29 protein-coding genes (1 of these 29 only partly in view) are annotated in these 45693 nt (G+C 71.6%); 13 read left to right on the forward strand and 16 right to left on the reverse strand.

Annotated elements, in window-relative coordinates; genetic code table 11:
- A protein-coding gene (locus AB0K14_RS10255) for a hypothetical protein (RefSeq protein ID WP_360461256.1) crosses the window boundary here: on the reverse strand, window positions 1-513 show its 5' portion. 369 nt of this gene lie to the left of the window's left edge; the window shows 513 of its 882 coding nt (coding positions 1-513); it begins with the start codon at window positions 511-513; the stop codon falls past the left edge of the window.
- Window positions 514-735: 222 nt separating this feature from the next.
- Here AB0K14_RS10255 and AB0K14_RS10260 point away from each other — a divergent pair, with 222 nt between their 5' ends.
- A complete protein-coding gene (locus AB0K14_RS10260; RefSeq protein WP_360461254.1) occupies window positions 736-981 on the forward strand; it encodes a hypothetical protein in 246 nt (81 codons plus the stop codon).
- A gap of 65 nt (window positions 982-1046) precedes the next feature.
- On the opposite strand, the gene AB0K14_RS10265 is transcribed toward AB0K14_RS10260, so the two are convergent.
- Window positions 1047-3191 carry an MMPL family transporter gene (locus AB0K14_RS10265; protein WP_360461251.1) on the reverse strand — a complete coding sequence of 715 codons (2145 nt, stop codon included), beginning with the start codon at window positions 3189-3191 and terminating at the stop codon, window positions 1047-1049.
- Window positions 3192-3323: 132 nt separating this feature from the next.
- Here AB0K14_RS10265 and AB0K14_RS10270 point away from each other — a divergent pair, with 132 nt between their 5' ends.
- Complete coding sequence (locus AB0K14_RS10270) at window positions 3324-4337, forward strand: hypothetical protein (RefSeq protein WP_360461248.1); 1014 nt, start codon at window positions 3324-3326, stop codon at window positions 4335-4337.
- Window positions 4338-4340: 3 nt separating this feature from the next.
- On the opposite strand, the gene AB0K14_RS10275 is transcribed toward AB0K14_RS10270, so the two are convergent.
- The 3 genes from AB0K14_RS10275 to AB0K14_RS10285 are packed head-to-tail and all read right to left on the reverse strand — an operon-like array spanning window position 4341 to window position 12506.
- Entirely contained in the window at window positions 4341-7754 is a 3414-nt protein-coding gene (locus tag AB0K14_RS10275) for a hypothetical protein (protein WP_360461245.1), read from the reverse strand.
- A gap of 1 nt (window position 7755) precedes the next feature.
- Window positions 7756-9810: a PQQ-binding-like beta-propeller repeat protein gene (locus tag AB0K14_RS10280; RefSeq protein WP_360461242.1), complete on the reverse strand. Its 2055-nt coding sequence runs from the start codon at window positions 9808-9810 to the stop codon at window positions 7756-7758.
- Complete coding sequence (locus tag AB0K14_RS10285; RefSeq protein ID WP_360461239.1) at window positions 9807-12506, reverse strand: hypothetical protein; 2700 nt, start codon at window positions 12504-12506, stop codon at window positions 9807-9809. Before AB0K14_RS10285 ends, AB0K14_RS10280 begins: the two co-directional genes overlap by 4 nt.
- A gap of 279 nt (window positions 12507-12785) precedes the next feature.
- Here AB0K14_RS10285 and AB0K14_RS10290 point away from each other — a divergent pair, with 279 nt between their 5' ends.
- Window positions 12786-13991: a hypothetical protein gene (locus tag AB0K14_RS10290; RefSeq protein WP_360461235.1), complete on the forward strand. Its 1206-nt coding sequence runs from the start codon at window positions 12786-12788 to the stop codon at window positions 13989-13991.
- Between the two features lie 242 nt (window positions 13992-14233).
- Here AB0K14_RS10290 and AB0K14_RS10295 read toward each other — a convergent pair whose 3' ends face one another.
- Together AB0K14_RS10295 and AB0K14_RS10300 are read right to left on the reverse strand one after the other, a co-directional pair.
- A complete protein-coding gene (locus AB0K14_RS10295) occupies window positions 14234-15013 on the reverse strand; it encodes a serine hydrolase (RefSeq protein WP_360461232.1) in 780 nt (259 codons plus the stop codon).
- A 117-nt stretch (window positions 15014-15130) separates the two neighbouring features.
- Entirely contained in the window at window positions 15131-16501 is a 1371-nt protein-coding gene (locus tag AB0K14_RS10300) for an ornithine decarboxylase (RefSeq protein WP_360461229.1), read from the reverse strand.
- 718 nt (window positions 16502-17219) lie between these two features.
- Between AB0K14_RS10300 and AB0K14_RS10305 the strand changes: the two genes are divergently transcribed.
- Together AB0K14_RS10305 and AB0K14_RS10310 are read left to right on the forward strand one after the other, a co-directional pair.
- A complete protein-coding gene (locus tag AB0K14_RS10305) occupies window positions 17220-19985 on the forward strand; it encodes a SpoIIE family protein phosphatase (protein WP_360461226.1) in 2766 nt (921 codons plus the stop codon).
- A 151-nt stretch (window positions 19986-20136) separates the two neighbouring features.
- Window positions 20137-20508, forward strand: coding sequence for an STAS domain-containing protein (locus AB0K14_RS10310; protein ID WP_360461223.1), 372 nt, complete (start codon window positions 20137-20139; stop codon window positions 20506-20508).
- A 104-nt stretch (window positions 20509-20612) separates the two neighbouring features.
- On the opposite strand, the gene AB0K14_RS10315 is transcribed toward AB0K14_RS10310, so the two are convergent.
- The gene (locus AB0K14_RS10315; RefSeq protein ID WP_360465484.1) at window positions 20613-22226 is read right to left on the reverse strand and encodes a hypothetical protein; all 1614 of its coding nucleotides are present in this window, start codon (window positions 22224-22226) and stop codon (window positions 20613-20615) included.
- Between the two features lie 663 nt (window positions 22227-22889).
- On the opposite strand from AB0K14_RS10315, the gene AB0K14_RS10320 reads away from it, so the two are divergent.
- Genes AB0K14_RS10320 through AB0K14_RS10335 form a run of 4 tightly spaced genes read left to right on the forward strand, consistent with a single transcriptional unit; the run spans window position 22890 to window position 26299 of the window.
- Window positions 22890-23819 (forward strand): ABC transporter ATP-binding protein, encoded by a 930-nt coding sequence (locus tag AB0K14_RS10320; RefSeq protein WP_360465487.1) that lies wholly within the window; start codon window positions 22890-22892, stop codon window positions 23817-23819.
- Window positions 23812-24672 (forward strand): hypothetical protein, encoded by an 861-nt coding sequence (locus AB0K14_RS10325; RefSeq protein ID WP_360465489.1) that lies wholly within the window; start codon window positions 23812-23814, stop codon window positions 24670-24672. Before AB0K14_RS10320 ends, AB0K14_RS10325 begins: the two co-directional genes overlap by 8 nt.
- A complete protein-coding gene (locus tag AB0K14_RS10330; protein WP_360465492.1) occupies window positions 24669-25580 on the forward strand; it encodes an ABC transporter ATP-binding protein in 912 nt (303 codons plus the stop codon). Before AB0K14_RS10325 ends, AB0K14_RS10330 begins: the two co-directional genes overlap by 4 nt.
- On the forward strand, window positions 25577-26299 hold the full coding sequence (locus AB0K14_RS10335) for an ABC transporter permease subunit (protein WP_360465495.1): 723 nt from the start codon (window positions 25577-25579) through the stop codon (window positions 26297-26299). The genes AB0K14_RS10330 and AB0K14_RS10335 overlap by 4 nt, the downstream gene beginning before the upstream one ends.
- 19 nt (window positions 26300-26318) lie before the next feature.
- On the opposite strand, the gene AB0K14_RS10340 is transcribed toward AB0K14_RS10335, so the two are convergent.
- From AB0K14_RS10340 to AB0K14_RS10360, 5 genes are all read right to left on the reverse strand, one after another.
- Window positions 26319-26978: a hypothetical protein gene (locus tag AB0K14_RS10340; RefSeq protein ID WP_360465498.1), complete on the reverse strand. Its 660-nt coding sequence runs from the start codon at window positions 26976-26978 to the stop codon at window positions 26319-26321.
- 193 nt (window positions 26979-27171) lie between these two features.
- Window positions 27172-27783 carry a hypothetical protein gene (locus AB0K14_RS10345; protein WP_360465501.1) on the reverse strand — a complete coding sequence of 204 codons (612 nt, stop codon included), beginning with the start codon at window positions 27781-27783 and terminating at the stop codon, window positions 27172-27174.
- 92 nt (window positions 27784-27875) lie between these two features.
- Window positions 27876-28829, reverse strand: coding sequence for a cation diffusion facilitator family transporter (locus tag AB0K14_RS10350; RefSeq protein WP_360465504.1), 954 nt, complete (start codon window positions 28827-28829; stop codon window positions 27876-27878).
- A gap of 1 nt (window position 28830) precedes the next feature.
- Complete coding sequence (locus AB0K14_RS10355; protein WP_360465507.1) at window positions 28831-29562, reverse strand: transporter substrate-binding domain-containing protein; 732 nt, start codon at window positions 29560-29562, stop codon at window positions 28831-28833.
- 98 nt (window positions 29563-29660) lie between these two features.
- Window positions 29661-30110: an Lrp/AsnC family transcriptional regulator gene (locus AB0K14_RS10360; RefSeq protein WP_360465510.1), complete on the reverse strand. Its 450-nt coding sequence runs from the start codon at window positions 30108-30110 to the stop codon at window positions 29661-29663.
- A gap of 73 nt (window positions 30111-30183) precedes the next feature.
- Here AB0K14_RS10360 and AB0K14_RS10365 point away from each other — a divergent pair, with 73 nt between their 5' ends.
- The 3 genes from AB0K14_RS10365 (at window position 30184) to AB0K14_RS10375 (ending at window position 33201) form a co-directional block, all read left to right on the forward strand.
- Window positions 30184-31077, forward strand: a complete 894-nt coding sequence (locus tag AB0K14_RS10365) for an SMP-30/gluconolactonase/LRE family protein (protein ID WP_360465513.1) — start codon at window positions 30184-30186, stop codon at window positions 31075-31077.
- 214 nt (window positions 31078-31291) lie between these two features.
- On the forward strand, window positions 31292-31564 hold the full coding sequence (locus AB0K14_RS10370; protein ID WP_106620231.1) for a GlsB/YeaQ/YmgE family stress response membrane protein: 273 nt from the start codon (window positions 31292-31294) through the stop codon (window positions 31562-31564).
- 218 nt (window positions 31565-31782) lie between these two features.
- Window positions 31783-33201, forward strand: a complete 1419-nt coding sequence (locus tag AB0K14_RS10375; protein WP_360465517.1) for a serine/threonine-protein kinase — start codon at window positions 31783-31785, stop codon at window positions 33199-33201.
- A gap of 114 nt (window positions 33202-33315) precedes the next feature.
- On the opposite strand, the gene AB0K14_RS10380 is transcribed toward AB0K14_RS10375, so the two are convergent.
- The 3 genes from AB0K14_RS10380 to AB0K14_RS10390 all read right to left on the reverse strand — a co-directional run bounded on the left by AB0K14_RS10380 (window position 33316) and on the right by AB0K14_RS10390 (window position 43981).
- On the reverse strand, window positions 33316-34074 hold the full coding sequence (locus AB0K14_RS10380) for an alpha/beta hydrolase (protein WP_360465520.1): 759 nt from the start codon (window positions 34072-34074) through the stop codon (window positions 33316-33318).
- 96 nt (window positions 34075-34170) lie between these two features.
- Window positions 34171-34740, reverse strand: a complete 570-nt coding sequence (locus AB0K14_RS10385) for a hypothetical protein (protein ID WP_360465523.1) — start codon at window positions 34738-34740, stop codon at window positions 34171-34173.
- Between the two features lie 4 nt (window positions 34741-34744).
- Entirely contained in the window at window positions 34745-43981 is a 9237-nt protein-coding gene (locus AB0K14_RS10390) for a LamG-like jellyroll fold domain-containing protein (protein WP_360465526.1), read from the reverse strand.
- A gap of 487 nt (window positions 43982-44468) precedes the next feature.
- Here AB0K14_RS10390 and AB0K14_RS10395 point away from each other — a divergent pair.
- The coding region (locus AB0K14_RS10395; RefSeq protein WP_364337845.1) for a tachylectin-related carbohydrate-binding protein at window positions 44469-45693 on the forward strand (1225 nt) is incomplete at its 3' end.

Consider the following 45693-nt stretch of genomic DNA (forward strand, 5'->3'; position numbering starts at 1 on the left):
GCCCGCGGGTGTCCAGCCACGACCCTCCACGGCCAAGCGGCGGAAGAGCGTCAGCGCCTCGGCGATGGTCTCGTAGGCAAGTTCCCGGCGGTCGTCGTCGGAGGTGGCTAATCGTGCTCGGTGCCAGGTCTCGTGCTCCAACCGCCGCCCTTTCGCCGCGCACTCGGCGAAGATCCGGCCGCGCCGCAGCCAGGGCAGCAGGACCCGCAGCGCGTAGGCCACCAGGTCCGCTACGAGGGTGTCGTACTCGGGGCCGGTGAACCCGGCGGCCCTGACCCGCGCGAACAACTCGGCGTCGGCTTCGCGTCTGAGCAGCCGTTCCAACTCCGCGTCTTCGACGACTCCGACGTCCGGTTCGTCGGTGTCCCGCAGCCCGGTGTCATCGCGGAAGGCGTGTGCCACTTCGGCGAGCTGGTCGGCATCGGCGAGAGCCGCGGGTGGGGAGCCGTCGACGCCGTGTTGTAGTTGTGCGGGGTCGAGCGCCGCGTGTGTCCGACTGCGCTCGCTGCCCATGCTCCCTGCTTTCCACCGTCACGCGCCGTCGACGCCGAGCCGAGTCCTCGGAGGAGAGGACACGCCCTCTCGTATGTCGGTGCGGGGCGTGGACCCTACGGATCCGCCGCGGAAGTTTTTCGGATCTTCCTCACGTAGGCGCGGCCGGGATCGGCGACCTACATCCCTGGTGTCAGCCGGAGGTACGGCCTCCGGATCACCGAGCACCGACAGGACGAACCCATGCCCGCTCCGACCTCGGGCCCCACCCCGGGCAACGACCCTTGCCACGACGACCGCCGCGACCGCGGGACGGATCCGCTGCTGTCGCTGCGGACGGCGGTGGTCCTCCTGCCGGCCGTGCTCTGCGGAGTCGGCACGGTCCTGCTGCTGACGTGGGCCGGGCAGCACCCGGGCCTGACGATCCCCAGCGGGGTGATCGGTGCCGCCGGCGCCACGGCCTTCTTCGACCGGGTGATCGGCAGATGACCGACCGGATCACCCGACGACCACCGCCCACTCCCCTGCCGCCCACCACACTGCCGCCGCCCACTTCAGACGCCGGCGTTCTCGGCGACCTTCGGACGCTTGCGGCCCGGGGTCCACCAGTTCAGGTCGCCGAGCAGCGCCATCGTGGCCGGGACGAGCAGGCAGCGGACGATGGTCGCGTCCACGGCGATCGCGACCGCCAGGCCCACGCCGAACATCTTGATCGTCGGGTCGTCGTTGGGCACGAAGGCGAGGAAGACCCCGACCATGATCGCCGCCGCCGCCGTGATCACCCGGCCGGTGCCGATCAGACCCTCGCGGACCGAGCGCAGGTTGTCCCCGGTCAGCTTCCAGCGACGTTGCACGTCGCTCAGCAGGAACACCTCGTAGTCCATCGACAGGCCGAACAGCAGGGCGAACAGCATGAGCGGCACGAAGCTCGGTATGGGCACCGGGCCGGAGAGCCCGATCCACGTCACACCCCACCCCCAGGTGAACACCGCTGTCAGGACGCCGTAGGCCGCCCCGATGGAGATGAGGTCCATGGCGGCCGCTTTGAGGGCGAGCAGCGGCGCCCGGAAGGCCGGCAGCAGCACCGCGACCGACAGCAGCAGCACGACTCCGATGACGAGCGGCAGCCTGTCGGTGACCCGGTCGGCGAGGTCCACCCGGGCGGCGGCGCCGCCGCCGACGTGCACGGTCATGCCCGGCACGGTCTGGCCCCGCAGGCGGTGGACGAGGTCCGCCGTCGCCGGGTCACCGCCCGAGGTCGTGGGGATCACCTGGACCGTGACGACCCGCCCGTCCTCGGACAGCCTCGCCGGCCCGACGGCGGCCACCCCCGGCTGGGACCGCACCACCGCCTCCAGCGGGGGCACGCGGGGATCCCGGGCGTCGGTGGCCGGCGTCGACAACCGGGCCAGCACGGTGAGCGGCGTGCCCGCGCCGAGCCCGAACGCCGCCGAGATGGCGTCGTCGGCCTGGCGGACGGCGGTGGTCTCCGGCCAGGACCCGGCGTCGAGCTGGCCCAGTCGCAGGTCGGTCGCCGGTGCGGCGAGCAGGGCCAGCAGCACCAGCGCGGCCCCGCCCGCCAGCCAGGGCCGGCGCGTCGCCCGGTCCGCCTGGCGCGCCCAGAACCCACCGGGACCGGTGCGGCCGGACAGCCGGTTGAACAGCCTCCCGCCGCGGGCGACCCGGCGCCCGGCGAGCGAGGTCAGCGCGGGGAGCAGGGTGAGCGCGGCGAGCACGGCGAACAGGACCGCGATCCCGCACGTCCAGGCGAGCGTCTGCAGCAGCGGCACCCCGGTCAGGGCCAGTCCCGCGAGCGCGACCGCGACCGTCACACCGGCCACGACCACCGCCGTGCCGGAGTCGGCGACCGCGCGTTCGATGGCCTGCGGCACCGGCAGACCCGCCCGCGCCACCGCGCGGAACCGGCTGAGCAGGAACAGCGAGTAGTCGATGCCGACGCCGAGACCGACCATGAGGGCCAGGGTCGACGCCTGGGCCGGCATCGAGGTCAGGTTCCCGGCGAGCCCCACGATCTCCAGCGTCGCGAGCACCGAGAGCGCCGCGGACAGCAGCGCCAGCGCCGCACCGACCAGGCCGCCCAGCGCGAGGAAGAGCACGAGGGCGGCCAGGACCAGGCCGAAGTACTCGTTGCCGGTGCTGCCCGAGCCGTCGAGGACCTGGGCGAACGCACCACCGGGAAGGACACGCAGACCGGCGTCGGCGGCGGGCCGGGCGGCGTCGGTGACCGCGTGGGCCATCGGCTTGGTGAACTCGGCCCGGCGGACGTCCAGGCCCACCGTGAACCAGCCGGTGCGCCCGTCCGCGGACAGCGACCCGTCCCGCAGCGACGGCGGTTTCACCGTGGTGACGTGCTCGACCCCTTGCAGGGCGGTCGCCGTCGCCGCCAGCACGGCGGAGCGCGGCCCGTCGTCCAGCCGCCCGTCCGGTGCCACCAGGATCACCGTCCCGGAGGTGAGCGGGCTCCCCGGTGACGCCGTCAGGTCCCGCACGAGCTGGGCGTCCGTACCCGGCAGGCTCACGTCGTTGTCCGTCGGCGTGCCGATCACCCGCGCGGCCAGCACCAGCGCCAGCGCCGACAGCACCCATGCACCGATGACGACGAACCGGTGCCGGGCGCAGACCCGGCCCACCGCCGCGATGGCCCTGGCGGCCGGGCCGTCGTGCAACGCAGCACTCATCAGTCCCCCAGCCCTCAACGGCCACCAGGATTCCGTCACCCCATCAAGTGACAACCAGCGGGGGGTGGTGACTTCGGAGAGCGTTCGGTCGACGCTGGGACGGACAGGTCCGGACGAGGTCGGGAGGCCGCGGTGGAGATCCCTGAGGAAGTGCTCGACGCGGTGATGGAGGTCGAGGTCGGGCTGCTGATGATCCCCGGCGTCACGGGTGTCGGTGTGGGCCTGCGGGAGGTGGACGGGGAGGTGCTCGACGACGACCTCGCCGTGCGCATCCTCGTCGAGGACCTCGACGACCTCCCCGCGGGCCTGCCGGACGCCCTCGCGGGTGTGGACGTCTGCCTGGTGCAGCGGAGCTACGAGCCGTTGGCCGGGGCGGACCTCAAGCGGTACCCCGACCTGCACGGCGGCATCCACATCACCAACCCGAACCACAGCGACCACGGCACCATGGGCGCGATCGTGCAGGACGCGTCGGCGATAGCGAGCGGCCAACTGCTGGGGCTGACCTGCTTCCACGTCGTGGGCGACCGCGGCGCCGACTTCCCCTTCACGGTGTGGCAGCCCAACAGCCCGCCGCCGTTCCCCCCGCCGGTGCCGCGCGACGACAACGTCGGTCGCGTCGCGAAGGTGGCTTTCCCGGACTTCGCCCTGACCTCGGGCACCGACCCGATCCGCATCGGGGGCTTCGACGCGGCGGTGTTCGACCTGGACGAGGCGTTCGCGCACAACCGCACCGCGTCCCGGCACATCATGGGCCAGGACGCGCAGCAGCCGAACCTCGCCGACGCGATCACCGCCACCGACCGCGCGATCCGCACGGACATCGAGGTCAGCAAGCGCGGGGCCATGACGCGGGTGACCCACGGCAAGGTCGTCTCGCCACGCCTGTCCATGCCGTGGAGGACACCGTTCGGCCCCAACCGGTTCATGATCGCGTCGATCGAGCTGCGGGTCGACCGGGCGCGCAACGGGGGCGACCTCGTCTTCGCCCGGCCCGGCGACTCGGGTTCGGTCGTGGTGCTGGGCAACGACCCCACCACCGCCGTGGGCCTGCTGTGGGGCGCTGACGACACCGGGTCGTGGGGGGCCATGTGCGACATCCAGCTGCTGGAGCAAGAGCTGGAGATCTCGATGGTGTGGGCGTAGCGGTCAGACCCAGTCGTCCGGTATCCGGACCACGTCGACGAACACCGACCGTTCGAGCAGCTCCAGCGGGACGCCGGGCGGTGAGTCGGTCGCGGCGAACTCGACCTCGCGGACCCGCAGCCGCAGCGGACCGCGGTCGTCGGGTGGTTCGGGCAGGTCCACGGTCTCGTTCACGACGCCGGTCGCCATGAAGTCGTCCACCGGGAACCACGCCGGCACGTCGTCGGGCGCGTCGGGCAGGCCGGTCAGCTCGACCGTGCCCGGGTCGGTGCCCGGCGGGGCGACCAGGTGCTCCAGCACCACCTCGAACAGGTTCGGCGGATCCGGGGCGGTGCCGGTCAGCTCGACCAGCATGCCGGTGTCGGTCCGGCTCACCACGAGCCGCCGGTCCGGTGGCAGCCGCACCGGGTCCGCCACCACCGCCGTGGACAACGCCAGGCCGCGCAGGCTCTCGCGCTGGTAGCGAGCCAGCACCAGCTGCACGAACGGGTAGTACGACGACACGGGCGGCGCGATGCGGACGTCGGCCAGCCACCGGTCCCCGGCGAGTGAAACCCCGTGCGGCACCACGTGCACGTGCTGTTGCGCCTCCGGGTGCAGCACCCGGTCGGCCTCCTTGCCGGGGAACCACGCCGGGTCCGGGAACGCGGGCGGCGCGGGCGAGGCGAACGCCGGGTCACGCCCGATCCGCGTCACGAACGGGCTCTCCGCCCCCGCCGCCACCAGCACGCCGAGCGCCTCGCCCTCACCGGTGACGAACCACGGCCGGGCCAGCTCGACGCGCAGCCACCCGCCCTCCCGCACCCGTTCGACCCGGAACTGCGAGACCTGCGGTGCGGACCAGCGGAACGCGGGCCCGACCGAGAGCACGACCGGCGCGGGCGGACGGGCGCTCGACGGGATGACGACCGGTGGTTGCGCCTTGGCGACCCGGAACGCGCTGTCCGGCTCCGAGTCGTGGAAGCAGTCGCGGAACCGGCTCACCGCGGTGAGGGTGTACACGACCCGCCGGTGCTTGGTGTCGCCGAACGAGTGGCGCAGCGGCTCGAACCGGGGCGCGCCGCGCTCGACCGGCTCGGTGTGCAGGTGCTCCACCTGCACGACCTCCTCGCCGGTGTCCGACTTCTCCGTCCACCGCGCGGCGACCGCGACTTCGAGCGTGCTGTCGGTGTTGAGGTCACCTTCGCCGAACTTCGGGTGCAGCACCGCTGTCGTGTCGCCCTCCTCCCGGACGACCGCGTCGCGCGCCAGCCGCCAGCGGGGCTCGACCAGCGGCCGGCGGACCGCGTGGACCAGCCGCAGCACCCGCGGCGGCGACAGCAGCGGGTGGCCGCCCTTCTGCGCCTCCACCAACGACTGCGGCGGCACGCCCGGCTGGGTCAGCCAGTCCTGCATCTCGAAGTGGGCCACGTACTGGTCGCGCAACGTCGAGGACAGCGCCACCGTCACGTGCTCGCCCTTGGCCAGCCCGACGACGAGCCGGTCGCCGTCCCAGTGCAGGGTGATCGGCCGGTCGGGGCCGCGTTCGACCAGCTCGACCGACTTCGCCACCGGGTCCGGCCACGCCGGGTGCCACGCCGAGCGCTCCACGATCGGCTCGGCCACACCGCCGGGTTCGGCGCGCAGCCGTGCCGCGACACCGGCCACCGCCGGGTCGGGCAGGCCGCCGCCGCTCTCGAACGCCGCCAGCGCCCGCCGTGCCCACTGCCAGGACTGCTCCGCGGTCACCGGCGGGTCGAACTCGCCGTGCTGCTCCACCAGCGTGAACCCGGCCTCCGCCGGCACCAGGCCGCGGCGGTCGGTCGTCGGGTAGGTCGGGTCGTCGGCCGAGACCTGCGCGACCGTGCGGTCGTGGTCGCCGCGGATCACCAGCCGGTCGACGGTCGCGCCGACCGCGAGCGGACCGGTCACGTGCACGACCGGCGGCGGCAGCGGCTCGTGCCTGCGGTAGACCACGGTGTCCGTGGCGGTCGAGCTGGGGCTGTGCTGGTCCACCGACAGGCCACCGCCCGCGAGGTCCGCGATCCGCACCCGGAGGTTGTAGCTGCGGGAGAACCGCAGCGGCGGCAGGCTGCCCGGCGCCAACCGGTGCTCCCAGGTGAAGTCGAACGGCAGCGCGACGCCGGGCTTGCGCGCCGCGCCCCCGGTGGCCGACAGCAGGTCCGGCCGGGGCACGACCAGGCTCCACCCGTCCCAGCGGGTGACGATCTCGTCGGCCCGCAGCGAGCCGTCGGCCACCCGGACGGCGGCGTTCGCCTTCACGTGCCCTTCCTCCACCTGGTCCCGTTCGGCGATGACCAGGCCGTTCACCCGGTAGCCCGCCTGCCGCGCGCACAGCGGGTGCCAGCGCTCGTCGTCACCGGCGCGCACGTCCACGCGGTAGCCCAGCACCAGGTCCTCGGCGTGGAACTCCGCGTCGCTCAACGACTCCAGGGCCGAGTTGCGCGACGCGGTCTCCGTGAGGCGGGTGAAGTCCTGCGCACGGCCCGGCCGCACGACCGCGATCCCCGCGGAACGGATGGGCGGCAGCGCCGCCGCCCCGTCGGACACCGCCGTCTTCGCCGCGTCCCTCAGCCTCCCCACCGCGCCGTCCACGTCGACCGTCGTGACCGCCCAGCGCGGCCGGGGCCGGTCCGCGTCGTCGGTGACCCGGCTCGCCTGGTCGAGGTCGAGCAGGCCGGCGCGGATGTCGGTGGCCGCGTCACCGGACGGCGCGGGCACGAACCGGTCGTCGGTGAGCAGGTAGTGCGTCCACGGCGCGGTGACCAGGAAGCTCAACGGCGGGTCGGGGCAGCGGATGGACAACAACCGCCCCGCCGGGTCGCCGACGGCCAGCGCCGACCGGTCGAGCACCACCTCGAACACCAGGCCCAGCTTGCGCAGCACGGCGGGGTGCTCGCGCAGCAGCGACACCGTGCCGTGGAAGTCCCGCGCGACGTGCACGGGCACCGGTGGCGGCTCCGGCTCGGCCGGGACGGGGGTCTCGTCGAACCACGTGGCCAGGTGCGGTCGCACCACGGCGTCGGTGTCGTCCGTGCCCGCGACGGCCACGTCCTTGGCCGACGCGCGGTAGGTCGCCGCGACGTGTCCCGCCTGCCCGAACGTGTCGTCCACCCGCGGCGGCGGGTGGCTCCTGGGCGTGAACTCGTGCACGAACCCCGCGTCACCGTCGAAGAACGCGTGCCACACCGCCGAGTCGGCCACCTCGCGGTAGGTGATCGGCACCTCCACCGCCCGGATGCCCTCGGAGGTCTTGGTGCGCATCTCGAACGAGGCGGAGGCGAGCGTGGCGGGCCAGTCCCGCAGGCCGAAGTCGGCCACCGTCCCCGACGCCAGCCGGGGCACCACCAGCACCTGCACCACGGCCTGGTCACCGGCCAGCCCGCCGGGGATCGGCACCCACAGCAGCTCGCTCATGTCAGCCCCCGGCCCAGAACCGGGTCACGCCGTCCTCCGACACCGTGACCAGCAGCGACCCGTCCCCGCTGAACGCCACGTCGCGCACCGGCGCCGGGTGCGGCACCCAGTACCGGTCCTCCCCCGTCACCACGTCGACCACCCGGACCGTGGCGCCCTCGGTGCACACCGCCACCGCCGCACCCGCCGGGTGGAAGGCGAGCGCCCGGATCGGCGCGTCGAAGGCGACGGTGTGCCGCACCACCGGCCCCGCGTCGGTCAGCTCGGCGATCCGGACCACCCGGTCGATCCCGCCGGTGACCAACTGCCTCAACCGCGGGCTGAACGCGACCGCGCTCACCGGCCGGGCGTGCACGACTTCGCCGCTCGCGGTGCCGGACGTCGGGTCGACCAACCGCACCACGCCGTCCTCGTTGCCCGAGGCCAGGAGCTTGCCGTCCGGGCTGAAGGCCAGCGCCCGCACCTTGCCGTCGCCGTCGAAGCGGTGCCGCGACGCCCCGGTCGTCGCGTCGACGACGGTGGTGGAGCGGTTCGCGCCGGTCGCGATCGCCGTGCCGTCGGGCGAGAACACGACGGACGTGACGGGCGCGGGGTGGCTGTGCCTGCACCGCTCGACACCGGTGGCGATCTCCAGGACCCGTGCCGTCCGGTCGGCGCACGCGGTCGCGACGGCCGTGGCGCTCACCGCGACGGCGTTCACCGACTGGCCGTGGTCCACGGCCCAGCCCGACTGGGCGCCGGCGACGAGGGTGCGGAACAACCTGGCCTTGCCGTCCACGCACCCGGTGACCACGAACTGGTTGTCCGCGCTGAGCGCCAGCGAGGTGACCGGGCCGGGGTGCGGGCGCTCCAGCAACGGCTCGGAGGCCGTGGCGTGCAGGACGACCACCGTCTGGTCGGCGTCGGCGACCGCCGCGACCGGCGCGCCGATCGGCGACATCGCCAGGCGGGTCGCCGCCGCGGCGCGCACGAACCGGACGCGCTCGACACCGGTGTCGTAGACGTGGACGAACCCGCCGCCCTGGCCGGTCTCGCCACCGGTGGCGACCCGGCGGCCGTCCGGGCTGAACGCGATGTCCTCGGCGAAATCGGGACCGTCGTCCGACCACAGCACCGCGCCGGACGCCGCGTCCAGCACCGTCAGCCCGGAGGCCGGGGGCTCGCGATGCCCGTTGGTGGCGGCCAGGAAGCGCAGGTCCGGGCTGAAGACGACCCAGCCGCACTCCTCGATGACCGGCTCGTCGGGGAACCTCGACGCGCCGGTCGTCGCGTCGAACACCCGCGGTCCGAGGTCCAGCGAGCCGGCCCACCAGCGGCCGTCCGGGCTGAACGAGACGTCGAGCAGGTCGAGCGAGTCGTGCACGGGCACGTCCACCCGCACCGGTACGTCCTCATCGGACTCCCCGAGGTGGAACACCGCCGCCTTGCCACCGGCTCGTCCGACGCACACCACCCGCGAGTCCGGGCTGACGGCGAAGCACCTGCTGCCGCGGGTGAGCCGGTGCAGTTCGTTGCCGGTCTCGGCGTCCAGGAGCACGGTCTCGTCGACCAGCATCGCCACCACCGTGCGGGAGTCCGGGCTGAACGCGATCCGGTTGCCCTGGGAGTCGTTGGTGAGGTCGGCGGTCACGCGCCACCGCTCGGCGCCCGTCGTCGCGTCGAACACCCAGACCTCCTGGCTGCCCACGATCCCGCTGGACCACCCCGCGGCGGCGACGGCCCGCCCGTCGGGGCTGATGGACACCGAGTCGGCGAGGGTGATGAAGCTGTCGGTGCCGCTGCGCACTTCACCGGTCGCGGTGTTCAGCACCTCCTTGGTCCGCTGCTCCACGACCGCGCACCACTTGCCGTCCGCGCTCACGTCGAGCGCGGCCACGCCCGAGCGCTCGGGGCGCGTCCAGAGCACGGCGCCGCTCTCCGCGTCGATCACCGAGACCGCGCCCGGCCCACCCTCGGGGGTCGTGGTCGCGCCGACGGCCAAGTGCCTGCTGTCGGCCGTCCACGCGATGGCGGTGACGGCTGCGGGGAACCCGAACGTCTTGTGCGGTCTGCTCACGGCTGCCTCCCGGCGTGGTCGAACGCGTCCCGGTACCGGCGCCAGCGGTCCACCTCGTCGGTGGCGGACGCGGTGAGCAGGCCCTCCGGCGCGGCGCGCAGGATTTCCGGCGCGGACCCGCCCGCGAGCACCCACTCGCCGCTGTCCAGCTCCACGCTGTCCGACCACAGGGTCAGGTCGATCTCGACCACGATCGTGGCCCGCCCGACCAGCGACTTGCGCTCGGACCGGTAGGTCAGCCCGATCCGCACCTCGATCGACACCGACACCAGCCCCAGCACCTCGACCGACCCGCCGATGCGCAGGTAGCCCTCCAGCGACACCGAGCCGTCGCGTTCGAGGGTGAAGCGGACCCCGCCCAGCGCGTGCACCTCGCCGCGCGCCACGACGAAGTCGACGGCGACCTGGGCACCGAACTCCAGTGCCGCCTCCAGCCGCCGCAACCCGTCCCGGTCCAGTTCGATCTCCAGGTAGCCGCCGCCGCCGAACATCAGCACGCTCAGCGCGAACGGCGCCGCCTTGGAGCCGAACGACAGCGACACGCGCACCGGCCGCCCGTCGAACGGCACCTCCACGGCGGTGTGCACGGCGACGTTGCGCAGGGAGAACGCGCCCGTGGCCACCGCCGGGACCGGCAGCGCGTACCGGGCGGTGATCCCGCTCGACGTCACGTCGAGGACCTTGCGGGCCGTGCCGAGGTCCACCGCGTCCTGCAACTCCTCCAGCAGTTGCAGCACGCCGCGGAACTGCGTCTTCAGGCCTTCGATCCGCAGGTCCGGCTCGCGCCCGGCGACCTGGGTGAACTCGATCAGCCCGAACCGCACCTCCAGCAGCGGCTTCGGTCCCGGTGGCAGCACCAGGGCGACGTCGTTGACCCGGCACGTCGTCCTGGCCGTGGGCGAGGTGGTGGCGGTGAGGGTCAGCCGCGATCCCGGCGCGGGCCGGAACGGGCCGTGCGCGACGAGCTTGACGTCCTCCCAGCTCAGCGTGACGTCCGGTGGGCGGCCGGTGTGCACCAACGAGGTGATCTTCGGCGGTGACGTCACCTGCGTGACCAGGTCGCGCAGCGGCAGCCCGAGCAGCGTCGCCTCGGCCGGGAACAGCCGCTTGGGGTCGAGGTGCCCGGTGACCGCGTTCGGCAGCGCGTCGAGGTTCACCGGGCCGAGCGAGCGGGACAGCGCGGTCGCGGTGAAGGCGGGCGAGACCAGGCCGCCGGACCGGTCGGCACGCGCGGTGAAGTCGACCTTGATCGGCTGCGCCAGGTCGAACAGCACGTCCGCCCGGTCGCCCTCGCGCAGGTAGCGCTCGGCGAACGTGACCACCGAGGGCCGGTCGTGGCCCAACAGCGACCGCAGCGCCGGCAGCCGCACCTCCAGTTCGGTGAGGCGGGGCCGGTAGCCGTCGGAGGCCAGCACGCCGGTCGTGACCATCGCGTGCACCTCGTGCACGTCGCCGTCCACGCGGTTGGCCGACCGCACGACGTCGATGTTGGTGCCCGGGGTGGCGACGCGCTCGCGGTAGGACTGCGCGAGCAGCAGGCCCAAGCCGGGGTCGGTGAGCGAGGCGAAGACCGGGGAGTGGTCGGCGACGAAGATCAGAGGCAGGGTGCAGTGCAGGTCGCCGCCCGGCTTGGCGAACCGGATCGGGAACCGCAGCGGCGTCCCGTCCCCCTTCAGCGGGTGGAAGAAGGTCGGCAGCGGCACGCCGGCGGGGGTGGGGAACAGCTGCCAGTTCGTCGGCGTGACCAGGTCGGTGAACGTCCGGGTGGTGATCTCCACCTCGTCGAACGGGAACGCCCGGCGCACCGCCGCGTCGGCGGGCGTGCGCCGCACCGGCTCGGTCACCGTGAGCACGCTCCAGTGCCGCAGCACGGCCGCGCCACCGGCGGCCGGGTCCATGATCCGTTCGGTGACCGTCGCGTGCTGGGCGCGGTGGCCGAACGGGAACAGCACGCCGGTGGTGGAGGTGCGCACGGTCAGGTCCCGGCCCAGCACCGCGCGGTGCCGCCAGTGGAGGTTGTCCCACGCCGCGTCCACCCACAGCGTGCCGCCCGCGGCGCTGAGGTCGAGACGGCTCGCCGCGGCGGGCCGCACGGCCGCGTTCGCCACGATCACCGCCCGTTCCGCAGCGGGCAGCGGGATCACGAAACCGGGGTCGTCCGAAGGGCCCCCGGCGACCGGTCGCAACGCCAGACCGGCGTCCAGCGCGGTGGCGGCGGGTCCGTGCACCCTCGTCCGCCACAGGCCCGTCACGCCGTCCGCCACCACCGGGTCGGCCGGGTGGGCGCACCGCACCGGTCCGGCCGCCACCGGCTCGGTCAGCAGCCGCCACGGCAGCTCGATCGCGGTCTCACCCGATCCGGTGACCAGGCGTGCGTCGGCCAGGGCGCTGAGGAGTCCGGCGGCGGTCAGGGGCACCACGGTGCCGGCGTCGACCGCGACCACCACCCGGCTCGGGCCGCACAGCTGCGACCGCCACACCGGCACGGGCGGGTCGCCGGACAGCAGCGGTGCCGGGGAGAAGGGGGCCGAGGCCTCCTCGGCGACGTGCTGCGGCGGGAACACCACCACGAGCCGCGCGTCGCCGTTCGCGGTGAGCACGGGCGTGCCGTCGGCCGCCGAGGACCGGCTGAAGCCACTCCACGTCACCCCGAGCAGGACGTGGTCCACACCCCGCAGTACCAGGAAGTCCGACATCCGTCGCCTCCTCACCGCCGCAGCGGCCGCCTACCTGGTGAATCGTCCGTTCGGTGGCCACCGTTGCGCGTCACGAGGTCATCCATACGGGTGACGATCCGAACTCGGGCCGGGCAACACGCACCTCACCAAGCGCCCGGCTCCCACTCGACGGCTTTCCTTGACGCGTTGCGCCCGGGCCGTGCGGTCGAGCGCGCCGATGACCTGCGAACACCTGTAACGGCAAGGACCAGCAGGGAGATAGCCCCATAACTGATCTTCGCCAGAACGGATACTTCCATGAAGGATGCGATCCTACTATTATTAGGCGCCATTGCCGGGGTCGTCGCGCAGCAAGCGTACAGATCCGCAAGAGCCACCATGGCCGCACATCGATTGTCCCGCCACCGACGTAAGGCCAAACACTTGGACAGCTCGGCAAAACACTCGCACAACATCCTCACCATCTATCGGAGTGCGGGGATCGCAGACCACCTCTACACCGTCCAGACATTCGCGGGTCAGACCTTGCCCATCCTGCACGACAACGAGATCCCACCAATCGGTCGCATTGACGCAACAACAGAAGATGATCCAGTGGTGCTGGACGACCTCGACGCCAACCCCTTCCCGGTCGACGAGCGGCTCATCAAGAGCAAGATCGCAAGAGGCGCTCGCATCTGGGACGGTCCCGCCGTGTACCTCAAGGGCATGCAGACCGATAGCACGGGAAAGCCCATCTTGACGGCAGGGATCTGCAACTACTACGGCTATGTGACACTCGCACAGCAACTGTCCACCGAAGCGAACAGCTCGACCGGAAGAAAGCCGATCCCCCTCGGCCACTTCGGCCGATTCTCGGACGCGACGAGTGGCAAATTCGGCCCGGTCACCCTCGCCGCAACCGTCACTTGTGTGTTCGACTCCGAGCACGGAGAGCAGTTCATCGCCCTGCAACGCCGTTCGGATGCCGTTGTGAACGCAGCCGGCATGTACGGTGTCGCACCGATCTTCGGCCTGGAGAGCAACCGACTGCGGTCCGCCAAGAGCCGGTATGGAACCATCTACTACAACTTCCTGAAAGAGTTCATCGAGGAGTTCTTCGATCTGGAACCGGTTATTCGCGCGGCCACCACGCCTCGCTCCGATCTGGATTGGATATTCCAACTACCCCATGCGCCCGACCTCGTCGCCCAACTGGACAACGGCGATCTGTCACTCTTCTGCACCGGCCTCGGAATCGATCTCAGTGACGGCAGCTTGACGATCGCCCTGACCGCACACTTCACCTCTCCCGACTACCTGGAAACCCTCAGGTCGACGGCTGTGGGAAGTTGGGAATCCGAGACGGCGACGGCCACTCGCCCTGCGATCGAGTTCGTCGCGGTTGACGACCCTTCGCTCGCCGACCTCGCAACAATCGAGCACATGGACCCTTCGAGCATATTCTCCCTCGACCTGGCCAGACAACATCTCAAGCGAACCCGAGGACAGTCGGCGACATGATCATGACTCGAACTGTGAGGAAGCACTCTGTTGTATACGATGGCGATCAATTAGTTGATCACAGGGATGGTGCATCGACGATTTCGATGACACCTGACGGAGGTCCTGGCAGGAACAGGTGGCCGGGCCGGCGGAATTGGAGTATCAAGCGCGACGGGACGACCACTGCGGAACGTTGACAGACATCAGCACCGCTCCTGTCGAGGTGGCGGGTCACACCGCGAGCAGGCTGGCGCCGCACCTCACCGAAGGCGGCCCTGTGCGCTCATCGCCAGGGCCGGGACCAGTTCCGCGATGATCAGGTCACGGGCGGGGCGCCAGTCGTCGGGGAGGTCGTCACGCGGTGGTGGTCCCGGGTCGAACCGGGGGTCACCGGTGGTCACGACCACCGCTTGGGCGTCCGGCACGAGCGTGATGTGCCGGCCGGCCCAGCCGCCCGCGAACGGGCCGTGCTCGTCGATCCACAGGAGGTAGCCGTACCGGCACCCCTCGGGCGGGCCACCGGGGTTCTGCGGCAGCACCATCTCGGCCGCGTAGCCCGGGTCCACGAGGCTCTCGCCGTGCCACCGGCCTCCGCCGAGCCACAGCCGTCCCAGCGCACCCCGCCCGTGCGCGGGCAGGCGGAGGTGTGCCCAGCCCACGGCGATCCCCTCCGGGTCCGTGGACCAGCCCCAGACCTCGATCCCCAACGGGGTGAACAACCGGGCCGCCGCGTACTCGGCCACGGGCATCCCGACGAACCGGGTCAGGGCGGCGCCCAGGAGGTGCGCCGCCGCGTTGTCGTACCGGAACCGCGTGCCGGGCTTGGTCACCTGCGGCGCCGACGCCAGGTGCCGCACCCAGCCGTGTGGCCGGGAGAAGACCTTGGCCACGTCCCACTCACCCTCGGTCTCGCTGCCGCGGGTCATGGTCAGGAGGTGGCGCAGGGTGTGGTCCTCGGCCGGCGTGCCCGGGATGTCGAGCACCCGCCCGAGCGGTGTGTCCAGGTCGGTGACCAGGCCATCCGCCACCGCGATCCCCACGAGGGTGGACAGCGTGCCTGGGACGTCCCGGCCCCGCGGCCCGCACCATGTCGACTTCCCGCGAGGACCGCACCCGGGTTTCCGGCGACGCGCGCCGGGCGAGCCGTGGCGCCTCCGTCAGCGCTTGCGGACCACCACCCGGAAGGTCTTCAGCTCGGAGTCGGCGGGGTCGGGCAGCATCATGCCGGCGTCGAGGCCCGAGCGGACGTAGTCCACGACGGCCTGGTTGATGACCTCGCCGGGCAGCACGGCCGGCGCGCCGGGCGGGTACGGGGTGACCATCTCGGCGCTGATCCGGCCGACGGCCTGGTCGGCGGGCACCTGCTCGACCTCGGCGAAGAACGCGTCGCGGGGCAGCATCGCGGTCTCCAGTTGCAGCTCGTCGGGCGAGGGCAGGTCGACCGGTGTGGGCCGGGGCAGGTCGTCGGCCGCCTTCACCAGGGCCTCCAGCGCGTCGAGCAGGACGGCGGCGGTGCGGTGGTCGTCGGCGTGGGTGAACTGGGCGACGACGCGGCGGTGGTCGGACAGCCCGAGGGCGACGTCGCGGTGCTCGCGCAGCCAGTCGGCGGCCTGGTAGCCGCTGATGCCCAGGTCGGTCAGGTCGATGACCATCTTGAGCGGGTCGAGGGCGTGCGAGAGACCTTCGCCGACGAACTCGGCCTCGCCCATCACGCGCAGACCGGGCAGCTCGTCGATCGAGGCACAGGTGGCGTGCGCCAGCGCGAGCGCCGCGGTGAGCAGTTCCTCGCCGTGCTGCACCATGTGCCGCCGCCAGCCGTCCAACGTGGCGTAGACCAGCGAGGTCGGGCTCGTGGTGCCCAGCAGGTCCTCGCGCGACTTGAGCGCGTAGGGGTCCACCAGATCGCCCTGGAGGTGGAACACCGAGCTCTGCTCCACCGCCGCGCCGGACTTGTGCACGCTGGTCACGACCACGTCGGCGCCCGCGTCCATGCCCCACTGCGGCAGGTCCGGGTGGAACGGCAGGTGCGCGCCCCACGCCTCGTCCACGATCAGCGGCTTGCCGAACTCGTGGCAGACCTCCGCGATGGCGGCGATGTCACCGGACGTGCCGTAGTCGTTCGGGGTGACCAGCAGCATCCCCTTGGCCTCGGGCTCGGCCCGGAACAGCGCCCGCACCTCGTCCGGGCCCGGCGGGTGCGACAGGTGGCGCTCCGCGTCCCAGTGCGGCGACAGCCACACCGGCGACACGCCGCTGAGGATCAGGGCCGAGGTGACCGACTTGTGCGCGTGCCGGGGCACGATCAGCTTCTCGTGCGGCCCGGCGACCGACAGCATCGCGCTCTTGACCGACAGCGAACTGCCGCACGTGGAGAAGAACGCCTGCTCGGCGTCGACGGCGTCGGCCATGAGCTGCTGCGCCTGCTCGATGACGCCCTGGCTGCTCAGCCGGTCGTCCAGACCGTTGAGCGCGATCACGTCGGAGGCGAACACCGCCTCGCCGACGACCTCCAGCACACGGGGGTCCACACCGAGCCCTGGCGGTGGCCGGGCGGGTTGAACGGCGTGATGCCACGCTCCCGGAACGCCTGCAACGCTTTTAACACCGGTGCTCTGCTGTGGTTCATGCGAATGGAGTAACCAGAAGAGGACCACTTGAACACGCCCGCCGCCGGTCGGGCTACATCACCCGCCGCCGCCGTTGTCCTCCGGGCAGCGGCCCGGTCCCGGACCGGGTGACGGAGGGCACTCCCGACCGGGAACACCGGCACGCGTCGTGCCGTTGTAACGGGTGGTCGGTGCGGTCCGTGTCCCCCGGACCTCACCTGTATCGCCTTCGCGGAACACCGTTCGGCTGGAGCCGCGTCGTGCCACTCGCCGAGAGGCGACCGCCGTACCGACCCCTCGACCTGACCCCTCGACCCGCCCCCGGCCGCAAGCCTCCCCCAGCACGCGGCCCGGGGCTGCCCGCCTCCGGCCGCCGCCTCCCCCCAAGGCGACCGGAGGCCGCTTCTTCCCCGGCGATGCCGCCGCACGCCGGGCACCGCAACACCACCAGCGCACCTCGACCCACCACCGCGACCCACCACCGCGCACGCAGCCCGGGGACAGGCAGTCCCGGGCCGCGTGCGGATAGGGTGGTCGGAGGGGGCCCGCAAGTGTCCTCGGCTCGATCGTTTGCCTGGTCGTCGGAGTTCCGGGCCGGACTGCTCCGACCGGTTCGCGCGACGGTGGAAGGTTGACGCACATGGATGCCGCATCCGAGGCGGTGCCGGTCGTGGCCACCGACTTGCGCGAGCTGGTGGACGGGCTCGCCGTGGTGCTCTGGCAGGCCGACGCGCGGACCCGCCGCTGCACGTTCGTGTCCGCCCACGCCGAGCGGCTGCTGGGCCACCCGGCCGGTCGCTGGCTGGCCGAGCCGGACTTCCTCGGCTCGCTGATCCACCCCGACGACCGGGCCGAGGCCACCGAGGCGCGGTGGCGCGACGAGCCCGGGCGGGACGTGTTCGAGGTGGAGTACCGCGTGGTGACCGCGCGGGGCGACGTGCTGCGGTTGAAGGAGAAGCTGCACGTCGTGCGCGGTGCCGACGGCACGCCGAGGACGGTTCGCGGCGCCTTGAACGACGTCACCGCACGCCACGCGGAGCTGGAGCGGCAGCGGTTCCTCGCCCGCCTCGACCGCGAGTTGCAGCGCCTGGACGACGCCGCGGAGCTGATGGCGCTGGCGACGCGCCTGCTCGGCGAGCACCTGCGGGTGGATCGGTGCGCCTACGCGCGGGCCGAGGCCGACGAGGACCACTTCGTGATGAGCGGCGACCACGCCACCGGGCTGCCGCCGCTGCCCGGCCGGTTCGCCATGGCCGAGTTCGGCGAGGGCGCGCTGCGGGCCATGCGCGCGGGCGAGCCGTGGGTGGTGGAGGACAGCGAGAACGACCCCCGACTCGGTCCGGAGGACCTGGCCGCCTACCGGTTCACCGGCATCCGGGCGGTGATCTGCCTGCCGCTGCTGCGCGGCGGGCGGTTCGCCGCGGCCATGGCCGTGCACCACGCGACCGCCCGGCGCTGGACGCCGGAGGAGGTCGAGGTGGTGTCGGTGGTGGTCAACAGGTGCTGGGAGTCGTTGCAGCGCGCGCACGCCGACCGTGCGCTGCGCGACAGCGAACAGCGCCACCGGCTGCTCGTGGAACGGGCCACCGACGCCATCTGGGTGCTGGACCACGAGCTGCGGTTCGTCGAGGTCAACCAGGCCGCGTGCACGCTGCTCGGGCACGGGCGCGACGACCTGGTCGGCCGGGCGGTGGGAGACCTGGTCGTGCCGGACGCGGTCGGCCGGTTGGCCCGGCTGACCGCCGACCTGTCCGCTGCCCAGGTGGTCACCGAGGTGTGGGGCCTGCGCCGGGTCGACGGCACGGTGGTGGAGGTGGAGCTGAGCATCCAGGCCACGCCCACCGGCGTCCAGGCGATCGGGCGCGACGTCACCGAGCGCCAGCGCGCCGAGGCCGAGCGGGAACGGCTGTTGCAGCACGAGCACGAGATCGCCGAGACGCTGCAGCGCAGCCTGCTGCCCCGCGAGCTGCCCGCGCTGGACCGGCTGGCCACCTCCGCCCGCTACCTGCCCGCCTCCACCCACTCCCACATCGGCGGCGACTGGTACGAGGTACTACCGCTGGACGGCACCGCGGTCGCCCTGTCCGTGGGCGACGTCGTCGGCAAGGGTCCGACCGCCGCGGCGGTGATGGGGCAGCTGCGCAGCGCCCTGGCGGGCTACCTGCTCGACGGTCACTCGCCCGCCGCCGCGCTGGAGCGGCTCGACGCGTTCACCGCCCGGGTCAACGGCGCGGCGGGCAGCACCTGCGCCTGCCTGACGTTCGACTGGAGCACCGGCCGGCTGTGCTGGGCCGTCGCCGGCCACCCGCCACCGCTGGTCCTCGACGCCTCCGGCGGCGCGCGGTTCCTCTCCGGGAACACCGGAGCGGTGCTGGGCGCACCGGGACGCGCGCCCTACCGCGACCACACCACCGACCTGGAACCGGGCGCTTCCGTGGTGCTCTACACCGACGGGCTGGTCGAACGCCGCGGAACGGTGGCCGACCAGGGCCTGGAACGGCTGCTCGACACCGTCCGCAACGCGCACGACCTGCCGCCCCGGGCGCTCAGCGACGCCATCACCGCGTCGCTGCTGGCCGGCGGCCAGGACGACGACGTGGCGCTGGTCGTCGCCCGCCACCTGCCCCCGCCGCTGCGCAACACCGTGCCGGCGCGTCCCGCCGAGCTGTCCGTGATGCGCCGCAACGTCACCGCGTGGGCCTGCACCGCCGGCTTGTCCGCAGACCTGATGGACGACCTCCAACTGGCCCTCGGCGAGGCCGCGGCGAACGCGGTGGACCACGCGTACCCGCCCGACGCGACCGGCGACTTCACCTACGACCTCGCCGCCACCGCCACCGGCGTCCACGTCACGGTCCGCGACCACGGCCGCTGGCGGCCCGAACCCGAGGACAAGGGCAACCGCGGTCGCGGCCTGCAGATCATCCGCACGATCTCCGAACGGGCCGAGTTCCGCCACACCGAGCACGGCACGACCGTCGAGTTCGCCCTCACCGACGAGCCGACGCGGGCACCCGTCCCCGTCGTGGTGGTGGCCGAACCGCCCCACGAGCACGCCCGCGTCACCGACTCCGCCGACGACGCCCCGGTGCAGGTCCTGCGCCTGACCGGCGACATGGACCTCACGACGGTGGAGGACCTGCGCGTGGCCCTGACAGCCGGGATCGACTCGACCGACCCGCGACCGGTCGAGATCGACCTGGGCGGGGTCGGCTACCTCAGCAGCTCGGGCATCGCCCTGCTGCTGGAAGCCGCCGCGATCGCGCACCGCGCCCGCCGCGCCCTGACCGTGCACGCCGTCGAGGGGACCGCGCCCGCGCGCGTGCTGTCCTTGTCCGGCTTGCGCGGACTGACCAGCGACACCCTCTCCATCCGGATCACGGACGACCGGACCGAGGCCGGGTAGGCACCCCGGCACCGACGAGCCGGCCGAGTACCGGACGTGGAGGTCCGCTCCGCAGGCAGACGGCGTGGACCGGATGCCTGATCCGCTCGGCGTCCGGCACTCGTCCACAAGATCGCTATGCGGAACCGGGCGGAGCGGCCATGATGTTGCGGTGACCGAAGCCGAGACGCCCACACCGCGACCGACCACCGCCGTGGATGGCGGTGCGGTGATCGTCAGCATCATCGGGGACATCGACATGTCCAACAGCGACGCGCTGCGCGAACGCTGCGTGGACGTCCTCGACGACGGAGCCGAAGCCCTCGTGGTCGACCTGTCCGGGGTGACGTTCTTCGCCTCCTCGGGCATCGCCGCCCTCAGCCACATCCGGGTGCACAACGCCTCCCGCGAACAGCGCCCGGTGCACGTGGTGGCCAGCCGCAGCGTCCGCCACTCGCTGGAGGTCACCGCGATGGACAAGCTGCTGCCGCTGCACGAGACCTTGGCCGAGGCCCTCGTCGCCGTGCGTGCCGAGACCCGGTAGGCGATCCGGCCCGGCCCGACGGCCGGTGGCGCAGGTCGAACCGCAGGAGCAAACGCTGAAGGCGCGCCGCCGGACCTGTGCCGGGTCCGGCGGCGCGCCCCGGATCAGCTGTTGCGCTCCGAGTACAGGCAGTACAGGTCGAACCCGCCGACACTGGCGTCGAGCTGCTTGACCAGTTCTCCGCTGTCGTCGAAGTCGGCGAGCACGTGGTGCGTGCCCTCGCCCAGGCCGACGTCGAACGAGGGCTTCCCGGTGGGCGCTTCGCAGGCGTTCCCGCCGGTGCCGGGCGCGTAGAACTCCGGGCAGGAGGTGCACGGCGGCAGGGTGAACTCGTGCGCGGTGGAGCCCGCCAGCTTGATGTTGATCGAGCTGTTGACGGTGTTGACGAAGGTGATCGTGATCGGACCGCCCGCGCCGAGGGGTGCCGGCACCGCCACCCGCTCGCCGGTGCCGACGGCCACCTGGGCGGAGATCCGCGCCGACTGGGCCTGCGGCAGGTCGCCATGGCCGGGGAAGGTGCTGACGAACCGGTTCAGCGTGGCGACCGCGTGCTCCGCCCGGCCCTCGCGCAGCTCGTTCAGCCCGCAGTCGAGCATGGCGCGCGGGTACTGGTTCTTCGCCTCGCCCGCCACCTTCGCGGCGACCTCGTTGGTCAGGCCCGCGAAGAAGGCGAGCACGTCCAACACATCGCACGGCCGGCCGGCGGCGAGCGGCGCGGTGGCCGCAGCGTAGAGCGCGTCGAACGCCGCGGGCACCTCCTTGGCGCTCGGCGTGCCACCGAACTCGTCGGCGATCGCCTCAAGAGCGGTGGCCGCCGCCCTGGCGCCGACGGGCGATTCGGCGGTGAGCTGCTTCGCCAGCCGCAGGTAGGCGTCGGCGACCTCCGGGGCGAACGACTCGTCCTCGGAGAGCAGGTCGCGGTAGACCTTGATCGCATCGGCCGGCCGGCCCTCGTCGCGCAGCCGGCGGGCCCAGGTCGAGTAGGTCTCGACGAGCCCGTCGCGGACGAACGGCGTCAGCGGGCTGTCCGGGTGGTCGCGGCGGAACTGGCCGTAGCGCTCCACGGCGGTGGCTTCGTCCTCGGAGTCGGCCGCACGGGTGAAGTCGGCGCACTCGACCAGACCGCGGTTCGCCGCGGCGATGTCCGAGCTGAGCGTCAGCTCGTAGGGCCCGGTCACCGCCTCGAACCGGCCGGTCGCCGCCGCGCAGTCACCGCGGCCCTGAGCGGCGAGCCCGTCGTCGTAGGCGCCGCGTCCCAGCGCGCCGTACCCGATGTACGCGCCCACCACGGCGACCACCGCGATGGCTCCGATCACCACGGGCCGGCGGTTCGCGACCGGCGGGTGCTGCACCGCGATCCGCCGCGCGTCGAGGACGAGGATCACGAGCCAGACCGCCGCCAGGATCCGCCACAACCACGGGTTGGCCGCCGCGTTGGTGGCGAACGCGACGACGACGAGCACGACGGCGAGGACTGCCGCCGTCCACGCCTGCCAACGACGGCGAAGGTAGAAGTAACCGGCACCGACCCCGGTCAGGTTCAACAGCACGGCGGCCGCAGTGGATCGCGGCTCGGGCGGGACCGGGGGTATCCGCAGGATCGGGTCGGTCGGCGTCGGGTCGACCCACTCGCCCTGCCCCTCCGGCCCGATCGGCCGCGCCCACGAATCCGCCACGGCGGGGTAGGCCGCCGGGGGTTCGGAGGAGTGTGCGGTCATCGGACCGGCGGCCACCGGTTCAGCGACCACCGGTCCCGCGACTGGTGAACCAGCGACCACCGGTTCAGCAGCCAGTGGCTCGGCGACTCGTGGCCCTGCGACCACCGGTTCAGCGACCACTGGTCCCACGACTGGTGGTTCAGCGACCACCGAGTCAGCGACCACCGGTCCCACGACTGGTGGTTCAGCGACTGGCGGCTCAGCGACCGGCGGTGCAGCGACCACCGGCTCAGCGACTGGTGCAGCGACTGGTGGTTCAGCAGCCGGCGGCTCAGCGACCACTTGCTCAGCGGCCGGCGGTGCAGCGGCTGGTGGTGCAGCGGCTGGCGGTTCAGCCGGATCCGGTCCGGCGGGCGGCGAGTCGGCCGCTGTCGGCTCGGTGGCCTGCGGTGCTTCCTGCTCCGCCGGCGGCTCTGCCTTCGATCTGTCTTCGCTCATCCCGAATCCCCCCACGACAATGCCCCCGACCCGATGGATAGGGGACCACACCGCGGTCGTCGGCTGCATGGCTTTGCCGGTGACGGGTGCGCTGTGGCCCACATTCGACGCGGATGCCGATCGCATCCGCCTGTACCGAGCCGTCTACCCCTAGGGGTCGGGAGGCCGTCAGGCTCAGGGCTCGACCGGATGTGGCGGGTGGACGGGTGGCCGTAGGGTCCTCGCGTGCCACTCATAGAGACCACCGCGCTGGGAATGCGCTACGACGGCAAGGTGACCGCTCTGGCGGACCTGACGTTGGACATCGAGGCCGGTGTGGTCGGCCTGGTAGGGGTCAACGGCGCGGGGAAGACCACGCTGATCAAGCTCGCGCTGGGGCTGCTCACGCCCACCAGCGGGCGGATCCGCGTGCTCGGACTCGACCCGGTCGCCGAAGGGGAGCAGGTCCGGGCGAAGGTCGGCTACATGCCCGAGCACGACTGCCTCCCACCGGACGTGGTGGCCGCGGAGTTCGTCACGCACATGGCGCGGGTCAGCGGCCTGCCCGCCGCGGCGGCGCGGGAGCGGGCGTCGGAGACGTTGCGGCACGTGGGGCTCTACGAGGAGCGCTACCGCCGGATCGGGGGCTACTCCACCGGCATGAAGCAGCGGGTCAAGCTCGCGCAGGCGCTGGTCCACGACCCCGAACTGCTGCTGCTCGACGAACCGACCAACGGGCTCGACCCGGCGGGCAGGCGGGCGATGCTCGACCTGGTGCACCGCATCGGCACCGAGTTCGGCATCTCGGTGGTGGTCTGCTCCCACCTGCTCGGCGAGATCGAGCGGATCTGCACGTCGCTGGTCGCCATCGACGCGGGCACCCTCCTGCGCTCGGCGACGCTGTCGTCGATGACCGAGCACAACGACCTGCTCGTCGTCGAGATCGACGAGGGCGCCGAGCGGCTGGCCGCCGCGCTCACCGCCGGAGGCCTGGACGTGCGCCGGGTGAACCGCGTGCTGACCGTCCGCCTCGGCGAGGACGACGGCGCGGTGTACGACCTCATCCGGGACGCCGTCGCGGACCTCGACCTCCGACTGCACCGGCTCGAACGCCAGCGGCACCAGGTCGCCGACCTGTTCCGCGACCGTCCGGCCGAGGAGGTGTCCCATGTCTGAGTCCGGCGTCATCCACGACATCGGCTACCAGCGCTACACCGGCCCGAGGCTCGGCCCCGGGTACTCGGCCCGCGCCTTGTACGTCCACAGCGTCCGCAGCGCCTACGGCCTCGGCCGCAGCCCCTGGGCGAAGGTGCTGCCGATCGGGCTGATCGGCCTGGCCGGCCTCGCCTCGCTGATCATCGTGATCATCAACAGCCAGCTGCCCGAGCCGGTGCTCGACTACGTCGGCATCGCCACCACCTTCACCTTCGCCGCGGCGGTGTTCGTCGCCGTGGTCGCGCCCGAGTTGGTGTCGGTGGACCTGCGCACGAACCTGCTGCAGCTGTACCTGTCCCGCCCGCTGGGCCGGTCGAGCTACGCCCTGACCAAGGTCGCCGCGCTGGCCACCGCGACGTTCCTGCTGTTCGCGGCTCCCATGCTGATCATGTTCCTCGGCATGGCCTTCAGCACCGACGACGGCCTCAAGGGGGTGCTCGACGAGTTCGGCGGGCTGCTCGTCGGTCTCGTCGCCGCGGCCGTCCACGCCGCGCTGCTGGCGGCGCTGGGACTGCCGATCGCGTCGCTGTCGGGACGCCGGGTGTTCGCCACCGGCATGATCATCGGTCTCTTCCTGCTCACCGCCCCGATCTCGGGCGTCCTGCGGGAGCTCGACTCCGGGACGATCGGCCAACTCGCCGGGTTGCTCGACCCGAACAGCCTGCTCAACGGCGTGGACCAGTGGCTGTTCGGCGTGGACGTCAGGATCGGCCCGATCGGCTCGTTCGGACCGGTGTACGGCCTGGTGACGGTCGCGCTGGTCGCTCTCGGCGCGATGGCCGCGGTGTGGCGGTACAAGGGGATGAAGTCATGAACACGGTCGAACTCGCCGGCGTCTCCCGCTGGTACGGCAACGTGGTCGCGGTCAACGACGTGACCCTGTCGGTCGGCCCCGGCCTGACCGGCCTGCTCGGACCCAACGGCGCGGGCAAGACCACCGTGCTGCACCTGATGGCGGGCCTGCTGGCCCCGTCGCAGGGCAAGGTCGAGATCGGTGGTGAGCCCGCGTGGGCCAACCCCGCCATGTACCGCAAGCTCGGCCTGGTGACCGAGCGCGAGAGCGTGCCGGGATTCCTCACGGCGTGGGAGTTCGTCCTGGCGGGCGCCAAGCTGCACAAGCTCCCCGACCCCGCGGCCGCCGCTCAGGCGGCGCTGGACCTCGTGGACCTGCGTGACGCGCAGGACCGCCGGATCTCCACGTTCTCCAAGGGGATGCGCCAGCGGAGCCGGGTCGCCGCGGCGTTGGTGCACGACCCGGACGTGCTGCTGCTGGACGAGCCGTTCAACGGCATGGACCCGCGGCAGCGGATGCACATGATGGAGCTGCTGAACGGCATGGCCGAGGAGGGGCGGACGATCGTGTTCAGCTCCCACATCCTGGAGGAGGTCGAGCAGCTCTCCGGCACCGTGCAGGTGATCGTGGCGGGCAGGCTCGCCGCCTCCGGCGACTACCGGCACATCCGGCGGCTGATGACCACCCGACCGCACGTGTTCACCATCGCCTCCTCCGACGACCGCCTGCTCGCGACGGCGCTGATGGGCGAACCGTCGGTCTCCGGGGTGAGCATCGCCGAGGCGGGCCTTCAGGTGCACACCAGCGACTACGGCACCTTCACCCGTGCCCTGGCCAAGCTCGCCAAGGCGCGGGACATCCGGCTGACCACGATCCTGCCTTCGGACGAGTCCCTCGAGAACGTCTTCTCCTACCTGGTGACCACATGAACCCGACGATCATCCGGCTCACGTTGCGGGCCCTCCTCGGCCGCAAGCGCGTCCTGCTGCTGCTCCCCATGCCGATCATCCTGCTCGGGCTCACCCTGCTGGGCGTCGCCAGCGAGGACGAGTACGTGACCCCGGCCGACTGGGGTCCGCTGGTGTTCTCCAACCTCGGGCTGGCGGTCGTCCTGCCGCTGACCGCGCTGATCATCGGCAGCAGCGCGCTCGGCCTGGAGATCGACGACGGCACCATCACCCACCTGATCACCAAGCCGCTGCCGCGCTCGGAGATCATCCTGTCCAAGCTCCTGGTGGCCTGGCTGGTGACCACCGCGGCCACCGCCCTGCCGCTGGCCGTCGCGGCCGTGATCGCGGGCTCCGGCGCGCTGGCCGTCGGCCTGGTCGTCGCCACGGCCTTGGGCGCGTTGGCCTACAGCGCCGTGTTCCTCGCCCTGAGCGTGATGACCAAGCGACCGGTCGCCGTCGGTCTGATCTACATCGTGCTGTGGGAGAACCTGCTGGTGTCGTTCGTCGACGGCGCCCGCGTGTTCAGCATCCGCCAGCACGCGACGGCCATCGCGGACGCGATCGGCGACACCCCGCTGATCTCCTCGACGGTGTCGGTGCCGACCGCGTTGGTCATGCTGTCGGTGTTCGTCGTGGCGGGCACGGTCGGGGCCACCTGGCGGCTGCGGTCGTTCGCGCTGACGGGCGAGGCGAACTAGGGCCGGTGGTGCAAGCCGGTCAGGAGTCGTGATCGGCTCGGGCGACCACCGGATCCGACCAGCCCCGCGAGAGGGGTAGACGGCCGGATCGGAGCGCGTCGCGCTGGCGGGTCACCCACTGCTCGACCTGGTCCGCGGAGTGCGCGACGGGCTGGTCGGTGGTGTCGAGCAGGTGGGTGCACCACCGCCGGTCGTCGGCAGTCCACCCGGTCCAACGGTGCCAGGCCATCCGGGGCCGGCTGTCGTCGACGATGGCCTCGGGTCGGTGCCGGGGATCCTCGGCGTGCCCGCGGTGCCAGGCGGCCCAGCCGAGGAAGGCGTCGACCGCCGGAGCGTCCCACCGTCCCGCGTCGCGCAGGGCGAGCCTGCTGCGCCGGACCTCGTCGGACACGTCGACCAGGCACACCGCGATGCCGTCCAGCAACGGGGCGTCGGGGGTGGCCAGGACCTCTCCGAGCGGGGATTGCCCGGTCAGCAGGAGGTCGACGCCGCGGTCCTGGTACTCCAGCGCACGGCGCACCCACACCTCGTTCATGCGGTGGCGCCACCGGCGATCGGCGCCTACCGGTACGCCGACCTCGTCGAAGTCGTGCACGGCGAGCCGCTCCAGCCGGTCGCCCACGGCGCGGGCGAGCGTGGTCTTGCCCGAACAGCTGGAACCGGTCAGCGTGAGCAGCATCGCACCAGGGTCGCAGGCCAGGAGCGTTGTCCTCGAAAGGTTTTCCCGCGACTCCTCGCCGCGACCCGCCGGCCGTCGTCGGGCTCGGTGGCGACGCCGCCGGGAGGCTCCTGCCGCCCCGCACCCGGCAGCGGAGCAAGTGGGTGTCGCACCACAGGAGCCCGACCTCCCCCGAGCAGCGGGACGCGTGGCGTCAACCGTGCCGGGCGAACATCTCCCGGATCTCAGCCAGCGCGGCGACCCGCTCGGCCTCGTCGTCGTACCAGTAAGCCCGGCTCTCGACCACCGACTCGGCGGTGAACTCCAGCCCGAACAGGTACGCCTCGGTGCAGTACATGAACCCCGACTCGCCCAACGGGTCCAAGCCCTTCTCCTCGCAGTACGCCAGGAGCCCGTCGGCCTCCCGCCACTGCTCGCCGTCGAACCAGAACACCCCGCCGGCGTGGTGGATCGTGTTCCCGGTCGCCTCGTCGACGTGGTTCAGCGACTCGTAGTACTCCGGACGGTTGCGCACCAAGCCCACGAGGTCCTCGGGAACACCCCGGTAGATCGACTCCTGGACCGGGTAACCACCCCGCCCGTACAGGTTCAGCTCCGACTCGTGGTCGAACGTCAGCAACATCGCGCGCCCGTCCGGCGTGAAGTACCAGACGGCCGACTGCCCACCGGAGTCGTTCCACGCGAACCGCTCGGCGCCGTCCACCACCACCGGCACGACCTCGGCGATCTCACCGATGATCGCCGCGCGCCGCCTCACCTCGGCCAGCGGAGTGGTCACGAAGCCCTCCCACATGTCCACAGTCATGCGCTGAGGTTAGTGACCACCACCGACAATTCCGGGTCCACCCGACTTCGCCATCCGACCTCGACGGCTGTGGTGACGTCGACCGGTGCTGGTCATCGCCGGATGTCGAGCACGGGCGCCACGGCGATGTCGTGCATGCGCCAGTCCGCCTCCCGCAGGAGTCGGCCCAGCCGTTCGAGCCGCTCCACGAGGTCGTCGGTGCCGGGCTCGGGCACGACGAGCACCTCGCCGACGAAGACGTGCCCTTCCTCGCGCAGCCGTATCCAGGCGTCCTGGACCCAGGGCTGGTCGAGGGCGAGCGCGGTGAGCCTGGCGAGCAGGGGGTGCTGCCGGTCGTCGGTCACCGTGCGGGGTCGGCGGTCCATGAGGTCGGCGACGGCGGTGCGGGTGGTGCGCAGCCCGTCGCGGACGATGTCGGCGGAAATGATGATCGCGGCGACGGCGTCGGCCCACCACAGCCCGGCGCCGATGCAGATGATCCCGAGGATGGCCGAGCCGGCGGTGAGCCAGTCCGCGCGGTTCATCTCGGCGTCGGCGTGCAGGACCTTGTCGTGCAGTTGCTCGGCCAGCTTCGCCTTGGCGCGGCCGAGCAGGATCGCGGGGACCATCGTCGCCAGCAGGACGGCGATCATCGGCCAACCCAGCCACAGGGTGTGGCCGAACACCTCGATCAACCCGATCGGTGGGCGTTCGCCCTGCACGAGCCGCAGCACGGACTCGACGAGGATGTAGCCGCCGAGGGTCAGCAGCGCCAGGGCGGAGGCCAGGAACGCGATCGCCACCGAGCGGTGGTACCCGTAGGGGTGCTCGGCGTCGGGAGGTCGGTTGCGGTAGCGGTTCGCGACCAGGAACGCGATCGGCGGCGCCAGGGCGAGGATGTCCTCGACCCAGGCGGCCTTCATGGCCTGGGACTGGCCGAGCACGACGGCCAGCGCGGTGATCGCGACGACGAAGAACGCGATCGTCCACCATTCGAGGCGGACGGCGCGGCGGTGCAGCGCCGCCTTCTCGGGCGGCAGCTCGTAGCGATCGTGGATCGCGGCCATGTCAGGCCCCCGCGCGGTGGGCGTCGAGCAGCAGGCGGCGGACCTCGTCGTCGTCCAGCGCCAGCAGGAACCGTTCGACGGTGCTCTGCCAGGCGTTCTCGCCCGGCGGCACCGCCATGACGTGGTCGAGGCTCGACAGGTGGGTGCCGGTGTCGGTCAGCCCGGCCGCGTCCACCAGCCAGTCCGGGACGACCGCGGCGCCGTCGGGACGTTCGGGGAGGTCGGCCACGGGGACGGCGGTCGCGTCGTGGTCGGACAGCAGCGCGACCTCGGCGCTGCCCTCCCGCACCAGCACCCGTTGTCCGGCGATGTCGGTCGGTGTTCCCGCGGGCACGGCGACGACCTCCTCCGTGGTCAGGTAGTCGGTGGTCAGGGCGACGTCCCGCACCCAGAGCGACTTGGCGTCCAGTCCCGCGACCACGAGGTCGAGGCCGCGCTCGGACAGGGCCGTCATGAGTTCGGCCTCACCTCCGCGCACCCACTGCACGCGGGCGCCCAGGCTGTCCGCCAAGCGCTGCACCAGGACGCTCTCCGCACCGCCCGGTGGCCGCTCGTCCCCACGGTCTCCGGCGACGACCACCCACGGCGGGTCGTGCGCGACACCGACCCTGATCGTGCCGTCCCGCACGCGGTCCAGCGTCCCGTCTGCGTCACGAGGCCACTGGCAACCGCCGGCCGACAGCACGACCAGCGCCACCGCCGCGATCCGGGTCCACGCGCGTCGAGCGATCACAGCCGATCCCATGTCGATGATGTTGCCCGGACGGTCGAGCCCCAACCATCGGGCGATGCGACGGCGGGCCGCGACCTCGGAGTCCCGCCGTCGCCCGCTCAGGCCGAGCGCGGGTCGGGCGTCCGTTCGAAGCACGTCTCCAGCACCACGACGGCATTCGTGCCGGACACACCGGCGATGTCGTGCACGTCCTTCAGCACCGCCTGCAACGCGCGCGTACCCGCCGTGCGCACCTTGAGCAGCAACGACGCCGTCCCCGCCACGATGTGCGCCTCCTCCACCGCGGGCAGCGCGCGCAGCGCGTCGGCCGTCTCCGGCGAGCCGACCCACGCCGACGAGTCGACCAGCACGAACGCCAGCACGTCCAGCCCGAGCGCGACCGGGTCGATCTCCACCGTCGTCCGCCTGATCACCCCCCGATCGCGCAGCTTGCGCACCCTCTCGTGCGCCGCCGCCGCCGACAGCCCGACCTCCGCGCCCAACACGGCGTACGACTGCGTGGCGTCCTCCCGCAGCGCCGCCAGCACAGCCCGGTCGATATCGTCCACACCCACCTCCACCTGACCTCATCAAGCAGTATAGGTTATCGACCAGATGAGATTCGGCGATCAAGGGGAATGCGTGGACGTCATACCGACGAAGGTGGAATCGTTCGACGACCGACTGCTGCTGTTCGGCGACGACCTGCTGGAGCGCCTGGCCACCGGGTGCAAGTGGACCGAGGGCCCCGCCTACGTCCCCGCCGGCCGGTACCTGCTGTTCAGCGACATCCCCAACGACCGCGTCCTGCGCTGGGACGAGACCACCGGCCACGTCGGGGTGTTCCGCTCACCCGCCGGCTACGCCAACGGCCGCACCCTCGACGCGCAGGGCCGCGTGGTCACCTGTGAGCAGGGCGAGCGCCGGGTCGTGCGCACCGAGCACGACGGCTCCACCACGGTCATCGCCGACCGCTTCGACGGCAAGCGGTTCAACAGTCCCAACGACGTCGTGGTCGCGGCCGACGGCGGTGTGTGGTTCACCGACCCGCCCTACGGCATCCTCAGCGACTACGAGGGCGTGCGCGCGGAGTCCGAGATCGGGGCCTGCCACGTCTTCCGCGCCGATCCCGCGACCGGCGCGGTCGAGGTCGTCGCGGACGACTTCGTGCGCCCCAACGGCCTCGCGTTCTCCCCCGACGGCACCCGGCTCTACATCGTGGACACGCGCCGCAACCACATCCGGGGCTTCGACGTGGACGGTGCGCGGCTGCACGGCGGCGACGAGGTGGCCGGCTGCACGAACGGCCAGTTCGACGGCATCCGCCTGGACGAGCATGGCCGGATCTGGGCCGCCGCCGGGGACGGCGTCCACTGCATCCACCCCGACGGCACGCTGCTGGGCCGGATCGGCGTGCCCGAGGTGGTGTCGAACGTGTGCTTCGGCGGCCCCAAGCGCAACCGCCTGTTCATCACCGCCACCACTTCGGTCTACACGCTGCTGTTCAACGTCAACGGCGCCCGACCGCCCTGCTGACCGAGCGCTGTCGACCGTCGCCGAAGTGCGGGTCCGCAACGGACCGACGACGATCCCCGCCCGCTCCGACCGGCCTGTCCGACCGGGTTCCGGCATCGCTTCCACCGCGAATCGCCCGCCGGAGGTGTGAAATCGGTGCGAGTTGGGCAACCCCGTCCCTGTAGCGATCACGCCGCGTCAAGAAGACGGCGTGACACGAGGACAAGGAACCACCGTGGGCATCCTGGGTTGGATCGTTCTGGGTCTCATCGCCGGCGCCATCGCCAAGGCCATCATGCCCGGCAAGGACCCCGGCGGCATCATCATCACGATGCTGCTCGGCATCGTCGGCGCCATCATCGGCGGATTCATCGGCCGCGCCATCTTCGGCTCGGACATCGGCAGCTTCTTCGACCTGAGCACCTGGCTCCTCGCCATCCTCGGTTCGCTGATCGTGCTCGGCATCTACCACGTCGTCACGAAGCGGGGCCACCGCGCCCACAGCTGACCACCAGCACGGCACACGGGCCCGCCGGTCACCACCGGCGGGCCCGTCCCGTGTCCGGCACCGCACAGCGAATGCCCCCCAACCGTCTACAATGGACCGCAGTCGCGACGCGAGGCCCGGGACGACCGCCCGCGATCGGTGATGGCGATCGGCGTGGACCGCACCACACCTGCGAATCGTCCACGGCAGCCGCACCGGTGTGGTTATCATCTGCCGGCGTGGAGACGATCGCGGGCCGCTACACCTTGATCGAGCAGCTCGGCAACGGCGCGATGGGCGTGGTGTGGCGAGCGCGCGACGGGGTCCTGCACCGGGACGTGGCGCTCAAGCGGCTCCTGCTGCCGGGCCTGAGCACGGCCGAGGTCGAGCAGGCGTGCCAACGGGCGATGCGGGAGGCCCGCATCGCGGCCCGGCTGCACCACCCCAACGCGATCGGGGTGTTCGACGTCGTCATCGACCAGGGCAAACCGTGCCTGGTGATGGAGTACTTACCCTCGCGGAGCCTGGCGGCGGTCCTGGCCGAACGGGGACCGCTGCCGCCGGCCGAGGTCGCCCGGATCGGCTCGCGCATCGCCGCGGCGCTGGCCGCCGCCCACCAGGTCGGCATCGTGCACCGCGACATCAAACCCGCCAACGTCCTGCTCGGCCACGACGGCACCGTCAAGATCACCGACTTCGGCATCTCCCGCGCGGCCGGGGACGCGGTGGTCACCCGCACCGGCGTGCTCGCCGGCACCCCGGCCTACCTGGCCCCCGAACTCGCCCGCGGCGCCGACCCCGGCCCCGCCTGCGACGTGTTCTCCCTCGGCGCCACCCTCTACGCCCTCACCGAGGGCACGCCCCCGTTCGGCAGCACCGACAACGACCTCGCCCTGCTGCACCGCATCGCCGCCGGTCGCGTGATCCCGCCGGTGCGGTCCGGCGTCCTCACCGACGTGCTCGTGCGGCTGCTGACCGACGACCCGGCCCACCGCGCCACCGCCGCACAGGCGCACCGGGAACTGGAGGCGGTCGTCACCGCTCCCGCCACGGTGATCGCTCCGACGTCCCCGCCCACGAGAGCCCTCCCCTCCGCGCCGTCCGCGACCCCGGTCACGACGACCCCGGTCCGCCGTCGATGGCGCTTGATCGCAGCGGTGGTCGGAGCCGCGACCCTGGTGGTGGGCGCCGCGCTCCTGCTGCCGATCCTCGACCTCACCGGTGAGCGCAACGCGGCGGGCGAGTCGACCCCGCCCTCCACGTCCAGCTCCACGTCGCCGGGCACGGCCGGCGCACCGGACGACCCGACGGTCCCGACCTCCGACGCGCCGCGGACAGCGGGATTCACCACCGCGGAGGTCGAGGCCTTCCTGCGAGCCCACTTCGACTCGCTCCCCCACGACACCGCCACCGCACGGGAGAACTGGGCGCCGGAGAACCGGCCCGAGCAGTGGCAGGAGGACCAGTACTGGTCCAACTACTCGCGCGTCGAACTCGTCGACGGAACGACGATCATCGCGAACGGCGCCACCTTCACCGCCGAGGTCGCCCTTGCCCTGACCCCTCAAGGCGACGCCGAGGTGACCGTCCAGCCCTACCAGGTGATCGTCGTGGCACGTGACCAACGCCTGTGGCTGATCGACATGACCCCCGCCTGACCACCCACCCGTTCGAGTGGCCCGGCAAGCCGCGACATGCCGCCGATCGATCCGACCGGTGGGTCACCGAGCGCTGAAGCACGCGTCCGGTGTCGTCGGAGGCGACGGCGGTCGTCAGGAGGTGGGGGCGGTGCCGGGGCTGCCCAGGTGCCGGGCGAAGAACCGGATCGAGCTGTCGATCTCGAAGGACGGGACCCGGAAGTGGCTGCCGGGGTTGGCGTGCAGGGTCTTCTCCGCGGAGCCGAGTGCGTCGAACAGCTTCATGACGGAATCCCGCGGATTGCCTTCGTCGTCCCACTGCAGCAGGAACTCGACCGGGATCGTGACTCGCCGCGCGATGTCGGTGAGCCGGTCGCTCCCGATGAGGCCGAGGACCGCGGCCCTGATCCGGGGTTCGGCCGCGACGAGCCGGATGCCCATCTCACCCGCTTGGGACAGGCCGTAGTACCCGACGGGCCGGCTGTCGCCCACGGAGTCCAGGTCCTGGAGTGCGTCCAGGGTGGCCTGCCAGTCGGGTACGAGCTGCGACGCCACGGTTTCGTTGAGGGCGGGCCACGCCGGACCGAAGGGCTCGCCCGAAGCCTCCCGTTCCCGGATGAGCGCGACGAGCCGCCGGATCTCCGGGCGCTCCGGCCTGTCACCGGTACCGGGCGCGTCGATCGCGGCGACCGCGAAACCGCAGGAGGTGACGTAGGGGAAGGCCCGGGAGACGACCTCCCACCCCTTCTTGTGCTGACCGCCGCCGTGCCCGATCAGGACCAGCGGACGGGGACCGGAGCCCTCGGCGGGCGTCCAGAGCACCCCTGGGATGTCCCCGACTGTGAAGAGCTGTTCGCGGACGCCGTCAGCGACGGTCTCCGAGGTGATGCGCATGGAAGGGATTAGATCGGCGTTCCCGCTGACAACGCGAGTCGATTGTTCGGGCCACCAGGACGCTGATGCTCAGCGCAGACAAGTCCGTCGGCGCCATCATACAGCACTCCTGTCCAGGACATACTCGACCACAGGAAATGCAGGATCCCCGACATCGTACACCCTCAGCACCACCTCACCCCGGTCATTCAGGAGTACCGACTCTATGGGCGCCCCGAACTCGAACGGACCCTTGACGTCGCCGGCCACGTCGACAAACCAGGCAACTTTCGGCGTGACAATCGCCAGCAATTCCGAATCACGGAGTTCGCGAATTTCAATGAAATCAAGGGACGAGACGCCGGTCACCCCGAGGCGCAGTACCTTTCGGACCACGCCATCCGCACCGTGCAGCAGACAAGCCTGCACCTCGCCGGCGACTACCACCAAGTTCGCCACCGGCCACTCGAAAGCCCTGTAGTCAACAGTATTGATGTCCGACGCCGCGGTAGTCGGGTCAGGCTCCACGTCCGTCAAGAGCGTCCTCCACACCTCGACGCCGTCCTGTTCAGCGATGAGATCCAGAGACGATACCCGACCTGCTGCATCCAATTCGATCCAATCGATCGAAACTTCCGCACCGGAATGCAACGGGAACGTCGTTTCAGCATTGAGAGTACCGCGCACCTATTTATCTTACCACCACGAACGGAATCCGGATACCGCCCGCACCGGGAATGAGCAGGTTCCCCTCGTGACCAAAAGCTTTTCCAATAGTCTTACTGTCGGCGGTCACGAACAGGTCCGCCCGTATCCCGGCAGCTTCCACCAGGTTCAACGCATCACCCGCATTGCCCCGATGTCGCTTGAATCCGTCCAGTACTCGCGTGAGCGCGGAGGCCGGCACTGTGGCTCCAACAGTGCCCTTGGCGGTGGAAACTCCTCGTACAGTGAGGAATTCATCGACATCCTTGATGCCCACCGACTCGCGCAACTCGCGCACCACGTTGGGAGTGGCAACGATCCTATCCCCTCCGCGCAACACACCCTGCACCGCCGGATCACCGAATTTGATCAGAGCGTCAGTGTCCAGGGCTACCGTGCGGGGCCTTGTGTTCCTCGCGCTCAGCAGGTCACCCAGGCCGGGTACCTGGCTGTTGGCGAAGTCGGAGACGGCCTGTTCGCCGACGGACTGGATGATGTCGACGCCGGGTTTGACGATGGTGGCCTTGACGGTCTCCCAGACCTTGTTGACGTCCTGCACGTTGGCCGTCACGGTGGAGACCTTGCTCGCCGGCAGGTTGGCCGACGACGACACCAGGTCCTTCGTGGCGATCTTCGGCTTCAACGCCGCCTGCAACACCGGCATCGGGTTGGTCTTGGCGGCGTGGGCGATGGCGGCTTGGGCGCGTCTGGTCACCGCTTCCATCGCGGCACGGCGGGCTGCCGCGGCGGCGGCTGCGGCAGCGGCGGCGGCTCGTCTTGCGGCGGCTTGGGCGGCTTCACGGGATGCGGTCGAGGAGTAGCCGCCCACGTTGCGGCGTGACCAGCCTGCCGCGTCGTCGCCGTAGCGGTGTCCTCCGGAGGCCGCGTCGTCGCCGTAACGGCGGGAGCCCGACCCGGACCGGCTTCCTCGGCGGGCGCCGGAGGCCACGTCGTCACCGGAGCGTCGCGCGGCCGAGCTACCGCGTCGGCTGGACTTGCGGGCCGCGCCGGCGATGTCGTCGCCGTGCCGGGCGAGGTGCTTGACGCCCTTGGCGAGGTACTTGGCGGCCTTGACGACCCTGCCGAAGGGCACGAAGTTGGAGGCGGCCCAGAAGAAGTTGCCCCAGCTGGGGTTGCGGACGAAGTTGGCGACGTCGTTGTAGCCGGAGACCTCCTTCACGACCGACAGCGCGACGGAGCCGATCTTCTTCCAGCTGGGCCAGTGGCCGTCGGGGTCGATCAGGTCGAGTGGTCGGCCCGCGCCGTAGGTGTAGCGGTTGAAGAGGGTGGAAGTGCCGGACGAGGCGGAGACGGTGTCGCGCGAGGCGAAGCCGCCGGTGCCCGGCCGGTACCAGCGGGCACCCATGTTGACCTGGTCGGTGTCCGGGTCGGTCCAGTCGCCCTGGAAGCCGACCTGGCGGGTGGTGCCGGTGGTGGCGGTGGTGGTGCCGAACGGGTCGAACGCGGCGGAGTCGGCCATGCCGGTGGTGGTGGTCGGGTCCATGCCGCCGACGACGTCGCCGTGCTTGTCCGACACGGTCAGCCGCTTGGCGCCGCCGGAGGCGGTGGAGATCAGTTCACCGGACGCGTCACGGCCGTAGGTGCTGTCGCCGTCGGACACGGGGTCGATGTCGAAACCGGCATAGGCGAACGACTTCGCGCCCCGCGACACGAGCCGGTCGGCGCCGTCGTAGGCGTAGGTGGTGGCACCGACCTGGATGAGCCGGTCGAAGGCGTCGGAGGAGAACTCCTCCTCGAACCCCGACGAGGTGCGCGAGGCCGTCGAACCGCGCGGCGTGTGCTCGTAGGTGTAGTCGCCGTCGGACAGCACGCGGTTGCGCTCGTCGTAGGTGGCGGTCTTCGCGCCGTTGCGGGTGCGGTTGCCGGACGCGTCCCACGCGTACTCGGTGATCCGCCCGGCGACCGTCCAGGACTTGAGGCGGTTGGCGTGGTCGTAGGTGTAGGTGTGGTCGCCCGCGCCCGCCAACCCCGAGGTGGTTTTGCGGGTCAGGCGGTCGTTGTTGTCGTACTCGTAGGCCAATGACGACAGCGTCGCGCCGCCGGGGTCCTTGATGACGTCGGACTTCTCCCGGCCCAGCGGGTCGTAATCGAACGTCCGCGTCCGGCCGGTCCCGTACTGCACGCTCCGGAGCTGCCCGGCCTCGTTGTAGCCGTAGGTCAAGCCGACCCCGGTCACACCGTCGGTGACGGTCTTGAGCCTGCCCTTGTCGTAACCGAACGCGGTGGTCCCGGAGGCGTCGGTGCGGCTGGTGACGCGGCCTTCGGCGTCGTAGGAGTACGACGAGTCGCCGGACGGCCCGGTGGCCGACAGCAGTGCGCCGCGGTCGTCGTAGTCGTAGGCGTTGCGCCCGCCCGGCGCGTCGATCTCCTTGACCCGGCCGATCTCGTCGTAGACGCGGACGCGCTCGGCGGTCGCGGACTCCGCGCCGGTGCCGGTCTCCTTCTTCAACCGGTTCAGCGCGTCGTACTCGCGGTCGCGCACCACCCCGCCGGGTGCGGTCAGCCTGGTGTTGTTGCCCGCGGTGTCGTACACCGCGGTCCAGGTGCGGTCGGCGGCGTTCGGGTGTGCCGCGGTGGGCGGTTCGACCACGGACTCGGGCAGTGACCAGGCGTTGTAGGTGGTGGTGAACCTGTTGCCGCGGCCGTCGGTGTAGCGGGTGCGGTTCCCGCTCGCGTCGTAGCCGAACGAGGTGGTGATGGACTCGGTGTCGGTGACCGGTTCGACCTGCTGGGTGAGCCTGCTCAGCGCGTCGTAGGTGTAGCGGGTGGTGTGGTTGAGCGGGTCGGTGGCGGTGAGGGTGTTGCCCGCGGCGTCGTGGGTGTAGGTGGTGCGGCGCTGGATGGCGTTCTGCTCGTTCAGGTCGAACTCGCCGGTGAGCCGTCCGGCGGCATCCAGGCGCAGGTAGCGGGTCCGGCCCAGCGGGTCGCGTTGCCAGACCGGGCGTCCCAGCCCGTCGTAGCCGTGTTGCACGACCACGCCCGCGGGGTCGGTGGTGCTGGTGCGCTGTCCCAGGGCGTCGTAGCCGAACGTGGCCACGTCGCCCGACGGCGAGGTGGTCTTCACCAGTTGGCCCGCGTCGTCGTACTCCAGCGCCGTGGTGTGGGCCGCGGCGGTGGGCTTGCGCTCCAGCACCGTGCTGGTGACCTGGCGGCCGAGCGCGTCGTAGGTCGCCTCGCTGCGCGCTCCGGTCGGGTCGGTGATCGACAGCTGTTCACCGGTGTGGGTGTAGGTGTAGCGCCACGCGCCACCGGTCTCGGCCGGGTTGTCCGCCTTGGGGTCCTGCCGTTCGACGAGCCTGCCGAGCTGGTCGTAGCGCAACCGGGTGATCGCGCCCCGTTCGTCGGTGGTCTCGACCGCGTTGCCGGCCGGGTCGTAGGTGGTCGTGGTGGCGCCCTTGATCGCCTGGGAGGCGCCCGGCGGGGTGTAGTCGGGGCTCTCGGTGCGGACCGGGCGGCCGACCTTGTCGTAGAACAGCCGGGTGACCTGGCCGTTCTCGTCCTTGACCGCGGTCTGGTCGCCGAAGGTGTCGAACCCGATCAGCGTTTCGGGACGTGCCGTGGTCGGCGTGCCGCCGCCGGTTTCCACCGACACGGCGGGCAGCGTCACGGAGACCTGCCGCTCGCTCTCGTCGTAGCGGTACTCGGTGGTGAACGCGGCGGGGTTGGCGCCGGTGGCGTGGCCGCGCGGGTCCGTCTCGGCGACGAGCAGGCCGCGCTTGTCGTAACGGCGGGTGGTGGTCAGCGGCGTGGTTCCGAGCTGGGTGGTCTCGCTGGTCTGGTTGCCGAGGTTGTCGTAGGTGTAGTCGACGACCGAGCCGGCCGCGGTCTGGAGGCCGGGGGTGTTGGAGCCCTGCCCGGAGCGGGCGATCTGGGTGACGTTGCCGTTGGCGTCGTAGCGGTAGGCGGTGCGGCGCGCCAGGCCGGTCGGGTCGGCGAGTTCCTCGGTGATGCGGCCGACCGCGTCGTACGCGTACTGGGTGATCTTCCCGCCGGGGCCCGTGTGCCTGACGAGGTTGCCTGCGCCGTCGTAGGCGTTCTGCTCCAGCAGGACCTTGCGCGGCGCACCGCCGGGGACCGGGACCTCGGCGTGCACGCGGAACACCAGGCTGTTGGGCGTGTACTCGTAGAGGGTCTTGCGCCCCATGGCGTCGACGTGCCGGACGAGCCTGCCGCCGAGGTCGTAGGTGTTGGCCTCCAGCACCAGCAGCGTGCCGGGATCGGACTGCTCACCGGTGCCCTGGCCGCCGGAGACCGGTTTGCCGTGCCAGCCGCGCAGCCGCACCTCGGCCACCATGTTGCGGGCGGTGTAGGCGTACTCGACGCGGGTGCCCAGCGCGTCGACCACCCGGGTGCGGTTGCCGAACACGTCGTAGGCGTAGCTGGTCCTGGCGCCCTCGGCGTCGGTGACGGAGTCCTGCCGGCCGCGGTCGTCGTAGGTGTAGGTGACGGTGCGCGTCGAGTCACCGCCGGCGAGGTCGGAGACCTCGACCTTCTCCGGCAGGCTGTCGGCGTTGTAGGTCGTCTTGGTGAACTTGGTGTGCCGGATCGCGTCGACGACGTTGGTGACCGGGGCGTCGGTCACCTCCACGAGCCTGTTCAGCTCGTCGTAGCCGTACTTCGTCTCCAGGCCTTGGGGGTGCGTGTCGGAGAACTCGGTCTCCGACACCTTGCGGCCCAGCAGGTCGTAGCGGTACTTGGTGACCAGTCCCTCGGCCTCGGTGTCGGTGCGGCCGGGTTCGGTGGTCGAGGCGAGGTCGCCGTTGGTGAAGTAGCGGTAGGTGGTCTGCTTGTCGCGCGCGTCCTTGGTCCACTTCAGCAGGCCGGCGGGTTCGTTGCCGCCGCCTTCCGCGGCGGTGGTGCCGTCGGTGTAGCCGTGGGTGACGGTGGTGCCGTCGGGCATCGTCTGCTTGAGCAGCTCGCCGCGTGCGTCGTACTCCATCGAGGTCAGGTAGCGGTTGTCGGTCGGGCCGGTGGAACGGCCGTCGCGGACGGTGAGCTGCTTGTCGATGCGCGGATCGGTGTCGTTGACGTTGCCCGGCGCCGGCTGGTGGTAGGTGAAGTGCTCGGTGTCGCACACGCCGGGTTCACGGCAGGTCTTGCGGGAGACCACGTTGCCGCGGGCGTCGTTGCGCAGCTCGACCTGGTGGCCGTTCTCGTCGGTGATGGTCTGCTGGAACCCGGCCGCGTCGTAGCCGTACGTGCGCACGCCGACGCCCTGCACCGGGCCGCCCTGCCAGTCGGGGTTGCTCACGCCCGAACCGCCGCAGTAGGCGGGTGTGCCGTCCGGGTTGGTCGTGGTGTCGGTGCAGGGCGGCGCGGTGGACGGGGTCGTCGGCACCACCGACGGGTCCGGCCGGTCTTCCATCCGCACGCCCGTGCCCAGCGGCGCGACGAACCGGATGATCCGGCCGCGCACCGGGTCGTAGTCGAAGACGTGCGACCGGTCGCCCGGGTCGGTGAGGTGGACCGAGCGCACCAGGTTGCGGACCGTGCGGCCCTGCGCGTCCTGCTTCTCGGTGCCGCTGACCTGCGGCAGGCCGAGCTTCCAGTGCCCTCCGTCGGCGTCGGTGTAGTCGCGGACGCGGTCGTTGGTGGTGTCGTAGGCCAGCTCGGCGGCTACCCGGCCGCTGGGCATGGTGACCTTCGTGAGCTGATCGGAGTGCTCGCGTGCGCGGAAGTGGGCCCGTGCCGCCTCCTCCCCCAGCGGGTGCTGGTAGATCGCGACCTCGTCGATCTCCCCGGTGAAGTGCTTGCGGCCCGCGCCGGGCCACCAGCCGGCCGGTTCCCAGGCCGCCGGGCCGACCGCGTGCGCCGCGCCGACCTGCCCGTGGTTGAACGGGCCGTTGTCGATCTCGCCCTCGGTGGTGCCGACCTTGGCGCCGTCGAGGTACAGGGTCTGCGTGGCCAGTGAGCCGGACAGCACCACGTGGTGCCACTGTCCGTCGTTGACGGTGCCCGCGGTGGTGATCGGGGCGACCCGGCCGTGCCAGAACTGGCCGCGCAGCTTGCCGTCGCGGTCGACGTAGAGCGCCGGCACGGCGCCGTTCTGGGCGCGGTCGAACGGCGCGGTCTGGAAGCCGATCAGCGGACCGCCGGTGGTGGTCCTGAACCACAGCTCCACGGAGAGGTCGCGGGACTTCTTGATCACACCGTCGGGCAGCGCCACGTACGAGCTGCTGCCGTTGAAGGTGGTCGCGGTGTCCGGGCTGCCGTTCAGCGGGCCCGGTGCGCCGGGTGTGGTGCCGCGGTGCGCACCCCAGTCCTTGGCGAGGTTGGTGGCGACCTGGCTGACCGCGTCGGCCGAACCGGCGGGCTCGCCGAGGCGCCAGTAGGAGTCGGGGCGGGAGTCCAGCACCGCGGTGCGGTAGTGCGACCCGTTGTCGTGGTCGTACCTGGTGCACCCGCCCTTCGGGTCGCACACCTGCGTCAACCGGTCGCCGAGGTAGGAGTAGGTCCACCTGTTGGGTGTGCCACCGGTCGTCGCCGGGTCGGTGCGCACCTCGGTGACGTGGTTGCCGGTCCAGCTGAAGTACAGCGTCCGGTTGGCGCTCGCGCGGCTGATGGCGCGCTTGACCTGGCCGTTGAGGCCGTAGTCCAGTTCGAGAGCGCGACCGGCGTTGTCGTGGATGGTGATGAGCCGGCCGTCGAACTCGCGGAACGTGTAGACGGTGTTGGCCTTGTCCACCAGCACGTGGTTGCGGGCGGTGGTCGAGGTGTCCTGGTAGAAGGTGGCGTATCGGCCCGGCGGCGGGTCGAAGGTGCCGTCGGCGTTGCGGCCGAACCGGACCTGCTGACCGTCGGGGTAGGTGACCACGACGTTGCCCGAACCGTCCTGGTCGGGCACCACACGCATGTCGTAGCGGGTGGACCAGCCCGCGCCGAACAGGTTGGTCTTGCGCGGGTCCAGGCTGTTGTAGGTGCGCGCGACGTTCAGCTCGGGTCCGGTGACGCCAAGCGCGGCGTCGATCGCTGCGGTCGTGTAGTTGCCCACCTGGGGGTCGAAGTCCAGGTCGCCCGCGCTGTAGGGCGCACCGCCCAGGTGCGAGGTGACGTCCGGTTGTGGCACCGCGGTCAGCAGCGCGCTGAACGGCAACGCCTCGCTGCGGGCGCCGCTCGGGTCGATCGCGAACGCCCGCCAGTGGTAGGTCTCGCTCCACTGCAAGCGTCCCTTCGGGACGGTCCACGTCTTGCTCGCCACCCGTGCGCCGAGCGTGCAGCTGCCCATCGCCGGTGTGCCGTCGGCGTTGCTGCCGCAGACCTCGAACTCGTAGCGGACCCCGGTACCCGCGGGCGCGTCGACATCGACCGCGTCCGCCCACAGCTGCGGGGTCAGCGTCGGCGCGGAGTGCCCGGCGGGCGGGTACTGCGCCTTGACGACCGGAGGCAGCTCGAACATCGTCAGCGACAACCGCGCCGGTGGGATCTGCTCGTCGGTGAAGTAGGTGCTGCCGTGCACCATGCTGAAGTCGAGCAGGTAGTCCCCGGCGTTGGCGAAGCGGTAGACCGTCGCGTCCAGCGTCACCGTGTCGCCGGGCGGCACGTCGCGCGGCAACACGGCCGACACTCGTGAGGTGACCGCGCGGCCCTGAGCGGTGAACGCGCGATAGGCCAGCTTGTGGGCCGCGGGGGTCCACGTCTGCGAGCCGCGGTTGGTCACCGCGATGCGCACCTTGCCGTCCTGCTGCCGGTGCACGGGCGGTTGCGGCACACCGCGTTCGATCCGGTAGGAGGCGTCGTACGGGGTGTGGGTGACGAACAGCCGCGGCGGGTTCGCGGTGCCGACGCCGGTGAACTTCTTCCAACTCCGGGTGGCTTTCACCGCCAGGCCGTTGTTGTCGCCGCCGCGCACCCAGCCCTGCACCAGGTCGCGCCCGGCGGTGCCGAGGTCGACCATGTCCGGTGCCACCGGGCAGGCCGAGTGCGACTGACCGAACGCCACGTAGCCGTGCGCGAACGAGGCACCCGCGATCGAGCCGCCGGTCGGCGGATGACCCGACCCCGACGGGGCCCAGGCGCCGGCCACCGGGTGCACCGTGATCGGCTCCGGGCGGCACGACGGCGCGCTGAAGCTGGTCAGGTAGAGCTGAGCACCGAAGATCCGGTGGCCTGTCAGCGCCGGGTTCACCCCGTCGAACTTCAGGTACATCGCGGCGCCGTCGCCGACCAGCAGCTCCGGACCGCCGGTGCGGGCGCCGCCGGAGGTGACCACGGCGGCGTTGGCCGACGTGCTCTGCACCGACGGGTCCACCAGGACCGGGTAGGTGCGGCCGGCCTCGCGCAGCCACGCCCGGTCCAACGACATCCTCAACGCCTGGCCACCGTCGTGGTCGACGAGTTCGTAGCGCACGCCGCGGGAGGTGGACGGGTTCTCCGGGTGGCTGTCGGTCATGAAGCCGGCGGGTATCCGCGACCGCTCCCGACCGGAGGCGTCCACGAAGGACACCTCGCCATCCACGATCCGGGCGGTGAGGCCCTTCAGCCGCAACGGGAACACCCAGTCGTGCGGTGTGTCCGGCGAGGCCAGCACCAGGGTTTCCTTGACACCACCGGGAAGGACGTCCAACCGCAGGTCCACACCCGCAACCACGCCGGGGTAGGTGATCCGACTGCTCTCGGCCCGGGCGGGCGCGGCGGACGTGCCCGCCAGGCCGAACGACAGCCCGTGGTCGTCGGACAGCTCCAGCCGCACGAACGGTGATTCCGACGCCGTCGCACCGAACCGGATCCCGATCTGATCGGCGGTGTTGCGCCACCCGCTGCCCTCGGCGACGAGCGTGGTGTCGATCGGGTGCCAGGAACCGTCGGTGCGCTGGTAGTTGACGGCCGCGTGGCTGAACTCGGTGGTCAACGTGCCGTCGGCGTTGCGGAACGTGCGGGAATCGGCTTGGCGCAGCCCGGGATCCTCCTGGCTGCCTGCCGGGTCGAAGCCGGTCAGGCCCGACGGCGCCGCGAGTTCGTGCGCCTCGTTGGGCGGCGGCTGTCCGGACGGGAACGTCGGCTGCGGGTACCTGGCCGATTCGGACTCCGGCAACGCCCGGTTGACCGTGTCGCCCTCGACCACACCGGCCTGCCCCGCCGCGGTTCCCCACGGCTGGTCGGGCGCCGACTCACCCGCGTCGAGGCCGCCGTGACCGGTCGAGCCGAACCACGGCAACGCGTCGACCACCCCGGGCGGGACCGTGCCCAGGAGCAGCACCAGCACCACGGACACCGCGACCGCGAGCCGCGCACCCGAGGGTGTGGCCGGGAATAAGCGGGCACGCCGAGTACTCCAGGCCACCATTGCGTGAGTCCCCCCGGATCGGAACAACGATGCGCGACCACCCCCGTGGTCACACTCGTCCGAAACTCGCATACGTCGGTCCGACAAGGCAAGGAGCCGACCCGAAAGGCGTAATACACCGTTCCCGCGTCAACCGTATGGCCGATGACGGGTGCCCGGTGCGACCGGGTGCACCGCCACTCGGCGGGTATCGGGCCAAAGCACTGACAACCGTCCCACCAGTGTCTACAGTCGTTGATCGTCCGCATGGACAGGGGGATGGACCCGGGGGGACCACATGGCATCGGTCGGCGCGAGCCTGCGACGGAGAATTCTCACCACCGCCTTGGCGGGCGCCGTCGCGTCAGCCGGAATGATCGCGACGACAACGGCCCGAGCCGCCACGACGCTCACGTGCAATTCGGCGGTGAACGTATTCGGGGTGACCTCCGCGGGCGGCGTTTTCGTCCATCCGCACAGCGAGCCGGAAACCGGCGCGACGAGTTGGGGACAGCGGCGCACCATCGGTTCGGGCTGGAGCGGCGACCGCACGCTGGCCGGACCCGACGGGGTGATGTACCGGATGGACGGCACCACCGGGGACCTGTACCGGTACCGGTGGAACGGCACCGGCTGGGACGTCTGGAACGGCCGGTCCTACCGCAACACCAGCGGCGGCTGGACCCGCTACGCACAGGCCGCTTACCGCAACCACGTCACCGTCGACGGACAGGGCAGGCTGTACTCCGTGACCGCCCAGGGGCACCTCCAAGTCCTGGTCTGGACCGGCGACCACGCCACCGGCTCGTGGGCGCCGGCGAAGGTCCTGGACACCGGTTGGAACCAGTACAACCTCATAGTCGCCAGTGACGACGGCGTGCTCTACGCGCGCACACCGGACGGCGGGTTGTTCCGCTTCCGCTGGCACGCCGCGTCCGAGCGGTTCACCCAGTACCGGACCCAGGTCGGATGGGGTTGGAACACGTTCAACCGGATCTTCTCACCCGGCGGCGACGTCCTCTACGGCTCGCGGGCGGACAACGGCGGCGAACTGCTCTGGTACCGCTACCACGAGGACACCGCCACGTGGTCGAACAGCGGCAAGGGGAAGATCATCGGCACCGGCTGGTACGGCGACCTGGACGTCATCGCCGGTACCGACAACTGCCAGCTCGCGGGGTACCCCGTGCCGTCTCGACCCGCGGTGCCCCAACGATCCGACGCGCCCACGACACCGATCCAGGGCACCGACGGTCTGGTGACGTTCTTCTACGTCAACTCGGCGGGCGGTCTCACCGCGGGCAAGCAGCGCTACGCGGGCGACTACGAGCTCATCGAGTACCAGGTGATCGCCGACTACCACGAGTTCACCGGCGCACCGGGGGTCGGCGTCCGCGCGGACGGCAGGATCGAGGCGGTGGCCAACAGCCACGACGACGCCGCGTACCGCGGCAGGGTGCAGAGCGTCGCGAACGGGTCCTGGGGCGCGATCACCGACATCACGGCGCACCGCGGGTGGATGCCCGGCGACCCGGCGGTGGTCGCCGAGACCAACGGGACGTTGGCCATCCACGCGGTCGACGACGCGGGCGCGCTGTGGCGGCGCGCCCAGCTCGCACCCAACGGCACCTACACCTCATGGCGGAAGATCG

The sequence above is a fragment of the Actinosynnema sp. NPDC050801 genome (genome assembly GCF_040673975.1).
In the GTDB taxonomy this organism is placed as follows: Bacteria; Actinomycetota; Actinomycetes; order Mycobacteriales; family Pseudonocardiaceae; genus Actinosynnema.

Excerpts from the sequence above, each read along its gene's own strand:
- AB0K14_RS10290 (WP_360461235.1), top strand. The coding sequence starts at position 12,786 with ATGAAGGATGCGATCCTACTATTATTAGGCGCCATTGCCGGGGTCGTC.
- AB0K14_RS10275 (WP_360461245.1), bottom strand. The coding sequence starts at position 7,754 with ATGAGCGAGCTGCTGTGGGTGCCGATCCCCGGCGGGCTGGCCGGTGAC.
- AB0K14_RS10285 (WP_360461239.1), bottom strand. The coding sequence starts at position 12,506 with ATGTCGGACTTCCTGGTACTGCGGGGTGTGGACCACGTCCTGCTCGGG.
- AB0K14_RS10260 (WP_360461254.1), top strand. The coding sequence starts at position 736 with ATGCCCGCTCCGACCTCGGGCCCCACCCCGGGCAACGACCCTTGCCAC.
- AB0K14_RS10325 (WP_360465489.1), top strand. The coding sequence starts at position 23,812 with ATGTCTGAGTCCGGCGTCATCCACGACATCGGCTACCAGCGCTACACC.
- AB0K14_RS10315 (WP_360465484.1), bottom strand. The coding sequence starts at position 22,226 with ATGACCGCACACTCCTCCGAACCCCCGGCGGCCTACCCCGCCGTGGCG.
- AB0K14_RS10345 (WP_360465501.1), bottom strand. The coding sequence starts at position 27,783 with ATGACTGTGGACATGTGGGAGGGCTTCGTGACCACTCCGCTGGCCGAG.
- AB0K14_RS10380 (WP_360465520.1), bottom strand. The coding sequence starts at position 34,074 with ATGCGCATCACCTCGGAGACCGTCGCTGACGGCGTCCGCGAACAGCTC.
- AB0K14_RS10340 (WP_360465498.1), bottom strand. The coding sequence starts at position 26,978 with ATGCTGCTCACGCTGACCGGTTCCAGCTGTTCGGGCAAGACCACGCTC.
- AB0K14_RS10350 (WP_360465504.1), bottom strand. The coding sequence starts at position 28,829 with ATGGCCGCGATCCACGATCGCTACGAGCTGCCGCCCGAGAAGGCGGCG.
- AB0K14_RS10305 (WP_360461226.1), top strand. The coding sequence starts at position 17,220 with ATGGATGCCGCATCCGAGGCGGTGCCGGTCGTGGCCACCGACTTGCGC.
- AB0K14_RS10335 (WP_360465495.1), top strand. The coding sequence starts at position 25,577 with ATGAACCCGACGATCATCCGGCTCACGTTGCGGGCCCTCCTCGGCCGC.
- AB0K14_RS10330 (WP_360465492.1), top strand. The coding sequence starts at position 24,669 with ATGAACACGGTCGAACTCGCCGGCGTCTCCCGCTGGTACGGCAACGTG.
- AB0K14_RS10265 (WP_360461251.1), bottom strand. The coding sequence starts at position 3,191 with ATGAGTGCTGCGTTGCACGACGGCCCGGCCGCCAGGGCCATCGCGGCG.